The sequence below is a fragment of the Brucella oryzae genome, assembly GCF_041929965.1.
Taxonomy (GTDB): Bacteria; Pseudomonadota; Alphaproteobacteria; order Rhizobiales; family Rhizobiaceae; genus Brucella; species Brucella oryzae.
Map to the genome: position 1 here is coordinate 172,377 of NZ_JBHEEO010000003.1, position 55,458 is coordinate 227,834.

Here is a 55,458-nt window from a genome sequence, read left to right on the forward strand (position 1 = left end):
ATGGTCGGTAATCATGTTGCCGCGCCTAATGACGCCATTTCGACAGCCGGGCGGTTTGGCGTGCCGTTTGAATTGCCATTCTCGTTTTTGAACAAGACAAGCCTGTCGCTTTTCAATGCGGCCTATTTCCAGCGCAAGAGGCGACAGGGGACAGCGCGTAGAGTGCCGTATCAAAGCTTCTTCTATCCACTCGACGGCGTCAGAAACTGGAACAGGCTTTACGGTCCGGCAGGGCTTTACCAGCACCAAAGCGTCATTCCCTTCGATGCAGCCCGAAAGGTTATTCCCGCTATGCTTGAGGCAAGCCACCGTGCCGGACAGGTCTCTTTCCTGACTGTGCTCAAGCGTTTCGGGTCAGTAAAATCTCCCGGTCTCATGTCATTTCCGATGCCGGGATATACGCTCACCATGGATTTTCCCAATCGGGGCCATACGACGCTGGCATTGCTGGAGTGTCTGGACCGGATGACAGTGGAGGCCGGTGGTCGTGTCAATCCGTATAAGGACCAAAGGATGAGCGCGGAAGTTTTTGCTGCGAGCTATCCGCTCTGGCGCGATTTCGAGGTTTTTCGCGATAAGGCTTTCAATTCCAATTTCTGGCGCCGCACGGCAGTGATGCTCGGTGCGGCAGGTTAGGAAACGTGATGAAATATATTCCCTTCATCCTGTTCACGGTCATGACAAACGCTGCCGCGCAGTTGATGCTTAAATATGGCATGCTGACGCTCGGACCGATCAGCTTTTCAGCCGAAACCCTGATCCAGCGCATGTTCCAGATTGTCTTCAATCCCTGGATTTTTGCGGGTTTGCTGACCTTCGTGGTCTCGATGGCGTCACATCTTTACGTGCTGTCGAAAGTGGATCTTTCGTTTGCTTATCCGTTCCTTAGCCTTGCTTATGTCGCGGTTGCTCTGTTCGCCTGGCTTTTGTTCAGGGAGGAACTGGGCGCCTACAAGATCGCAGGCATCGCATTCATCTGCATCGGGACAGTGCTGATCGCGCAAAGCGGCAAGCTATCCGAACCGCCAGCGGAAGCCAATGTAAACCAGCAGACGCATAGTTAAACCGGGGCGGTGCGATGAGACATATAATCTTCGGCGGCGATGGATTTGTTGGCCGTTATCTCGCTCCAAAACTCCTTGCTGATGGCCATGAAGTCATTGTCGCGGATATTGTGAAAAGCGATCTGCCGCACTATGCCGATGCCGCCTTTGTTGCGACCGATGTAACCGGTCCGGAAGCGATCCGCAGGCTTGGTATCCACGCAGACGATGTGGTCTACAACCTTTCCGCCAAGATGCTGTCGCCCATTCAGGTTCGGGCAAAGCGGCATGATTTCTTCTTTCCCGTCAACTATTACGGGACGGAAAACATCATCAAGGCAATGGATGCAGCGGGTGCGCACAAGCTTGTCCATTTTACCACGGATATGGTGTACGGGCACACCTATGTCTGGCCGCAGAAGGAAGACCATCCCTGCAAGCCGCTCGGAGAATACGGGTTTTCCAAGCTGAAGACCGAAGAACTTGCCATTGAATGGCGTGAGCGGGGCATGAATATTTCCCTGTTTCGTCCGCGTCTTATCATTGGCCCCGGCCGTCTCGGTATTCTGGAAAAGCTGTTCAAGCTGATTGACTGCAATCTGCCGGTGCCGATGATCGGCTCAGGCAAAAATCCCTACCAGTTTATTTCGGTGTTCGACTGTGCAGAGGCGGCACGGGCTGCTTTCAAGGCTGGCGTTCCCAACGAGGTGTATAATCTCGGTTCGCTCAATCCGCCGCCCGTCCGCAAACTGCTCGGTGATCTGATCAGTCATGCGGGATCAAAATCTATTTTACTGCCAACGCCCGCCTGGGCGGTGAAGCGCACACTGGGCCTACTCGACTGGATGAACATGCCGATCATGGACCCGGAGCAATATCTGATCGCCGATGAAATGTGCGTTCTGGATGTTTCGAAGGGCGAGCGCGAGCTTGGCTGGATACCGCAATATCGTGATGAGGACATGCTGATCGCGGCCTATAGCGAATATCGTAAGAAAATTGGAGCTGCATCGTCGGATGCGCGGGCTTCCGAAACGGCATAGGGGCAGAAATGAAAAAGACGAACACAACGCCTAAGCCGAAGCTGTTGACGGTTGCCGAGGCGAAAGCGCTCGATCTGCCGCGGATGACGGAACTGTTTACCGCTCACCTCAATCCGGGCCAGCTTCACTTCATGAAGCTGCTCGGCTTTCACAAGGTGAAGATCGAACGTGCCGAAGGCATGTATTATTATGACCAGAACGGGCGCCCCATTCTCGATTTCTTCGGCGGATTCGGCTCATTGGCTTTCGGTCACAATCACCCGCGTATTCTGGAAGCAAGGCGTCAATTTCAGGAGGAGATGCGCCACGAGATCGCAATCGCCTTCATGTCCCAATATGCAATCGCTCTCGCTTATGACATTGCGGCCTGTTCGCCGGGCGATCTCGACATGGTCTTCCTCGGGTCTTCCGGCTCGGAAGCGATGGAAGCCGCGATCAAGGTTGCAGAACGCGCCGCAGGTCCGAAAAAGCCCAAGATCGTCTATGCGGAAAATTCGTTCCACGGCAAGACCAAGGGTGTCTTGTCCATAACGGATGGCGGGCTCTATCGTGGGGAGTTCAAGCTGGTCGATAACACTGTGCGTGTACCTTTTGGCGACATTGCAGCCGTCGAGAATGCCTTCTGTTCGGATCCTGAAATCGGGGTGATCGTGCTTGAAACGGTGCAAGGTGGTGGCGGCATCATTCAGGCTGATGCAGAGTTCTGGCAGAAGTTGCGAAGCCTTTGCGACCAGTATGGTGTGATTTGGGTTGCCGATGAAGTGCAATGTGGGTTGGGCCGAACCGGCAAATTTTATGCTTTCGAGCATTATGGCGTCATACCGGACGTCACCGCTCTGGCGAAGTCGCTTGGCGGCGGAAAGACGGCAATGGCCGCTATGATCGTGCGCCGCGACATCTATATGAAAGCTTACGGTACGCCCAAGACGGCGATGATCCATGCAATGGCGACGTTTGGCGGGATCGGCGAAGCCTGTGTCACGTCGATTGAAGCTTTGAACGTGCTCTACGACGAGCATTTGATCGATAATGCAGCCGATGTTGGGGAATATCTTCTGGATCGCCTGCATGAACTGCAGAGCCGCTATCCTGCGCTTTTGAAAGACGTGCGCGGGAAGGGAATGATGGTGGGGCTGGAGTTCCATGATTTCTCACAGACCATGCCGGTCGTGTTGCGACCTGTCCTGGCGATGCTTGATGAAAAACTGAAAGGTTCGCTTCCCGGCTTTATTGGCAGTCATCTGCTGCGCGATCATGGGGTTCTCGTCGCCTTTACCGAGTATAATCGAAACGTCATCCGCCTTGAGCCGCCGCTGATCTGCGGGCGCGACCATGTGGACACGTTCATCAAGGCGCTGGATGAGGTTCTTTCACGCGGTATCGTCCGGATTGTGCGGGATTTCGTCAAAGCCCAGATCAAATGAGTTGCTGACTACGGGACCAGGCCGGGGCGAAGCAGCAAATCCCAACAGGGGTTCAAGGCGACGACAGCGCGATCCCGTAGCGCTTCGGCATATATTTTCTGCAAGGCAAGGCGATTGGTCGTTGTCGGACATTTCGGGCGCAATATGCCGTCGGTTGCTTCTACGGCAGCTTTCGTTTCCTTGGATAACGCTGGGACGGTGCGGAAGGGATCGGCGCCGATCTGGATATGCCGCGTCGCGTCGCGATCCAGTATCCATGCAAACGGATTGACGAAGTCGAGCGACATGATGCTTTGCAGACGGACGTTGTTTTGGGTTTCGAAGGATTTCAGATCCTTCACCATCTGGTTGGCAGAAATGAGCCAGTACACCTGGAAATCGATTTCGGAATAAAGCTGCCAGCTGGGCAGTTGGCCCCGCGCCGCCAGTGCGTCATAGGCTGCATTGTTCTCCGGGTAATGGGTTTCGAAAAGCTCTGCCCGTTGCAGAAAGTCGGGCCGAGTCAATACCTGCCCGAGGTTCTTCAATTCCGGTAAGGGCGGTTGCACATAAGTTGGGGCGACGGCAACGGCGCGCAGGGTACGGTGCGCCACCTTGGTGAATGTAGGGATGACACAGAAGGCAGCCAACACGACGAAGGCGATTTTGAGCTTCTCTGGGCCAGCATTCACCCGCTGAAAGATCATAAGCAGTATGGGCCACAGGAATATGAATTCCTGGCTTCCGGTGTTCTGCGTTTCCAGGATGACACCGCCCAAAAGACCAATGGCGAGCCAGACAGAGCTCCGGTCGAAAAAGGCGTTTTGTTCATCGGATTGGCGCTGTTCATACCAGTAAAGGGCCAGAACAAGGATCGCTGTCGGTAGAATAACGTCCAGTTTCAATGATATGACGGTCAGGAATCGTGGGAGCAGGGCTTCCTCGTTCAATGTGACCAATGTAGCAATATCGTGAATATATCCGCTGATAATCCCATTATGCAGCTCAAGGGCAAGCAGAAATGCTGCGGTAGCGGCGGCGGCCAGCAGAACATTGCGGATTGAGATTCGTCCAGCGAGGAGCACCGCAAGCCCGAACAGTCCGCCTGCGAGAAAGCCCGTTACTTTCATCAAAAACAAGGCGAGCATCACCGCCGCACAAAAGAGCGCGAGCTTTGTGCCGTTGCGCATAAACAGCAGTCCGCACATCAGCACGTAGAGCAGAAGCGATGTGTGGCGGTTATAAATGCCAAACCCATCCAGTCCGGGATAGGGATAAAAGCTTTGTGTATTGGCTGGAAAGATCGCGAAAACCAGAAATGGAACAAGGATCAGAAGTCCGGTTGTTCGATTGTGGGGGCGAATCTCTGTCACTACCCACGCCATCAGAGGGGCTGCAACGGCAAATATTGACCATTGAGCAAGCAAAAGCGGTTGCGCTTGCGGGAATAGGGCGTGCCCCCATGCGAACAAATAATAGCCAAGCGGACCGACAGGAGTGGAGAAATCCACGCCGGGAACCTGGCCCATTCTTATCCGCTGGGCTGCGTCGAAATAGATATAGCTGTCCCAATACATCGGCCCAATAGGGGCATTGAGCCTGAATGACAGAAGCGCGATCAGCAGAACCAGAACAAAACCCAGCCAGAACACAGGTGCCCATAGCAGCGACGGTCTGGCCGATTTGAAGGTCTTGTTGACGAACATTGGAACCCCGCTCCCTCCTGCATCACGCGCACAAATTACCTGCAAACCCTTAAAACTACTGAAATAGTCACCGGGGAGTCCGATTGGGCGCAAATTTTCGATATGTGTAAAGAGTTCCAGAAAAGAGAACGCCCACTGCACTGGGAGGAGGAGTGTGCAGTGGGCGAATCTATAAAGCGCGATTGGGAGGAGGAGTATCGCGCTTTGGGTTCGGTTTTTGGGAGGAGGAGTAAAACCGAACAAGCCCAAGATAGGAACAAGGGCAGCTGCTTACAAGGGGCAACGCTGCAATGGAGATATGCATTTTTGGGTAGCTAAAAAAGAAACCGCCCCGCAGCGGTCTAGCGCGCTGGGGCGGTACTCCCTCCTCCAAGTGAGAGGAACAATAACCGTGCTTATGGAGAAAGCAACCCCCTAATAGAACTCTATAATTTTCAGAAAATACTGAAACTTGTGTAGAGGTATTGAATATACTCTTTCAGGCCTCACCCGGCTTAAGAGCATTTTGATTGCACAAGGGGACTGAACTATACCCGATCTTTAACAGTGTTGGGTCGAGCAGCTGAAAACGCGGAAAAGTTCGTTGAAACAAGGGCTTCTCAACCATTGGCTGATATTGTTCACCAGATTTTCAAGTGCGTATGCAGATTGTCTATTTATTTTCGTCAAAGCTGTGAGTAAATTCCGCCATCTTCCTCGATTGGGGGCTTTCGGGGGAGATATGCCGCCTCAGCGCGTTCATCCGCTGCGAGGCGGTTTTCATTTGGGTCTGCTGAAAGTGCATATCAGCAATGCAAGCTTGTTGATTGAGCCGGCCGACCAGGCGGGTTAGTGAAATATGTCCGGTTCACTCCTCCTCCCAAGAACCGGACCTTAAGCGCGATACTCCTCCTCCCAGTCGCGCTTTACAGATTAAGCCCACAATGCTCTTCTCCTCCCGAGCATTGTGGGCTTTTCCATGTCGTGGTCACGTAATTTTTCAGGCTGGAACGCATTGTTAGTTCCAGAATCGGCGCTAACGTTCCATTTTCACTGTGCGTGCACTCCTGAGAGCTCGCCCGCCTCGCGCCCCTAAGCCCCCCGCCCAAACGCGAGGCGGTTCCTTTGAGCGGAACCTTTCAAAAATTTATATTCCCGTGCTTCATTCAGGGATTATTCTCACTGAAATAGGGCTGTGTTCGAAGATAGAAGAAAGCGATCAGAAAGATCGTTGTTGCTTCGTTGGGTTATACTCATTCGCTACGCCGGTTGACGGGCTCATGAAGGTTCTTCCTGGCACATATTGTTCATAGAATTCTTGGCGTAGTACTGACAATACCAGAAACTGATTCAGTTGACCCCGGGAGGTTCCAGTAGTTAGAAGAACTATTCTTTAAAAAGAACGAGACGAATTTCTATGGTTTTCCGCTCGCTGTAAGGTATTCTTGTTTCACGGATAAATAAAAATGTATTATAAAAATATAATACATTACGTAGCGTCATATTTGATTGGAATTTAAGTTTATATTTTCTGCGTCGTCTTCTGTGGATGAGCGAAGAAACGACAATAATCGATCCGAATATCCGTTTACAATCAACAATAAGCTGAGTCGCTTTCTAGCTGAAGGCGACTTCGGCTGTTCAAGTGGCACAATGTTCGTGTCCGAAGGCTACGGTATCGGCCCGAAAATCGGAGATCGGTTGTCAGAAAGCACGGTGCGTAGATTTGGACGTTTAGAGTGTCCTTTGTACGTCCATAATGGCGCTCTAATGACTCGCTGATAGTTATCTCTGATCGTTAAAAGGGACCGTCTGCTCAGTTATTGGAACCGTTCGAGCTTCAGAAATTAACCATCTATTAACCATTACGCATATAGACCGGATAAACCGTTTTTTAACCAAGATGAATCAAGTGCTAACACAGTCTCGTCCAATCCGCTTGAAAGGGAGATCCTTTCTTGCGCTGGTACTCTCGCCTGAATTGCCCCTCGATGGCTGGCTTGACAAGCTGGACGATCTTGCAGCCCGTTCAGTAGGGTTCTTTCTGAATCGCCCGATCGTTCTCGATCTGGAGAATGTTTCGATTGAGCGTCCACAACTGGTTCAGTTGCTTGAGGATCTGGTTAAACGTGGTGTCTGGATTACGGGCTTCGAAAATGCGCGGCCTTCTCTTTTAGGTCCTGGTATGCCGCCCGCAATGCGCGGTGGGCAGCCTGCAGCAGATTTCGACCCGGAGATCACGGAGCAGAAACCGCAGGAGCGTGCACCGGTTACCGCCGCGTCGGTACAACTCGTCAAGGCTGTTCCGTCCATGGTCGTTACCGAGCCGGTCCGGTCAGGCCAGTCGGTCTATTTCCCAGACGGCGATGTAACGATTGTCGGCTCTGTCGCATCAGGCGCTGAAGTAGTGGCTGGTGGCTCGATCCATGTATATGGCGCGCTGCGCGGTCGTGCGATGGCCGGAACAGCTGGAAATGCCGATGCGCGCATTTTCTGTCGCAAAATGGAGGCAGAGCTTGTCGCCATCGACGGCCTCTACAAGACGGCCGAAGACATGGAGAGCAGATTGCGTGGACAGGCCGTCCAGCTCTGGCTCGACGGCGACTACATGATGGCAGAAACGCTGAGCTAGCATGCCCAAAAGCTGAGAAGCTTTGAGCAAAGCAGATTTCAATCGGATTTAAGGCACTTTTGAGTGTCGTAAAAGAAAAGCAGAGCACTTCATATCCCGGGTAACGAATGCTCTGGAGGCGCGCGGGAGATACAGGAGACAAATATGGCAAAAGTGATTGTTGTAACTTCCGGTAAGGGTGGCGTTGGCAAAACCACCTCGACCGCTGCAATTGGCGCTGCGCTGGCGCAACGCGGCGAGAAGACAGTCGTTATCGACTTCGATGTCGGTCTGCGTAACCTCGACCTTGTCATGGGAGCAGAACGCCGCGTTGTGTTCGATCTGGTCAATGTCATTCAGGGTGATGCGAAGCTTCCGCAGGCTTTGATCCGCGACAAGCGCCTTGAGACACTGTATTTGCTGCCTGCTTCACAGACGCGAGATAAGGATAACCTGACTATCGATGGTGTCGACCGCGTCATGGAAGATCTCAAGAAAGAGTTCGACTGGATCATTTGCGACAGCCCTGCCGGGATTGAACGTGGTGCCACGCTCGCCATGCGTCACGCGGATATGGCCGTGGTCGTCACGAATCCTGAAGTGTCGTCGGTGCGCGATTCCGACCGCATCATCGGCTTGCTGGATGCCAAGACACTCAAGGCCGAGCGTGGCGAACGCGTGGAAAAGCATCTTCTGCTGACCCGTTATGACCCCGTGCGCGCCGAGCGCGGCGACATGTTGAAGGTCGATGACGTTCTCGAAATTCTGTCCATCCCGCTTTTGGGTATTATCCCGGAAAGCCAGGACGTTCTGCGGGCATCCAATATTGGTTCTCCCGTAACGCTTGCCGATCAGCGCAGTGCGCCTGCATTGGCTTATCTCGACGCAGCCCGCCGCCTCGCCGGTGAAGAAGTGCCGATGACTGTTCCATCCGAAAAGCGCGGCCTTCTGGGTAAACTTTTCGGAAGGAGAGCGGCATGAGCCTGTTTCGTTTCTTCAGCAAGCCTGCTTCCGCGCCGCAAGCGCGCGAACGGTTGCAGGTTCTGCTTGCCCATGAAAGGGCGTCACACGAACATTCTGATCTTGTTGCGGTATTGCGAGAGGAAATTCTCGCCGTTATCGCCAAACATATCCAGATTGATCGCGACAAGGTCAGCGTGAAAATGGATCGGGGCGATCAGATGTCGACGCTCGAAGTCGATATAGAACTTCCGTTGAAGACGAAAGCGAAGGTGCGGGCAGCCTGATTAATGCCAAATTTGCGGATAGCCGAAAGAGATGGAGGGAAAAACCATGAACCGCGGTGCACTTCTCACCAGATTGAAGGAGCTTCAGGAGCTTCCAAAGTTTCAGAAGCGGGATATCTGTACCATCAGCGCTTTCTTGCAGCTTGAGGCACTGGCAGAACATGTCAGGGTTTGTGAAGAGGCAGCAGGCGTTGCACAAACGGGGCAGGATCATTGATCCTGCCTTATTTCTTGTAAAGTTCAGCTTTATCGAGCGCTCCAGCCCCTCGGCTTAGGCAGGCAGATCAGGGTTGCCGTTTTTACGGCACGGCAAAAAACATCTGCAAATAGCAGCCGAGGAAGACAAGGGCGATCAGCGCCGCGATGAGGAACAGGAGCTTCATTCATCATACATCGCCCAATCCCTGTTCACGTTCAAGAAAACAGATGGTGATTGATGAGGCCAGTGAAGAAAATCCTTCTCTATCCCATTGTTTCAATGGGGTTTTTGGAAGTGGCGGCTTGCCTTATTTGTTTGAGATGGGTGCAAGCTCTTGTCGTGCTGTCGTCAAAACCGCCTGTGTCAGGCTTGCAAGCCTGTCAGCCGCAAGGCGGTTGACCTGCCAGAATAAAGGAATATCCAACGGTGTGTCCGGGATCAATTCGATGAGCTTGCCTGATTGCAAATGGTCACCGATCAACTGCATTGGATTCATCCCCCATCCCATACCTGATAGGCTTGCATCGACAAAAGCCTGTGTCGAGGGTAGCCAATGCGTCGGGCACGCTATGTCGGTTCTGAGGGCGGTGCGCACCCACTGATCCTGCAACCTGTCTTTCTGGTTGAATGTCAGAGCCGGGGCCCTGGCGATAGCATCGCGGGTTATTCCACCGGGAAAGTGGCGAGCGACGAAATCTGGTGATGCCGTGGCGCGATATTGGAGAATACCAAGCGGCGTCAGACGGCAGCCCTGAACCGGTTTGGACAGGGAGGTTACGGCAGCAACGACGCGTCCGCGCCGCAGCCATTCGGCAGTGTGATCCTGATCGTCTACCGCAATGTTGAAGAGATATTCCGATGATGTGCTGAAATGCGAAATCGCTTTCAGAAACCATGTGCCGAGACTATCGGCATTGGTCGCTATATGAAGCGTTACGCGCTGTGCGGTATTTTCACTGCCGGACAATCCCGGCAATTCCGCCAGAAGTTCGCGCTCCAGCATGCCCACCTGCTCGATATGACGGCATAGCCAGTCGCCTTTCTCAGTGGCCGCGCAAGGAGAGCCTCGCTCGATGAGTACGGCACCAAGCCGCTCCTCGAGATGCTTGACGCGTTGGGAAACGGCCGATGGGGTTACGTTCAGTGCCCGCGCGGCCTTCTCAAAACTGCCTGTCTGAACCACCATCGCCACGGCTTTCAGGGCGGAATAGTCGATCATTAGTACTCCTAAACTGAAGTTATCAGATTTAACTATTCTAACTTTCTAACTTCCGGTATCCAAGTGCCAACTGAACCCCATATGGCGACTATTTATGAATCCTTCGGTCTATATAACCGGTCTTACCATGGGCCTCACCCTCATTGTTGCCATCGGCGCGCAGAACGCCTTTGTCTTGCGGCAAGGACTGCGCGATGAGCATGTGTTCGCCGTAAGTCTTGCTTGTGCCGTATCGGATGCCATCCTGATCCTGATCGGTGTCACGAGCTTCCAGAAGATCGCGGCCATCATGCCTGCGCTTGATCCCATCATGCGATATGGCGGTGCGGCTTTTCTGATCTGGTATGGCGCGCGCAGCCTCTATTCCGCTTTTACCTCGTCGGCAGTTCTGGCCACTGCGAATGGGGCGTCCGTGAGCCTCACCAAGACGCTTGCAACCTGTCTGGCGCTGACATGGCTCAATCCGCATGTCTATCTGGATACTGTCGTGCTGCTCGGAACGATCTCTACACAGTTTCCCGGTTTGGAAACGTCATTCGCGGCAGGGGCGATCACCGCGTCCTTCGTGTTTTTCTTTTCGCTTGGTTTCGGTGCCCGGTGGTTGCGCCCGATTTTCGCCCGCCCGTCGTCTTGGCGCATTCTTGAAGGCATCATTGCCGTTACGATGTGGTCAATTGCATTGAAGCTTGTGGTCGGCCTGTGACGATTTCAGGATAAGTAAACTAAAATGCCGGATACGTTTTCTGCATCCGGCATTTTATCTTTTGAAAGCATGATATCTAGAGACCCATGGCCTTCAGTTCCTGAAGCGGAGGGATCGTTTCGTACATGACGGGGTCAAGGCGGTCCCAGATGATACCGCAGGTTGGCTTGTGCGGGTCCTTCACCTCGATTGTTCGGGTGGGGGTGAAAATCACGTCAGCAACCGTGTCATAGACATCCGGCGTGAGTTTTTCGCTCAGAACCTGACAGTCATGCACCACAGCCGCTGCTGGCGTGGCTGCGGTGATGCGACCCAAACGGTAAAGCATGCCCCATTCGGCATCGAAGAAACCATGTCCTTTGCCAAAACGGACCCCTTCGAGATTGATCGCGCCGGTGCCGGTGACCATGTAGTCTACGACTGGCATGGCTGAGATATCTTTCAGCGTTACCGGCTGTCCCACACGCTCCATGCCGTCGAGCGTCGAGGCGTAAAGATAATGGTCCGGCGAAATCAGCTTCGGATCGAGAACCCAGAAGCCGCGCTTGATGGAATATGTGGTTATCAGAACAGTCTTGCCGTCTTTCAAAGCTTGAAGACGCAGGCGGTCGAGACAATTATCTGGCGTGATGAAGATGAAATCGGCATTCTGGTAATACCGATGGCTTGTCAGGCGGGCGACCGCCTCCTCGCCGCCTTCAAAATCCGCGATGAACTCACCAAAGTCGAAATGGAAACGGCTATCCGGAACAGCGACCTTGCGCAACTCGCTCCAAACACGTTCGCGAACGGAAGCTTTGTGATCGGTGATTTCCATGGGGACTCCTTGCATTTTAGTCTGCCGGGCTCATGCCCCGGCGGGCGAGCACGCGGTGCTCGCAGAGGGCTACGATTTGATAGAAAAAGACGGACAGCATCACGGACACCACGGCAACGGCCCAGATCATGCCGTAGTCGAGATATCCGCGTGACTGGTTGAGAAGGTTTCCTAGCCCCGTACCTGTTGCCAGCCATTCGGCGATCATGACACCAAGCAAAGCGCGGGGTACGGCAAGGCGAATGGCAGCGAAGAGAAAGGGCAGGGAAGCGGGCACGGAAACCAGACGGATTTGTGTCCAGATGCTCGCACCATAGGCGCGAGGTACGTCCAGAGCGCCGCGAGGAACCAGTGCCATGCCCTGCGCCATGGTTACGAAGGCAGGGAAGAATGTCACTGAGACTGTGATCCAGAGGATGACGGACGGGCCGCGTCCTAACAATAAAACGAGCAGGGGCGTCAGGGCGACGAGCGGCATTGTCTGTGTGACAAGGGCGACAGGCATGAATCCGCGCACGATGGCAGGCTTGGCGACTGAGCCGATGGCGAGCGCAAAGGCGAAAAGGATGCCTGCTGCCATGCCCAGAAAGGTAAGCGGCAAAGTCTGCGAAAGCGCTGTCAGCAATTTTGCCTGTGCGGGAGCTGCCGACGGAGCGAGGAAAAGATAGTCGAACAGTCCTACTGGCGTTTTGGCAATCATGGCCGGGGTTCCCATGGCAACAAGCAGCAGCCACCACAAAGCGAACGGAAGCGCGATCGAACAAACAACAAGAACAAAATTTAGGCCGCGAGAGCCGCGTGGGGCAGCGTTCGGAGCGCTGGTTGGGACGGTGATGGCCTTGGTGCTGCCGGTCAGCATTTTTGCAAGAATGGAAAAGAGCGTATAGGCCAATCCCGCAAGCAAGGTAGCACACAGGCCGATACCCCAGAGCCGGGTCGGTTCAGCTCGTCCGAGAGAGCCGATCAGATAGGCGCCGAGACCGAAACGTCCGCCGCCGCCAAACTCGGCCAGAATGGAGCCCAGAACTGCATTCGGAGCAGCAATTCGCAGACCGGCAAGGATTGACGGCAGGGCGGATCGTAATTGCGCAAGACGCAGCACTTTCCATTGGTTGCCGCCATAGGCGCGAACGATATCTATCATACGGCGGTCGGTCTGGCTGATGCCGGTCACGGTGGCGGCCATAGTGATGAAATAACAACCGAGTGCTGCGAGCGTGATACGCGGCGTCATTCCTGAAAAAGTCAATACCAGAATGGGAGAGATCGCAATCGGAGGCAGTGCAAAAATCGCGATGTTGACGCCACGTCCCAGTTTAGCAGCAGTTGGAAAGAGTGCGAACAGAATACCCGCAGCAACGGCAACAAGGTTGCCGATGACAAAGCCAGCGCCCGCCCCGTGAAGGGTCGCCAGTATGTGAGCCGGGTAGTCGGCACGGTCGATCCACAGACGGGCCAGGATCGCTGAAGGCGCGGGCAAGGCACCGCCTGCGATCAGGGAAAAGCGGCCGCATATCTCCCAAGCTGTGACAAGAATAATCCAGTTGCGCAAGGCAGAGAGGCGGTTCGATGGCTTTATGTCAGCCATGCAGAGCCTCCGCGACGGCGTCCTCCAGCGCATGGAATTGCGGTGTGCTGAATATTTCGGGGCTGCGTGGGCGTTCCAGCGGAATATCGATGATCTGCGCGATGCGCCCAGGGCGACTATGCATCACCACGATTCGGTCGGCGAGGAAAACCGCTTCGTCGATGCCATGGGTAACGAGCAGGGTGGTCGCCTTGCTTTCAAGCCAAATGCGTTGAAGCTCGATGTTCATCTGGCGGCGCAATATCTGGTCAAGTGCACCGAAAGGCTCGTCGAGAAATAGAACGCGTGGATCAGTAACCAGAGAACGGGCAATTGCCACACGCTGGCGCATGCCACCTGAAAGCTCACCTGGAAGCGCCTTCTCGAAGCCTTTGAGGCCAACAAGGGCGATCAATTCGGCAATCCGCTCAGCCTTTTCCGGCCGAGACAAGCCGAGAACGTCCAGCGGCAATGCAATATTGTTTTCGACACTGCGCCAGGGCATAAGCGCCGCATCCTGAAAAGCGACGCCGGTCAGTCCGGCTTTCGCAGCCTTGACAGGGCTTTTGCCCATGACGGAAACCGAGCCGCTGTCGGGTTGGTCGAGACCGAGTGCCAGCCGCAACATGGTCGACTTGCCACAACCGGACGGCCCGATAAGTGCGGTGAACGAGCCGGTCGGGCATTCAAGCGAGACATCGGATAATGCAATTACATTCGTGCCGCGCCCTGAAAATGAGCGCGTCACATTTTCAAGTTTGATCCCGGACATCTCAGGCATCAAATCTCTTCAAGAAGCGTTGTGTCGAAATGATCGCGTTTGGCGGCAATACCGATAGCGCCGAGCGCCTTGATTGTGTTTTCGATGGCTTCTTCGCTCATGGAGAACACACCATTCGGCGACTCGATCAGCGGCTTTTGTGCGGTGTTGAAATAGACTTCATTTTCGATTGACCGACCCGTGCCCTTGAACCAGGTGTCGGCAAATTTCGGCGGATAGGCTGCCGGGTCCTTGAGGTTTTCATCCCAGCCCTTGCGGCTTGCCCGAAGGAAAGCAACGATATCCTTGCGTTTTGCCTTGAGTGTTTCTTCCGTCACGACAACCGTATCGTTGAAGATTGTAAAGCCGAAATCATAGAGCAAAAAGGAAACAGCTTCTTCGCCTGCCTGCTTAATGGTGAAAGGAACATTGGTCGTAAAATCGAGCGAAGCGTCAATTTCCCCCTTGATGAGCGGCGTCGGATCATAGGCGTAAGGAACGATGTTGACCTGAGAAGGCTCGATGCCCGAAATCTTCAGCATGGCTTCAACCGAGATAACGTTGACCGGCGGTACAGCCAGCGTCTTGCCGATCAGATCCTTTGGCTCCTTGATAGGGTTCTTGGCGAGCGAAATAATGCCGATGGGATTCTTCTGATACTGGGCGCCGATGATTTTGAAAGGTGCGCCCTGTTCGACGATAGCCTTGATCGTCGTATCGGGGGTGGTAAGGGTCAGATCGGCCTTGCCAGCGATGATCGTGCTTTCCGGAATGACATCGGGACCACCGGAGATATAGTTCAGATCAAGACCTTCTTCGCGATAGAAGCCCTTATCGGCTGCAATGAAATAGCCGCTGAATTCCGCGTCATTGATCCAGGAGGCCTGAAAGTTGAACGGTGTATCCGCGGAGGCAAAACGGCTCATAGCTGGCAGAGCGGCTGCGACGCCCATAAGTCCGAGAAAACGACGGCGATCCAGGGCAATATTCATTGAATTTTCCTTTGGTGCTGAATTTGTCAGGCAATGCCGCGCATGCGCGCAAGCTCACGCAGGGGCGGAATGGATTGGATTTCTTCGGCTGAAACGTCGTTCCAGCGAATACCGCGCGGCCTGCGACGGTTGCGTGTTATCTCGATGAAGCGGCTGGGCGTGGCAATGAAGTCGAGAGCAATATCGTTCTCCGATATGTTGAGGCGCTCTTCCACGATCTGTACGTCATGCACGGCTGCCGCAATGAGAGACTGCTCGTCGGCAAGACCCAGATCCGTGAACATGCCCCATTCCAGATCGAAGAACGCGTGGCCTTTGCCAAAGCGAACTCCATCGATGGAAACAGCGGATGCGCCAGTCGCAATGACATCAAAACGACCGATATGGGTCAGGTCTTCGAGACTGACCGATCGACCGAAATGTTCCATACCGTCAAGCCAGGCTGCGGCTTTCTCCAACCCCGGGGGAACGGATCCCGGTTCCAGCAGGAGAAAGCCGCGCTGCATGCCGTAGGTCGGCATGATGAATGGTGTACCCGACATGATCAGGCGACGGCGCAACTCGATCATGGAATTATCTGGCGTCACAAAAACCAATTTGGCTTTCGCAATCCCTTCGATCGCCAGCAAGCGATCCGTAGCTGCCTCTACACCTTCAAAGTCCGGTATGAATTCCGAGAATTTGAAGTGGAAGCGTGCATCAGGGCGGGCGACATCTTTCAGTCGATCCCAGATGCGCTGCCGTATACTGCGGGAATACGCCATGGAGATTCCATGAATTTCAATGTTTCATTATCAATGAAACAAATGTTTCAGTATTGCAAGAGGCGATGATAAGCTTTTTTAGTGCACAGAGAGATTCGGAATAAACGCACATGGCTTCACGTCTGGTACTGCGCATACAGGAGCGCTACGCAAAGCTCACGGCAGGCGAGCAGAAAATCGCGCAGCTCGTTCTCGAGCGTGAGGATGACATTCTGATTCATTCCGCTACCGAAATCGCGGAGATGGCCGGCGTATCCAAGGCAACCACGGCTCGCTTTTTTCAGCATCTGGGCTATGCCGATTTCAATGAGGTGAAACTCCAGGCGCGTGAGGAGCGCAATCGCACCGAACCTTTTGAATATTCGAGTACGGTTGACGAAGAAGTACCGCTGGTGCGTACCATCAGCGCGCATCTCGATATGGAGATCGCTAATATAACCCGAACATTCGAGGCGCTTCGCTCAGACAAGATGCGTGAAGCTGCCGAACTTATCGCAGAAGCGCCGCGTGTCTGGGTCGTCGGGGTCGGTGATGAGGAAGGGTTCGCGCGTTATGCGAGGCTTTTATTCTCGAGGTTGCGGCACAGCGTGATGATCCTCGGTATCAACCAGGGTTCGTGGGCTGAAGATCTTGCCATGACAGGTCCAAAAGATGTGTTGTTATTGATTACGCTGCCGCCGCATCGGGCATTGTTGAAACAAATTCTGGGTTATGCGGCTACGAGCCGGTTGAATATTGTGACCATTACGGACCGTGGATCGGTTTCGGAAGCCCAGCGTTATGCGCGCGTCGTGCTGCCGTGTCATGTAGACAGCTTCGCATTGGGAGCATCTTATACCGCCGTCAGCAGCGCCATTCGGCTTCTCGCTTTGACCTATGCTTCGCATGCAGGCAAATCGGCGCAACAGCGGTTGGAGATCGTCGCCGGTATTCACGACGAGCTTGACGACATGGATTGAAGCTCTGCCGCTCAGTTGTTCCGGACGTGCTCGGGACGGAAGCCGACCCCGATCAACCTGCCCGCCAAATGTGCAAGAATGGGCCAGCGTGCGAGGTGGCGCATAAAAGCGGGTGGCCCATCGCGCCTAGTGTCATTTGTTTCGCGCTTGCGGCGATCGCTGCGCATCATCAGTTGCAGCTTCTGCGTTGCCTTTGTTGGAAAACGACGCCGTGCTTCGACTGCCGCAAGATATGAAGACAGTGCTCTGTTTTTCTTAAGCGGTTCTGCCAGAATATTTGCAGCAGCAACGGCATCCTGAACAGCGAGATTGACCCCGAAACCGCCGATAGGTGACATGGCATGGGCAGCGTCGCCTATGCATAGAAGTCCCGGTTTCCACCACGTCTTAAGCCGGTCGATGCGTACACTCAGCAGGTGCACATCTTCCCAGGTGCGTATTTCGTCCATTCGATCCGCAGGCAATGGGGATGCTTTCGCAACCGCTTCCCTGAATACGTCGAGCCCTTTCTGTTTCACCTCGGCAAAAGTTTGCTTGCGGAGAACGTAACCGCATTGCCAATAGTCGCCGCGATCAACCATGATGAAACCTTGCCGGGGACCGCCATGGCCCATCGTATAGGGTGGATCATTGGGAGCGTGAGACAGTTTCATCCAGAGAATTTCGCTTGGCGAGCCAAAATTTTCGACCTCCAGACCGGCTTTTGTGCGGACCACAGAGTTTCGCCCGTCTGCACCCACGACAAGTTTGGCATCAATCCTGATCGTTTCATCGGGTGTTGTCGCAAGAAGGCCGGTGACACTCCCGTTCTGTTCGATCAGATCGACTACCTTGGCAGACATGATGAGCCTGAAGTTCGAATATTTCTCGGCTTCGCGCGCAATATAATCGAGAAACTCCCGCTGCGGCATGAAAGCGATGAATCGGCACTGGGCAGGAATCTTCGAGAAATCGGCTATCGTGATGTCCTGACCTCCGATCTCTGCATGCAACCGATGCGCCTTTGTATGAGGCAAATCCAGGAGCCCGTCCAGCAAGTCGAGTTCATGCATGACCTGAAGGGTGGATGGGTGAATTGTATCACCGCGAAAATCACGCAAAAAATCGGAATGTTTCTCTAGAACAGCGACATTAACGCCTGCGCGCGCCAGCAGCAGGCCCAGCATCAGTCCTGCCGGCCCGCCACCGGCTATAGCGCAACCGGTTTCAATACGACTGCTATTCGGCGTAACTGGTTGCATCATGACATATCCACTCGATCATATTTGTATTGTGTAGATGACATAAAAAGACCGGCGCTCTCAGTAGGTCAACTGCCGGCTGGAAGCCTATGGGACAATACAGATCAAAACATGGATTAAATTATCAAGTTTGGTGATTTTGTCTTCCGTTCGAAGGCTGCTCGACAGCATGAGCGCAAAGAAACCCCGACCTAAATGGAGCGGGGTTTCTGAATATCAATCATGTTCTGACGACTTACTTTTGAATTTGCGCAGCCGATTGCTTGATCGCTGTCGTGATCTGCTGACAGAACGGTTCCACGCTCTTGCCCGAAGTCTTGGCAAATTCTTCGACGTCGGTTTCCTGGCCCATTGACTGGACGACACCCTTCTTTCCTGCTTCACGCGTCTCATCAAGCCCAGCCTTGTCGGCAGGGGCCTGCATCAAGTTCATGATCGACTTTTGGCCGTCAATATCTTCCTGGGTGGCAAAGCCTTTGTCTTTACAATATTCGACAATGCCAAGTTGATTTGTTGCGGCCTTGTATAAGTCTTCAGGTGAAATTTTCTGCGTACCTTGGGCTATTGCGTTTCCGCTGGTAATAACCGTCAGCATCAAGGTGTATACGCCTACATTTTTCATGATAAAAACCTTTCAATAATCGGTTCGACCCCCGAAGAAAGGCATAAAGATCATAAAGGCGGACGTGAAATAAACTGGAGGAAAGCGCTTTAACATTTTTTGACCTATTCGCTCTTTCCATTTTGAGTTTGTATCTAACCGAGCGTGTGCGGTTTGCTTTTACCAAGTTGTCGTTCACGGAAGACAGAAAATAATCCGGCGCTGACAACGATCACTGCACCCGTGATGATGTTCCATGTCAGTTGTTCGCGAAATACCGTAACCGCGATAAATGCGCCTATAACGAGCTGGAGATAGGTGAGTGGCTGCACTTCTCCTGCCTCCAGAATTTTGTAAGCGCGGATGAGAAAGTAATGGCTTGCAATGCCGCAGGCACAAAGGGCAGCCATCCAGAACCAATCGGTCTGTGCGATCGGCATCAGATAGAAGCTGCCGACAAATGTCAGGGTTACGGCTCCTGTCACACCAGTGTAGAAAAAGCTGGTCATCGTATCGTCACTCTGGCTGACAGCGCGCGTGGCAACGGCGTAAACGGCAAACATAACCATCGCTGCCACCGGAAGAAGCAGGCTTGTGTCGAACTTCGCAGTCACAGGGTTAATAATCAGCAAGACTCCGACCAGCCCGATGGCGATCGCCGTCCAGCGTCTCCAGCCAACCTTTTCACCAAGAAATGGCACGGAGAGCATCGTCACTAATAGCGGTGCGCCTTGAAAGATCGATTGCGCCGTTGCCATGCCCGCGCGACTAAGAGCGAATATGAACGTCACGATTTCGGCGGCAAGCAGGACGCCGCGAAAAAGTTGCAGGAATGGCCGTTTGGTTGCAGCGGCTTTAGCGATGCCCCCGGAGCGAGCGGCGAGCAGCAAAACGAACGCGGCAAAGACCCAATAGCGGATCATCGTTATGAGTATCGGCGAATAATGTGTGCCAAGATACTTCGAAATACCATCCTGCGTTGCAAAAATGGTAACCGCGAGAAGTGTGAAGAGATAGCCTTGGCCTTTGCGTGTCATGGCGCACTCATATCGAGGCAGTTACGGGTGTGCCACTCATAAATTCTGAAATGCGCATATAGTATGAGCACTCCCGTATTTTTGCGATGAAACACGAGTGCGATGACTACGGGCCCCCGTAACGATGTTCGAGATATGGTTATGCTCTCAGCCAAAAACGAATGAAAGATGCTGCGATACTTGCGGCGCGTTTATCTTATCAGAAGCGTAATTCCTTGAATTCAATGAGTTTTATCTTTGATGGCTGGACATTTTCCAATTGAAACTCTGTGAGAGATTGACACCCCGACTTTCTCAGGTATTCTTTTATAAAAGCCTATATAACATAATTGTGGAACAAATCAAAAAATGGGGTTCTGCCTTGCGGATCAAATTAGCATTCCTTCTGGCTTCTGCCATGATCTTCAGTCCCGGCGTTTCGCTGGCTCAGGACAAAGGCGGCGTCATCAATGTCGCGACCATTGGCGAGCCCCCGACGCTCGATCCTATGGTATCCACCGCCGATCTCGTGGGTATCGTCACGCAGCATATCTTCGAAACGCTCTACACCTTCGATAAGGAATGGAAACCGACGCCACTGCTGGCCGAAAGCCTGCCTGAAATCAGCGCCGACGGAAAAACCTATACGATCAAGCTGCGGTCCGGCATCAAGTTCCATGATGGCAGCGACATGACGTCGGAAGATGTGGTTGCGTCGCTGGAGCGCTGGACGAAGCTGGCATCACGCGGGAAACAGGCCTCGGTCTTCATCGAAAACATTGCGGCGACCGATCCCGCAACGGTGACGATAACGCTCAAAGAGCCTTATGCGCCATTGACCTCTTTGCTTGCCTTCAACAATTCTGCCGCGATCATCATACCCTCGGAAAAGCTGGCTGAGCCGATGAACGAATTTATCGGTACCGGCCCTTATATGCTCAAGGAACGCAAGGCAGATCAGTATATTCAGCTCGTGCGTTTCGACGGTTACAAGTCGCGTGACGGCGAAAGTAACGGTTATGGCGGTGCGCGTCATCAATATCTCGATGAAATCCGCTTCGTTTCAGTTCCTGACGCCAACACCCGTGTCGAAGCGGCGGTTTCCGGACAGTATGACTATGTCGACTCCATTCCGGTTGAATCATTCGACAAGATCAAGTCATCAACGGCTTCCCAGCCATTGCTTCTGAAGCCCTTCGGCTATCCTGTCTTTGTGTTCAACACCAAGGAAGGCGTGGCCTCGAAACTGCCCGTACGCAAGGCCGCCACACAGGCATTGAGCATGGAAGACATGCTTGCAGCCGCGTTTGGCAGCACGGAATTCTACGCTTTGGACGGCGCTTTCTATCCGTCCAATTTCGTCTGGAATACGGAGGCTGGCGTCGAAGGCAATTACAACGTCGCCCAGCCGGAGGCCGCGGCGGAAGCATTGAAGGCTGCCGGCTACAATGGCGAGCCGCTACGTATCCTGACCAGCCGCCAGTACGAGTTCCATTACAAGATGGCACAGGTGGCCGCCGAATATCTGAAGCTTGCCGGTTTCAATGTGGACTTGCAGGTGGTCGATTGGGCGACGCTGACGCAGCGCCGCGCCGATCCAAAACTCTGGGATATCTACATAACGCATAGCCCCTTCCTGCCCGAGCCTGCTTTGATTGGCTCTTTGTCGACCAGTTCGCCGGGTTGGTGGGACACGCCAGCGCGTAAAACCGTAGTTGATGCATTCACGTCTGAATCCAATCCGGAAAAGCGCATTGCGCTGTGGGCAGACGTTCAGAAGACCATCTATGACGAACTGCCCCTGATCAAGATCGGCGACTTCAATGCTGTCGCGGCAATGTCCACCAAGCTGGAGGGCGTTGAGCCAGCGCCGTGGCCTTATTTCTGGAATGCTTCGCTGAAGAAATAACTCCCGCAATGCGAATGCCGTCCGTGCGGGCGGCATTCGCTGAATGGTTCAATCTGGAGAAGCCGATCGCATGGTGCGCTATATCCTTCAGCGGTTTGTTGGCATGGCTGTCGTCATGTTTCTGGTCGTGACGATCGTATTCGTGATCGTCCGGGTGACGCCCGGAGATCCTGCTGCTGTCATGCTTGGACCTGACGCATCGGCGCAGGACATTGCCGATCTGCGCGCCCGGCTCGGTCTCGATCAGTCGCTGATTATTCAATACTTTTACTATATCGGCCAGCTACTGAAAGGCGATCTCGGCCAGTCTATTTTTCTAAACATGCCGGTCGGCGCAGCGTTGCTCGACCGGGCTGAACCGACATTCTTTCTGACGGTTCTTTCTCTTCTTATCGCCTGCGTTATCGCGCTGCCGGTTGGCATTTATGCAGCCTACCGGCGCGGTTCCTTTGTCGATCAGGCTGCAACGACGGTTGCCATGCTTGCAGCCAGCATACCGAGCTTCTGGCTCGGCCTCATCCTCATGCAGTTTTTCGCGGTCCGGTTGAACCTGTTTCCGGTGTCAGGCTATGGCGGTCCGGGTTCTAGCTTCATCGATCGAATGTATCATCTGATCCTGCCAGCCATCGCGCTGGGGCTGGTTTCCTCTGCTCTGATCCTGCGTTTTACCCGTGCCTCGATGCTCGATGTTCTTGGTGACGATTACATCCGCACGGCACGGGCAAAAGGATTGATCGAGCGCCGCGTGATCATGAAGCATGCATTGAAGAATGCGCTGATCCCCATCCTGACTGTTATCGGTCTCACGGCAGCCGTCCTGATCTCCGGAGCTGTGGTGACGGAAACGGTGTTCGGCCTCCCAGGGGTTGGCAATCTTGTCGTGTCTGCGGTCCTGCGACGGGATTATCCGGTAATTCAGGGCGCGTTGCTCGTCATCGCGGGGCTCTATGTCCTGATCAATTTCATCATCGATATGCTTTATCTGTTCGTAGATCCGAGGGTTCGCTACTGATGGCCGATCTTGTTACGACCACGCAAAAAGCCCCTTCGGAAAGCGCTTTGTTCATCCGCCGGCTGTTCAAACGCAAGACAGTGGCGGCTGGCATTATCGTGCTTGCGGTCTTTGCTATCCTCGCGCTGCTGGCGCCCTGGATCGTGCCTTATTCGCCCTCGAAGCTATCCATCGTCAACCGCCTCAAGCCGCCTAGCGAGATGTTCTGGTTTGGCACGGATGAGTTCGGACGTGATGTGTTTTCGCGCACGATCTATGCCGGGAGGCTATCGCTCATGGTGGGAGCGGCGGTTGTCGTCCTGTCTGCGGTGATAGGGGTGACGCTCGGATTGCTTGCAGGCTTCTTTCAGCGTCTGGACACGCCCATCGCTCGCCTGATCGACGCGATGATGGCGTTCCCCGATATTCTTCTGGCCATTGCGCTGGTTGCCGCACTCGGCCCATCGCTGGCGACGGTCATTGTTGCGCTATCTGTGGTCTATTCGCCCAGGCTGGCGCGCATCGTGCGCGCCTCGACATTGGTGATCCGCGAATTGCCTTATGTCGAAGCGGCCCAATCGCTTGGAATTTCGACATTTCACGTCATGACGCGGCACGTGCTGAGAAATCTGATTTCGCCCATTATCGTGCAGTGCACTTTCTTATTTGCGAGCGCAATGCTCGCCGAAGCAGGGCTTTCCTTTCTCGGTCTTGGTGTCAGCCCTGAGATTCCAACCTGGGGAACCATGATTGCCGCGGGACGGCAATATATCGGTCAGGCCGACTGGATGACCTATTTCCCCGGCTTCGCCATCATTCTTTCCGTTCTCTCGCTCCAGATGGTGGGGGATGGATTACGCGACATGCTCGATCCAAGACTGCGAAGGGATTTGTAATATGATTTCCGGTGAACAGGCGAAGCCGCTTCTCATCACCAATGTCAAACCGGTAGCTTTCGGTGCAGAACATTCCGATGCGCCGACCGATATTCTGGTCGGGAAAGACGGCAATATCAGCGCCATCGGCAAGTCGTTGAGCGCACCCGCCGAGGTGGAGCGTGTCGATGGCAAGGGAGCCTGGATTTCACCCGGTTGGGTGGACCTGCATGTCCATATCTGGCATGGCGGTACGGATATTTCGATACGCCCTTCGGAGTGCGGTGCTGAGCGAGGGGTGACGACGCTCGTCGATGCCGGTTCGGCGGGAGAAGCCAATTTTCACGGTTTCCGGGAATATATCATCGAACCAGCGAAGGAACGGATCAAAGCCTTCCTCAATCTCGGTTCCATTGGCCTTGTCGCCTGCAACCGGGTTCCGGAACTACGGGACATCAAGGATATCGATCTTGACCGCATTCTCGAATGCTATGCAGCCAATAGCGATCATATTGTCGGGATTAAGGTCCGGGCCAGCCACGTCATAACCGGGTCATGGGGCGTTACGCCGGTCAAACTTGGCAAGAAGATCGCCAAAATACTCAAAGTGCCTATGATGGTACATGTGGGCGAACCGCCGGCCCTTTATGATGAAGTTCTGGAGATCCTTGGCCCTGGCGATGTGGTCACGCATTGCTTCAACGGCAAATCCGGCTCCAGCATCATGGAAGACGAAGACCTGTTCAACCTCGCGGAACGCTGCGCAGGTGAGGGTATCCGGCTGGACATCGGCCATGGCGGAGCATCCTTCTCTTTTAAGGTCGCTGAAGCGGCAATTGAACGTGGCCTCCTTCCCTTTTCAATCTCGACGGACTTGCATGGCCATTCAATGAACTTCCCTGTCTGGGATATGGCGACAACCATGTCCAAGCTGCTGTCGGTCAACATGCCCTTTGAAAATGTCATCGAAGCGGTCACGCATAATCCGGCGTCAGTCATCAAGCTTTCGATGGATAATCGGCTCTCCGTTGGGCAGCGTGCCGATTTCACGATTTTTGATCTGATCGATGCCGACCTGGAAGCGACGGATTCCAACGGTGACGTGTCTCGTCTGAACAAGCTTTTCGAACCCCGCTACGCAGTCATCGGCGCCGAAGCCATTACGGCCAGCCGCTATATACCGCGTGCGCGCAAACTCGTTCGCCATAGCCATGGCTATTCGTGGCGCTGAAGCTGTCGGCGCAGCATTGAATTTGCGGGAACGCCCCGTGACGAAATGATGAGGAAAATTCGTGTCTCTTTCTCCCCAAACGACCGAAGTACGACATTCCCCTTATGAGCGCCTGGCTTTGCTTGGCATAACTTTGCCGCCGCCGCCGCCGCCCATCGCGAATTTTGTTACGCATGTTCGGGAAGGCAATATCCTCTATCTTTCCGGACAGGGCCCTCGGGAAGAGAGCGGACATTTGCGTGCGGGAAAAGTCGGTGGTGATATCGGCGTGGATCAAGCCTATCAGGATGCCCGGCTGACGGGTATCAATCTGCTGGCCGTCATGCATGAGGCGCTTGGCGACCTTTCCCGTGTGAAGCGTGTCGTGAAGCTGTTGGGTATGGTCAATGCCGTGCCGGACTTCGAACTGCACCCCAACGTCATCAATGGCTGCTCCGATCTTTTCATCGAAGTATTTGGTGCTGCCGGACAACATGCGCGTTCAGCCGTCGGCTTCGGTTCCTTGCCGGGCAATATCACGGTTGAAATCGAAGCGATCGTCGCTCTGAACGACTAGGGCAGCGTCAATGATTGCGCCAACCCATCAGCTTTTCGATCTTTGCTGCCGAAGCGCGCACCTGGCTGGTATAGCGGCCTTCGTCGGAAAGCACTTTCTGCTCTGGGAGCACGATGGAGATCGTTGCAACACATTGTCCATCGCTGTCACAGATCGGAGAAGCAATACAGGCAACCGCATAGTCGGATTCGGCAATCTGGATCGAGAGCCGCTCACCAAAGGCTTTCGCCGCAGCCTCCGAGAGGCTTGTGGCGTCGATTTCGGCCCGACCGGTTGGGGACGTCCGGGCGCAGCGCTTGAAAAGCTCTACCCGTTCACTTTCAGCCAAATGACCGACCAGAAGGCGGCCGGATGCAGTCCAGTTCAAGGGCACTCTTGTGCCAACACGCGAGGCAACCTGGAACGGGCTCGGTCCATCGGCCATGGCCAGAACGAGCATATGATCTCCGTCCCGGCCACACAGCTGCACCGCTTCGTTCGCTTCGCGGCAAAGATCATGCATTTCGTGCGTGGCGACGCTCATGAAATCAAGCGAACGCGCATAAGCAAGGCCGTAGTGATAGAGCCGGGCGCCGAGCCAGATTGCGCCATCCACGTTGCGGGCGAGCATGTTCTTTTCAACCAGATCGTCGATCGTCACATAAACGGTCGACAAAGGCGCCTTGATTGCTTTCGCAATCGCATAGGGACCAGCCGGAGCGCCGGTTTCATAAAGATAATCAATCACTTGCAACGCACGGTCTATGCCGCTCACACGCGAGCGGCGTGTCGACTTGGCTTTGGTGTCGTCCGCAGGGGACGTTTCAGCGGGGACGGTGGATGATGATGCGCTCACGCAAGTGCTCCATGTTAAATTCTAGAAGTTATTACATTATTATGGCATATCCGTCTATGCCTGAGACAGTGAAAGAAATGGGAGAATTGACATGACCGATGATATCCGCACCAGGATCGGGCTTCGACCGGTCATCAATGTTTCCGGGACGATGACATCGCTTGGCGCGTCCATCGTCGTGCCGGAGGCAATAGAGGCGATGGCGGCCATCCTGCCGCAATTCGTCGAGATCAATGATCTGCAGCGCAAGGCGAGTGAAGTGATCGCACGATTAACGGGCGGCGAAGCCGGGTTCGTTACCGCGTCCTGCTCGTCGGGCATTACGCTTGCTGTTGCCGGAGCTATGACAGGCAACAACCTTCTCGCAATTGAGAAATTGCCGGATGTCACGCCAGAAAAGAATGAAGTTCTGGTGCAGACCGGTCATGTGGTCAGCTACGGCGCTCCAGTCGATCAGGCAATCCGGCTTGCGGGAGGTAAGGTCGTTCTGATCGGACAGGCAACATCGACGCATCGCTATCACATGGAAAATGCGATTACCGAAAAGACGGCTGCGGCGGTTTATGTCGTATCGCACCACGTCGTCGACTATGGCCTTTTGCATCTCAGTGAGTTTGTCGAGATCGCGCATGCCAAGGGCGTGCCAGTGATCGTGGATGCCGCATCTGAATACGACTTGAAGCTGTTTCTGGAAAAGGGCGCAGACGTCGCAATCTATTCGGGACACAAGTTTCTGGGTGGTCCGACCTCCGGCATTGTTGCAGGTAAGAAGGAGCTCGTCCGCAATGCGTTCCTGCAAAATCTCGGCATCGGGCGCGGCATGAAAGTTGGTAAAGAGAGTATTTATGGCGTTATGGCGGCGCTGGAAGCGTGGGAAAAACGCGACCATGCCGGAATTCGCGAAAGGGAGACCGGATATCTGGAATTGTGGAAGAAGACGCTGGATGGACGTCCCGGTATCACCGCTCTGATCGAACCAGATCCGACGAACAATCCGCTCGACCGTCTGCGAGTGATTGTATCGGCTGCTGACGCCCACATCACGGCCTGGGATTTGGTTACCGCGCTTGCGCGGGGGAACCCGCCGGTCATCGCCCGTGATCATGAGGTAGAGCACAACTATTTCTATATCGATCCCTGCAATCTTCATCCAGGGCAGGAGACGGTCGTTGCTCAACGTCTTGGGGAGGAACTCGACAAAGCCCGGGCATCGAACGAGATTATCGCCACTCCCTTTGAGGATCGAAGCAGGCATCGCTTCGACAGCTTGTTGCGTTGGCCGGATTGATTGGCGGAGCCTGAGTAAAGCGGAGGAACATCATGACGTCTGAGAAAATTGCGACGGTTGGAAAACACGAACCTGTTCTATCCGTTCAAGGGCTGAGCACCTCTTTTCTGGTCGATGGTGCCTGGAAACCGGTTGTGGATGACGTTTCCTTCGATGTCCATCCCGGAGAAACCGTCGCAATCGTCGGGGAATCCGGCTCAGGCAAGAGTGTCACCTCACTGTCGATCATGCGTCTCTTGCAGAAGGATACGAGCCGCATCGAAGGCAGTATCAGGTTGGGAGATAGGGAGCTTCTGACGCTTCCAGAAGAGAAAATGCGCCGGATACGCGGCAACGAAATCGCTATGATTTTTCAGGAGCCGATGACGAGCCTCAATCCGCTCTTCACAATCGGGGACCAGATTTCGGAAGCATTGCTCTGCCATTCGCAAATGTCAAAGGCAGATGCGCGTGCTGAAACGATCCGCTTGCTTGAAAAGGTCCGCATCCCGTCCGCAGTATCCCGCTTCGATGAATATCCGCATCGCTTTTCAGGCGGTATGCGCCAGCGTGTCATGATCGCGATGGCTCTGGCATCCAGACCCAAACTGCTGATCGCCGACGAACCGACGACGGCTTTGGATGTAACCATTCAGGGCCAGATACTCGATCTTATCAAGACGTTGCAGGAAGAGGAGGACACGTCCGTTCTTTTCATCACGCATGACATGGGCGTGGTGGCCGAAATATCGGATCGTACAGTTGTCATGTTTCGTGGAAAGCAGGTTGAGACAGGGCAGACAGTCGATATCTTCCGGCAGAGCGAACACCCTTACACGCGTGCACTTTTGTCGGCAGTTCCTGTACTGGGTTCAATGCAGGGCTATCAACGTCCTCTGCGGTTTCCGATAGTAGACAATGCGACCGGCCTTTCGGAAAAGCCGGTCGAGGTGGCGGATACGGTCGACAAGGTCGATGTGCCTGTGTTGGAAGTGAAAGGCCTTACCAAGCGTTTCGAGATTTACTCAGGTTTCATGTCTCGCTTAAGCGGGCGTGTTCATGCCGTGGAAAAGGTGTCCTTCGATCTCCGCAAGGGCGAAACCCTTTCTCTGGTTGGCGAGAGCGGGTGCGGGAAATCGACGACGGGGCGCGCCATCATGCGACTGACTGAGCCGGATTCCGGTGAGGTTCTGGTTGAAGGCCAAAATATTCTGGCCCTTGACAAGCAGGCCATGCGTGAGATGCGGCGAACGGTTCAGATGATCTTTCAGGATCCTTATGCATCGTTGAACCCGCGCATGACGGTGGGAGCTGCTATTGCGGAACCATATATTGAACACCGACTGGGGAGCGCACGGGACGCGAAGGACGTTGTTGCTGGTATGCTGGAAAAGGTTGGTCTGACGCCGGATATGGCAAAGCGCTATCCGCATGAATTCTCTGGTGGACAAAGGCAGCGTATCTGTATCGCCCGTGCGCTTGCCCTGAAGCCCAAAGTTATCGTTGCTGATGAAAGTGTGTCCGCACTGGATGTCTCGATCAAGGCGCAGGTCATCAATCTCATGCTTGATCTTCAGCAGAGCCTCGATCTGGCGTTCGTGTTCATCTCGCACGATATGGCCGTAGTCGAGCGTGTAAGCCATCGTGTGGCGGTGATGTATCTGGGCGAGATTGTAGAAATCGGACCGAGGTCGTCGGTGTTTGAGAATCCCCAACACGATTATACACGCAAGTTGATGGCGGCTGTTCCGGTTCCTGACCCAGACCGGCGCAGGGCCAGGCTTTCAAGCGAAACGGGGGAACTCAAGAGCCCAATTCGTTCGGCGGATTATGTTGTGCCTTTACGCGAATATCGCGAAGTATCGCCCCAGCACTTCGTGGCGTTGTAGACATGCAGTTCGTCATGATGCACCCAGACGATCAAGCGCGGTGCGCAGCGGAGCTTCGGAAATGTGGATCAATCCGGTATGGGGGGTCGCCCTATCCGAAATAGCGAAAATCGCGCCGGAGACGGGCAATGAGCATATGATTATTATCAGTATGACAGTGCTGCTGGGGGTATCCGAAGAAAGTACCCCCAATCTTTACACCGTCATCACATGAAAGAGGTCGGCACATGTGGGCCGACCTTTCTGTCATTCAAACTGCTTTCGATCAGTTTTCTATATGGTGCTGCTTGGCGAGGTCCTCGACACTCATGTCCGGTTCATTCCGGGTTTTATACAGCGAATAAAGTACACCGCTCGCGAGAATAGCCAACGTTACGACAAGCGACAGCAGCGTGTTGATGTGAACGCCCAATGGTACAAGGAAAATCTTGATGCCGATCAGCACCAGAATGATCGCAAGCGATACCTGTAGATAGCGGAACCGGTTCATCGCCGCAGCCAAGGCGAAATAAAGCGCGCGCAAGCCCAGAACGGCAAAGATGTTCGACGTGTAGACGATAAACGTGTCCTGAGTGACTGCGAAGACAGCAGGGACAGAGTCAACAGCGAAGATCAGATCAACGGTCTCCACCATGATAAGTGCTACCGCCAGTGGCGTCAGCCAGGTAACCATCTTGCCGGTTTTGGGATGTGGCTGTTTGATCGTGAAATTGCGGCCATGCAATTCGCGAGTGATATTGAACCGGCGACGCAGAAATTTGAATACGGCGTTCTGTTCGATGTCGGGTGTCTCATCCTGATGTCCGAACATCTTGAATCCGGTGAAAACCAGGAATGCGCCGAAGAGGAAAAGAATCCAGTTAAACTCGTGCACAAGTGCGGCGCCAAGCCCGATCAAGACTGCTCTGAAGGCAATAACGCCGAGAATGCCCCAGAACAAAACACGGTGCTGGTAAAGACGGGGAATACCAAGGAAACCGAAGATCGTTGCGATAACAAACATGTTGTCCATCGCGAGGCTCTGCTCGATCAGATAGCCGGTATAAAACTCCAGACCGGACTCTGCCCCGCGCTGCCACCACACCCAGCCACCGAAGGCCAGCGCGATCAGGACATAAAAGCCATAAAGCAGGAGGCTTTCCTTGGCTTCGATCTCGTGCTCGTCACGATGCAAAATACCGAGGTCGAAAACAAGCAAGCCGACGACAACAATGATAAACGCCGCCCAGAAATATACAGGTGTGCCGAGAAAATCGCCCGAAAGGGCTACAATAAGCGAATCCATCGCCGGACCATCTCCAATTGAACAAGTGGAGCAGCCCCGACATCGCCATAGCGGTAGCCATGACCAGAGGGGCCCGGCGCTGCATTTCTTCAAATGTGTATGGATTTGCCAAGTTCAAGAGCGGACCTGAATTTTTTGTAATATTCAATCCGGTAGGTATTCGGCTTTGAAAACCCTTGATGCAGTGTATGATATTGTAAGCTAACCGTTGAAAGCTGGCTGCCGATGGACGTGACATGAAAAATGCCAGATCATATTCCAGCTTACGATCTACGATATTGATTTTCTTGAGAAAAGATTTGGCTGGGGGACCTGGATTCGAACCAAGACTAACGGAGTCAGAGTCCGCTGTTCTACCCTTAAACTATCCCCCAGCAGGGATTAGCAAATGCCTTCAGACTGGAGGCTTGCATGCGCGATGAAAGCGTTAGCTCGTTCGCGACGGCCTCCATCTAGCGAACTCAAACACCGAACGCAACACTTTTCTTCGAAAAAAATCAACGCAATTCAAGTTGTCCAGCAATTGCTGATTTCATGCGGTGGGGGTGCTGCAAATCGATGCGCAGAAGAATGCTTTCTGGAAGCTGGCGCATAAAAAAGCCCGGCCAGCGGAGGAGCGGCCGGGCAAAGGGCAGGCTGACCGGGAGGGGACCCGGTATGTGAAGGTGGCGCCTGCCAGATGATTTGTCTCGGGTTCAAAAAGACTGTGTCTTACCGGACCCGAAGAGATGTTGGTTCAACAGATCAGACGTGTAGCCTTGATTCGTAGCCGAGCGTCTGCCAGTTCACTCAGAACCCGCGTAGGGTCCTCGGTGCCACGGTAATGAGCTGCCGTGTAAATATCCTCACGGCGAAGTCCGATATCGCGCAGCATGTGGTCGTCAAAGCTGCTCAGGTTCAGCACTTGCCGTCGACCATTGGAAAACGTCCAGCGACGCATGATCGACGTAAATACGGTCTTTACCATCTGCACGAACGTGGAGGTCTGTCCGTTCATTGCAGGTAAATGCGTTGTCGTTATCTTGCTTGTCGCTGTCATGTCCGCTCTCCTTTGATCTGGCAGGGCTAAGTGATCCTCATCGTCAGGGTCATTCGCTTTCGCGGCTCCTTTTCCTTTAGGATGGCGGCTTTATCCAACAATCGAATTGATTGTTCCAACGAATGTTTTTAATGTAATTCTTCAATAATAATGATGGATGACGCCGATGAGCACGCCTCTGGATCTCGATCAGTTGCAGACTTTCATAGCGATAGCGGATGCGGGCAGTTTTACGCGGGCAGCCGATGCCGTTTTCAAGACGCAATCTGCTGTTTCCATGCAGATGCGCCGGCTGGAAGAGCGCATTGGTAAACCGTTATTTGAACGTGATGGACGGATCAATCGTCTTACCGAGGAGGGGGAGCGGCTCTTGCTTTATGCGCGCCGCATGATGCAGCTCAATGGTGAAACCATCGCTGCGTTTGATGACACTCAACTGGAAGGCCATGTGCGCATTGGAACGCCGGATGATTATGCCGATCGGTTTTTGCCAGAAATCATGGCGCGTTTTGCGCGATCAAACCCGCGTGTCGAGTTGTCGGTCGTTTGTGAACCGACAGTCAATCTGGACGAAATGATCCGCCGCGGCACACTGGATATTGCGCTTGTCACACAGTGCGACGACACACGCCGCTCCGAGGTCGTTCGCACAGAGCCATTACTTTGGGTCACATCCGCCAACCATGCCGTGCACGAAGAAGCGGTGTTACCACTTGCTGTCGGGCGCCCGACTTGCATCTGGCGCCACGCGGCTATTGATGTGCTCGAAGCGGTGAAGCGGGATTATCGTATCATAATCACGAGCTGGTCTGCGACAGTCCTGGCGGCTGCCGTTCTTTCGGGGCTTGCGGTCTCGGTGCTTCCAGAATGTGCGTTGCGTCCCGGCATGCGGGTACTCGGTGAAGCAGACGGGTTTGGAATGCTGCCGGAATTCGGCATCGGTATCATGCGTGGCCACACGAAACAAAACGCAGTCGTAGACGCACTTGCGCAGCATATTATCGAAAGTCTAGACAATATATCGTCACCGCAGCCAGGTGTGATGGCTTCGGCGGAAATTTCGCCGTTCCCGGCGGTTCGTACGAGGAGGGTGCGAGCCAACGAATTGCTGCCAGGCTGGTGATGAAACAGTAAATCGCTGCATGGCTCCTTGACCAGCCATGCCACCTGATTGCCTATGATGGGATGAGCATGGGTTCCGATTCGAGTTTTACTGGCGCATCGTCCAATGTCGCCGAGTATAGCGTTTCCGAGATTTCCGGCGCGTTGAAGCGCACGGTTGAGGACACGTTCGGGCATGTGCGCGTGCGCGGCGAAATTTCCGGCTATCGTGGTCCACATTCGTCGGGACACGCTTATTTTGCTTTGAAAGATGATCGTGCACGTCTGGAGGCTGTGATTTGGCGCGGTTCGATGAGTCGTCTACGCTTCCGTCCCGAAGAGGGGATGGAGGTTATTGCCACCGGCAAGCTCACAACCTATCCAGGCTCATCGAAATATCAGATCGTCATCGAACAGATGGAGCCTGCCGGCGCGGGCGCGCTGATGGCGCTTCTGGAGGAGCGTAAGCGGCGGCTGGCTTCAGAAGGACTGTTCGACCCTGCGGCCAAGCAGCTCCTGCCCTTTATGCCCCGCGTGGTTGGAGTGGTAACCTCTCCGACAGGAGCCGTCATTCGAGATATCATTCACCGGATTGCGGACCGCTATCCCTTGCATATCATCGTTTGGCCCGTGCGGGTGCAGGGTGAAACGAGCGGGCCAGAAGTGGCTGCCGCCGTAGATGGTTTCAACGCTTTGCCTGGGGGCGGGTCCATTCCGAGGCCGGATGTGGTGATCGTGGCGCGCGGCGGCGGCAGTCTGGAAGATTTGTGGGGCTTTAATGACGAAATCGTTGTTCGTGCCGTTGCAGCATCGCATATACCCGTAATTTCTGCGGTCGGCCACGAAACCGACTGGACTTTAATTGATCTTGCCGCCGATATTCGTGCTCCCACGCCAACAGGTGCGGCGGAAATGGCTGTGCCTGTAAAAGCAGACCTGCTGGCAGCACTGGCGGGGCAATCTGCACGGCTTTCGTCGGCCATGTCCCGCTTTATTGATCTGAAAAGGCAAGCCCACCGTTCGGCAGTGCGCGCTCTTCCGTCGGCTGACCAATTACTGGCTTTGCCGCGTCGTCGTTTCGACGAAGCCGCCTCGCGCCTTACGCGGGCTCTGTTCGTGAATACGCAAAAGAAGCGAGTCCACTTTGAAGGTCATGCGCGACAGTTATCGCCGCGTCTCCTTCAGCGCCGGTTTATGGAACTGGAGCGCGGCGTTTCCGTTCTTGGGCAAAGATTGCCTCGCGCACTAGAGGCATTCCTGCGCGAACGACGAACGGCTTTCATTCATCCGGCAAACCGTCTTTCGGCGGAGCCGATACTGCGGCGAACAAAGCTTACAATCGTTGCAATAGAACAGCTGGATCGTCGTCGCGATCAAGCCGTACGGCTTCTGATCGAAAGAGCCCAGAGGCGCGGGCAGGAACTGGAACGCCTTATGCGCACGCTTTCTTATGAAAGCGTTCTCGATCGTGGGTTTGCGGTTGTCTTCGATGCAGAAGGAAAACCGGTGAAGCAGGCTGCATCCGTGTCGGCTGGCGATGCATTGTCCATTCGGTTCCGCGATGGTGACGTTGCGGTCGTTGCAGGTGAGGAGGGCGGGAGCGAGCCCGCAAAGCTTGTACAAACAAAAAAGGTTCAGTCTCCCAGCTCCGGCAATCAGGGATCGTTATTTTAGCAACAGCCAATCGCGGTGTTTTCCACTTTATGCTGAGATTGCGTAGGGCACCGTGCGTTCTTTCCGACGCACAAAGGTCGCTCTAACGTATTGAATCTACGCACGGCTTTCCAAAAATCGTTTCCCATTTGGGGGCCGATGCTGTAGCCTTAAGGCTGGCTTAAGCTTGGACGTCTTTTTCTCGCACATCTGTCATTGTTAGAGATTCAGGATGTCGCGTAAAAAAACCCATGACGACCTCACAAATGGCTTTGCAAAGGCTGCTTTCAGCCGCCGTGGCTTTCTTATAGGCGCCAGCGCTGTTGCGTTGTCCGGCTGTGTTTCCACAGTGCAGCAGCCATCTCAACCGGTGAAAAAGTTGCCTGAACCAGCACCTTCACGGCCTGTGCCGTTGATGTATCAGGCCTTGCCGGAAGAACAATTTCCGATCCCAGCGGTCGATACGAGCAAGATTGCCCCGAAATTCTGGCGGCAAGAAGTCGATTATCCGACGAGTGAAGTCAAGGGCACTGTTATCGTCGATACGCCGAACAAATATCTTTATCATGTGCTCGGCAATGGCCGTGCCATGCGTTATGGCATTGGTGTCGGGCGTGATGGTTTTGCATGGGCCGGACGGGCAAAGATTGCCTATAAGCGCCAATGGCCGCGCTGGACACCCCCAGACGAGATGGTCGCTCGCCAGCCATCGCTGGAGCCTTATAGCATTGCCAATGGTGGGATGCCTCCCGGGATCAAAAATCCGCTTGGCGCAAGAGCGATGTACATTCACAAGGATGGGCGGGATACGCTTTACCGCATTCATGGATCGCCAGAAGCCTGGAGTATCGGCAAAGCCGTATCGTCAGGATGTATCCGTATGCTTAACCAGGATGTGATCGATCTTTATAATAATGTGCGCGATGGCAGCACGATTGTCGTCATACCCGATCCAACTAAGGGGCAACAGGTTACGAGCTGACTAAAAGAGAAAGGGCGCGAATAACGCGCCCTCAGACTGCTGACAAACCTCCGGCAGGGTCAAAATGACCTCAGATTCACGGAACGTCCCAGATTCAGAACGTGAACAAATCGGAATCAAAACCCCTCGTTTTTGACTGCTTCCAAAAATCGAGGGGTTTGTAATCAATCTGAGGGCGCGAATAACGCGCCCTTTCTATTGGATGTGTTTTGCGGCTCAATGCTCAATAGGCATATTCCAGAAAGATTGGATCAACCGAACCTGCCCAGACGCTGTTATATGCTTTCAGCATGCGTTCGGCATCAGTCACGCCTGCGGCGACGATTTCTTCCAGAGGCGCCAGAAAATGTGTTTCATCATGACCTTCGCTGTTAAGCTTATTGCGGTTCAAAAGGCCTAGACGGGAGATTTTCAAAGTCTCGCGAGCAATCTGTTCCAGCGGTTTGCCACGGAAGGTCGTGTTCAATGCTTTGGCTGGGACTTCATTGCGAAGCGCAAGCACTTCTTCATATGTCCAGTCCTTGGTCAGAAGCTCGGCGGTTGTCAAAGCTTCTTCATCATAGAGCAACCCTACCCAATAGGCTGGAAGGGCGCAAATGCGACGCCACGGACCGCCGTCGGCACCTCGCATCTCCAGAAAACGCTTTAAACGCACTTCAGGGAATAGTGTAGAAAGATGATTAGTCCAGTCACCCATATTGGGAACCGGATCACTTACTTCGCCTTTCAGCGCCCCGTTCATGAACTGGCGGAACGTGACATGTGTGCAGTCGTGATAATGGCCGTCACGCAGGATGAAATACATAGGCACATCGAGCGCCCATTCGACATAATCGGCAAAACCGAAGTTTTCCGAGAAGACAAAAGGCAGGATTCCCGAACGCTGGTTGTCCGTGTCGCGCCAGATATTCGAGCGCCAAGATAGAAGACGGTTCGGCTTGCCTTCGGTGAACGGAGAACTGGCAAAAAGTGCAGTGGCCACCGATTGCAGTTTCATTGAAACCTGCATCTTGCGACGCATGTCTCGTTCCGAGCTGAAGTCCAGATTCACCTGAATGGTTGAAGTCCGATACATCATGTCCAAACCTTCATGCCCGACCTTCGGCATGTAATTAGTCATGATCTTGTAGCGTGATTTCGGCATGACGGGCGTCTCGGCCAAAGTCCATTTCGGACTGCCGCCAACGCCTAAGAAGCGGATGCCCAAAGGTTCTGCTATTTCGCGAACCTGAGACAGATGCGCGTTCACTTCACGGCATGTCTGATGAATGGTTGAAAGTGGTGCCCCGGAAAGCTCAAACTGGCCACCGGGTTCCAGCGAAATGGCACCTTGTCCGGTTGGCTCCACTAGACCGATGATATTGCCTTCATCGATAATAGGTTCCCAGCCTAGCGTTGCCTGCATGCCTTCAAGAATGGCTTTAATACCGCGTGGTCCCTCATAGGGAACGGGACTGTTATCAGCCATGTAGAATGGAAATTTTTCATGCTCGGTGCCGATGCGCCAGGCATCTTTGGGCTTGCATCCGCCAGCCAGATAGCCTGCCAGTTGTTCAACGCTCGTTAGTGCCGTTTCATCAGTCGTATCGCGCGCCATGCAGTCTATCCCTGGTCGATTTTCGCTTTTCTGCGTGATTGGACAAATTTGTCAAATCACGCAAGTCAATTCCATTGAACATCAAATTTCGAGAATGTCATCCCGCGTTCCGCCAGTCTCCGAGCACAGATTGTACAAGAGCCATTGCTGCGACGGCAGCGGTGTCGGCACGCAGGATTCGCGGGCCAAGGGGAATGGCTGTTACGAATGGTAGCTTTCGGAGCGTTTGACGTTCGTCTTCTGAAAAACCACCTTCTGGACCGATTAGTAACGCGGCAGGGCCGGGCGTCATCGCCTGTAAGATGGTTAGTGGATCGTCCGATTCGTGCCCTTCATCGCAGAAGATCAGACGTCGGGATTCGTCCCACTGCTCGATGAAGCGGTCAAAGCGGATTGCTTCGCAACATTCAGGTATGAAAAGCACGCCGCACTGTTCGGCAGCTTCTATCGCATTGGCCTTGATGCGGTCGGTTCCGAGTTTGGGCACCTGAGTGTGCTGTGTGATGACGGGTTGGAGAACGCCTGCGCCCATCTCCACGGCCTTTTGCACCATATAGTCCAGCCGCCCCTGCTTCAGCGGAGCGAAGCAATAGACCAAATCGCTCGGTAAAGGTTGCGGACGTGTCTGCTCGAAGGGCACCAGGAAAAGCCGCTTTTTGCCCTCAGGCTTCAGCCGCGATTTCCATTCGCCGTCGCGTCCATTGAAGGCGAGAATTTCATCGCCATCCTTCAATCGCAGGACATGGGTAAGGTAATGTGCGGACTGCAGGGCGACCTCTATCTGGTCGCCTTCATCGAGGCTGTTTTCAACGTATAGTCTCTGCATTTTGTAGTTCGCGCGCATGTCAGCATCGATGGCAGAGGGCAGGGGCAAAGGTCAAGCGCTTTGGTAACGCATCAAGAGACAATTAATTGGCATTCCTACACAAACAATTGATGGGAAACATCATGTCTGTTGCATTAATTAGATTGTATCCATATAGATATGAAGCTATCTATTTGAATGGAATTGATGTGATGAAACAAACATGGGTCGAATTTGCACCGCTTCTTGCAAGTACCGCCAGAGGATGGCGGAAAGCTTTTGATGCAGCAATGGCGGAACATGGTCTTTCCGACGCGAAAGCTATACCGCTGATGGCCCTGTTGCGGCACGGAGATCGTGTCCCTCAAGGTGTGCTGGCCGAACGGGTCGGTATTGAGGGAGCAACGATTGTCCGGGTTGTCGATGAGCTGGAAAAGGACGGCCTGATCCAGCGCGTTGCCGACGATGCTGATCGTCGCGTCAAGCTCATTCAATTGACAGAGGACGGTCGCGTTCTTGCCGACAAGGTGGAAAAGTCTGCTGCTCGTCTTCGTGCTCGCTTCCTTGGTGATCTCGATTCCGATGCTGTTGATGTCGCCATGGAAGTATTGCGCAAGCTGAATGAAAAGTTTCAAACACAGTCTTTCTGATCGGTGACCTGGCCGGAAAGACGCAATGCGTTCAACCGGTATCTCCTGCAAGCCATGATGAAATCAGCCGACACAACCCCGAAATTCTGGGATGTAGTCTTTTCACTGAAGACTTTCGCCGCAGCTATGCTTGCGCTGTGGATCGGCTTGATGGCTAATCTGCCTAATCCCTATTGGTCCATTGCGGCTGTCTATATCGTTGCGCATCCGCTATCAGGTGCAACCACATCAAAGGGTTTTTACCGTCTGATTGGTACGATCATCGGTGGAGCAGTGACCATTCTGTTCGTACCGCATCTGGTCAATTCACCTGAGATTCTGACATTGGCAATCGGTCTCTGGATGGGCCTCTGTCTTGCGATCAGCCTGCTCGACGGTACGCCACGCAGCTATTTGTTCATGCTGGCTGGCTACACAGTAGCAATCGCGAGTTTTGCTGTCGTCTCAGTGCCTGAAACCACGTTTGACTATGCCGTGGGTCGTGTGGAAGAGATCGCCATCGGCATTATTTGTGCCGCTGTCGTCAATCGACTTGTTTTTCCGCGCCATAGCGGTCCGGTGCTCGTCAGTCGTATCGATAATTGGCTGCGTGACGGTTCAAAGCTTGCTTTGGCAAGTATGCGCGGTGGAGGTGCTACACCTGAATTTCTTCGGGATCGCCAGCGACTCGCAGCCGATGCACTTGAGCTACGCAATCTGACCACGCATGTTGCCTATGATACTTCATCAATCAGAAATGTTGGTAGGCTGCTTCACGTGTTGCAGCAGCGCATGGTGGCTGTTCTCCCGATCATATCGAGCCTGCATGATGTGCTGGTGTTGAAGCCCGGTGAAAACGAAACGCCGTGGCATCCAGCCGTGCAGAGTCTTCTGGACGAGGCTTGCGACTGGATAGAAAGTGGTGAGAACCTGACCGAAGAACGCCGCACTGTTCTGTTGCAGTTGATTGAAGAAATTGACCGTCATGGGAAGGACGCAACAAGTTGGGGCGAATTGCTGCCTTTCAATGTGGCTGCTCGCATTCGCGATCTCGTTCAGATATGGAGCGATTGCATCACGTTGCGTCAGGACATTGTGTCCGGTTCCCGGCATTCGCTGCGGTGGCGTCGCTACGACGCGCATCTGAAAGCCCGCCCCATGCATCGTGATTACGGCATGGCACTTCTGTCGGGCTTTTCCGCCTTTCTGGCAACCTGTGTGGCGACTGCATTCTGGATTGCGAGCGGCTGGTCTCAAGGCAGCGCCGCAGCCATGATGGCCGGCATCTTCTGCTGTATCTTTGCAACCATGGATGACCCGGTGCCGGTAATGCGCAAGTTCAACTGGCTGCTTTTGATTGTTATCGTTGCGGCCTTCATATTTGAATTTGCATTGTTGCCGCTGGTGGACGGCTTCTTCCCGCTGGCTCTGGTACTGGGATTGTTCCTCATCCCAGCTGGCTTGTTGCTCGCCATTCCTTCACAATTTCTGCTGGGTATGGTGCTCTGCGTGAATTTGCCGAACATGCTCATGCTCCAGGGACATCTGACACATGATTTCGTCAGTTTTGCCAACGCCAATCTGGCCACGGTTCTTGGAATCGTGATTGCTGCCGTGGTGACGTCGATTGTCCGGTCGGTGGGTGCGGAATGGAGTGTGCGCCGTCTGATCAAAGCAGGCTGGAATGATATTGCACTTGCTGCGGAACGTGGTTCCGGGCGTCATCGTCGCCAGCGCATGAATCGCTTGCTGCTCCGCATGATCGACCGCATCGGCATGATGACGCCACGTCTCGCGCAGATTCCAGCGGCTGATATCGCGAAAGTCGATCTGTTACGCGATCTGCGAAACGGGATGAACACGATCGATCTCCAACAATATCGCTCCAAACTGCCCGAAAATTGTCGGTCGGCCGTTGATGAAGTGCTGGATGGGGTCAGCGCACATTATAGAGCCTTAGCTAACAAACCGCAGGAAACTGGCGAAATCGACAAAGACCTACTCGCCTCCATCGACATGGCGATTACGGCCATTATCGAGAGTGGATCACCGGCGATAGCCAAACGTGTGCGAATGGCGCTGGTCGCTCTTCGCTTCAATCTTTTCCCGAAAGCTCCGCCATTTGCCTTGCCACCGCGTCCGCTGTTGAAACTCTCGCAAGCAGCCTAAAAGAACAATGTGATTTGTGATGCAACCTGAACTTGACATCTACGGAATTTATATTCCGACCCTCTGCGTAATGGCGCTGGGTGCCTATTTCGCAAACTCGGTCATGCAGCGTCTTTTGGCACGCGTGCGCTTCTATCGTTTCGTATGGCATCGGCCTTTGTTCGATGCTGCGATGTATTTTTGCATTCTCGGCGTTACCGCCGTCATTCTTAATGGAATACCGCTATGAAAACGCTCTTTGCACATTCTGGCCGTGTCTTTGTAACTGTCGTCATGGTCACGATGGCAGGGCTTCTAGGCTGGCATTTGTGGGACTACTACATGAATGCCCCGTGGACGCGTGACGGTAAAATTCGTGCGGATGTAGTCCGTATAGCGCCGGATGTTTCAGGTCTCGTCGGCGAAGTGTTTGTCCACGATAATGAAACCGTCCATCAGGGCGAGGTTATCTTTCGTATTGACCAGGCCCGTTACAAACTCGCTCTGCAAGCAGCAGAAGCAAAGATGGATAGCAGCAAGGCGGCACTCGACATGGCCAATCGTGACCTTATTCGCTATCGCCAGCTTAATGACACCACGGTGACACGTCAGAAACTGGAGCAGATTGAGACAACAGCCCGGCAGGCGGAAGCTTCTTATCGTCAGGCACAACTGGATCGCGATCTGGCAACACTCAATCTGGACCGATCTTCGGTAAAGGCGCCCGTCAACGGGGTGATTACCAACTTCTCGCTTCAGCCGGGTGATTATGTTTCCGCCGGAACGGCAGTGACGGCCCTCGTTGATACGGATTCGTTCTATGTTTCCGGCTACTTTGAAGAGAACAAGCTTGAGCGTATCCAGATTGGTGATCCTGTGCTGATCGATATCATGGGCAGCAATGTGCAACTGAAAGGAAAGGTTGAGGGTATTGCCGGAGGGATTGAAGATCGTGAGCGTAGCGATTCCTCCAGCCTGCTTGCGAATGTCTCGCCGACTTTCAACTGGGTGCGTCTGGCGCAACGTGTACCGGTGCGTGTGAAACTTGAAGAAGTGCCGCACAGCGTCCATCTCGTTGCCGGTCGAACGGTCAGTGTTTCGGTTGTAAACTGATTTAAAGGTCCGGCTGTTGTCCGGGCCTTTTTCATGTTAGCAACGATAAAAAATGGTCGGGATTTCTCATGGGTGTGTTGGTCGTTCAGAATTACGAAGGGGCTGGATTGGGACAAATTGAGCCCTTTCTGGCAGATGCTGGTTTTTCGATTGATCTGCGTCACGCATACAGCGGCGATGTATTGCCTACAGACGACGATGGATACCAGGCCTTGATCGTGCTTGGGGGCGAACAGAATGCGCTTGCCGACGTTGAATGTCCCTATTTCCCGCCTTTGCTCAAGCTTATACGGCGGTTTGGCGACAGTGATAAGGCTGTTCTCGGCATTTGTCTGGGCAGTCAGCTCATAGCTCGTGCTTATGGTGGCGCAAATATTCTGGACCGGCCCATGGAGTTCGGCTGGCAAGAAGTTCGGCTTACCGAGGAAGGCAAAGGCGACCCGGTATTGTCCGCCGCAGGAGATGCTTTTCCAATTTTTCATTGGCATCGCGATACGTTTTCGCTTCCGAAGAACGCGTTGCATATGGCGACGAGCGATATGACTCCTCATCAGGCCTATCGCATCGGGCGTGCCGTCTATGGCACACAGTTTCATTTTGAGGCGGATACACAGCTTGTGGCCAAATGGAACGACCAGCTAAGCGAGCCGATCGCGGGTTTCGCGCCGGACTGGGCAGCAGAATATCCAGTGCTCGCAAAGAAGTTCGGAATACAAGCAGATGTCGCGGGAGCTGCCTTAACCAAGGCTTGGATAGCTCAAATCTAGAGATTTTGTAACCGCTCCTTGACCTTAAGTCGAACTCTTGCGTTGCGGCTTTGCCACAGCGCGCAGTCAATTCTGGCTTTTATGGGAAAAGCGGTGATCCGGTGGGAACCGTTCAGTTGCGGGTAACTTTTTTCAGGTGTAACTGAACGCCGTCTCCCCGGGCAGCGACCGAATGAGCAAGGCTGATTGCCAGGCTCCCAAGTAGCGGCTCGTCTAACGAATTTCGTCCGACTCCAGTCGAAAGAGTTTCCGAATATGACCGCCAAGCATGCCGCTCTTCTTACCGTTTTGATGGTTTCCGCGATTGTATTCATGGCGGTTGGCATATTCACCGTAGATGCGGGCAACAATGCGATGTCTACCGACGGTTACGGTATTTCCAGCGCCCACTAACAATTTATTTTGCTTCAATAAAACTCTTTTTCATGCCGTCGATTACGATGGCTGAAAGCTGACCGCTTTTCCATGCATAGGTATCGAGATTGATCCTGTTGGGCTGAATGTCGATAGTGCCTTGTGGCGTGTGTCCATGGACAATGACTTTTTCAAATGGGGCAGTCCAATTGAGAAAAGCCGTGCGGATCCAGATTAGCTCTTCAGGGTCTTGTGCATTGAGTGGCATTGCAGGATTGATGCCTGCGTGGCAGAAAAAGAAGTCACCGAAAGCAACCGAGCGTGGCATGGCGCGAATGAAATCGATATGATCTTGCGGGACGGTTTTCACTAATGCGGTGTGACCTCGCCGGGCTGAATCTGCATCCGTAAAATCAACCTCTACACCGTAGGACCGAGCGGTATCGACGCCTCCGTGCAGCGCGAATATGCCTGCTACATCTCTCGTTGCGAGATAGGTGAGAAAGCCGTCATCGTGATTGCCAAGCAGTGAAATTATGCGCTCGTCTCGACGGGACGCCTCAATCAGGAAATCCAGCACTTCCCTTGAGTTCGGGCCGCGATCAATATAATCGCCAAGGTGAATGATCCGCCAGTCGTGAGCAGGGCGCTGGTCAAGGTCGGCACGAATCAGCCCATGCATGTCCTGCAACAAGTCGAGACGCCCGTGCACGTCCCCAATGGCATAAAGGCGGATACCGTCGGGCCCTCTCGCATCGTTGAAAACCACACTCATTTGCTGTCATCTTCCTTAGTGTTCTTGCCGGTCTTTATGCCGGCCCGCTGCCGGTAGCGCAGACGCGAGACACGTTCGCGTTCTTCGTGCAACTCGCGATCATGTGTTGCCTGCTCCACGAAACGAATGTGCTTTTGAACCGCTTCGCGGGCCGCCTGCGGATTGCCGGCCATGACGGCATCGTAAATGGCGCGATGTTGCGACAGGAACATGTCAGCGACGCCAGGATAGCTGTAGATTAGGCTGCGATTATAAAAAACACCGTCTTTCAGCAGTTGATAGCAAGATCGCAAGGTGTGCAGCAGAACGATGTTGTGTGCTGCTTCACCAATAGCATTGTGCAATTCCACGTCGAGGCGCGCTTCTGTGTCGAAGTCGCTGACGCCATGGGCTTTTTCCATGGCTTCCATGATCTCGGTCAGAAGCGCCTTGTCAGCTGGTGTAGCACGAAGTGCTGCATATTCAGCGGCAATGCTTTCGATTTCCCGGCGATATTCGAGATAATCTGCGGTCGCCTTTCGGTGATCGGCAAAAAGCTTGACCACTGGAGCACTGAATAGCTGTCCGATCACGCTTGCGACGAAAGTGCCGCCGCCATGCCTGGAAATCAGGAGCTCGGCAGTCTCAAGCCTTTTGAGAGCATCACGCAATATCGGGCGGGATATATCGAACTGGCGTGCCAGCTCACGCTCGCCAGGAAGCCGGTCGCCGCCACGCAGAACGCCTTCAAGAATGAGCGTTTCGATCTGGTGCACGACATCGTCTGCCGTGCGGCTTGCCTGTATGCGGGAAAAAATCGTTTCGGCCATGCCGTCTGAAGCCCTCTCCATAACGGCGGCAAAGTAGCCCTTAGCAGGGCATCCGGCAACGGAATATATATTGAGAAGAAAGCCCGGTTGATGATGCAATCGGGCTTTCGAAGTATATGATCAAAAAATGATCAGACCTGTTTGCGCTTGCGTGTCGCGACAAGTACGAAAAGACCAGCGACAAGGCCATACATGGCCCATTTGAACGGAAGTGCGTCGGCTGTCTCGCTACGAATCGGAAGTACGGTTACCGTGCCGGGACGGCTTTCGACGCCGGATTTTCCTTCCGCCTTGGCCTGTTCGATCTGCTGTGGGGATACGACCCATTCGGCGCCCCGCGATTTGTCATAGAACATGAAACCGCAGCCAACGATAATGGCGACGATGACTGCTAGAATGAAGCGTACAGGTGTGTTCATCATTTTTTCCTAGGAAATCAGGATAATGGGGAGGAGATCATCCGATTCGCTTGAATAACGGATTGTCGAAGAACTAAGTGATTTGGAATCAAATACTTAGTCATATTTATATGCCAGCTTACTAATCGAGCGGACATGGCTTATTAATAGACAAACGAAATTCAGTCTATTTTTTTGGCATCTCGTACGGTGATGTACCATTCTCCCAGTAAGGAACCGGGCCATAAAGATCAGCCAGATAGTCGATGAACAACCGAACCTTGGCCGGGAGAAACTGTTTCGATGGATAGACGGCATGAATTGCCACGTTACGGGAAGCGGCATAATCGGGCAGCACTTGTTCTAGCTTGCCTGCGGCAAGTTCCGGACCGATATCCCACGTTGAGCGTTGTGCAATGCCCAGTCCCGCTAGTACTGCCTCGCGTACCATTTCGCTGGAATTGGTTTGGAGTGGCCCCACGGGACGTATGACGATTGGTCCTTTAGGACCTTCCAGCCGCCAGGGGTCATTGTTGTGCGGTGCCAGACAGATATGATTCTGCAGGTCCTCAATTGTCTGTGGCGTGCCGCGTTCCGCGATATAACCGGGGGAAGCGACAAGGATACGGCGCACAGGTGCGAGACGGCGTGCGACGAGAGTTGAATCGGAAAGTTCTGCAATACGAATAGCAAGATCATATCCGTCACCCACAATGTCGACCATTTCGTCGGTAAGCTGCATATTGACGGTCAGATCCGCGTTTGCGCGCATGAATGGCACGAGATAGGGAGCGATATGCATCCGACCGAAAGTCGTCGGGGCTGAAATTTTCAATGTTCCGCGCGCATCAGCAGACCGGCGAGCGACAAAGGCTTCCGCTTCCTCAATGTTGGAGAGAATGGCGAGAACTCGTTCATGATAACCTTGACCGGCCTCAGTCAACGCGATCTGGCGGGTTGTACGTTGAAGCAGTCGGGTTCCGAGGCGCTCTTCCAATCGTCCCAGGCGCTTCGAAACAACTGCTGGCGAAAGACTCAGATCGCGAGCGGCTGCCGACATGCTGCCCGTTGCCACGACGCGGGCAAAGATTTCCATATCTGCCAGACTGCTCATCATGTTCTGCTATCCTACTTCTTGCTGTGCTTTTGCTAAAGCTTTGGATTTAAAGCATCTAGCCGAGCGCCAGGAAACTAGGCAAGCAATTATGCCGCAGCGTGGAAACTGTTTAGCTGCTGACTAAAGTGGTAAAAATGATTTACCACTTGACGAAAATAGTGCGGAGTGCACTTTGGCCACATAAGTGGTGGAGGAGAATATGAGCGGACTTATCATGCCGGAGCCGGACACGTCCGTCATGCAGCGACGCGCGCAGATCGTCGCCGATCTGCGCGACATCGTGCCGGGCGAAGGCGTTGTCGATGCCATCAATGCAATGCGCGTGTTTGAGAGCGATGGCTTGACGGCGCATCGCTCGCTGCCGCTGGTGGTTGTGCTGCCGGAAACGGTCGATCAAGTCTCGCAGGTTCTGCGTTATTGTCACGATAACAATATTCGTGTGGTGCCGCGCGGCGCGGGCACATCGCTGTCCGGCGGTTCCATGCCGCTGCAGGATGCGGTGCTGCTCGGCATGTCCCGCTTCAACCGTATTCTCGAAATCGATTATCCAAACCGCGTTGCCGTGGTCCAGCCCGGCGTGACCAATCTCGGCATTACCAAAGCCGTCGAGCATGAGGGCTTTTATTACGCGCCTGATCCATCATCACAGATTGCCTGTTCCATCGGTGGCAACGTGGCGGAAAATGCCGGTGGCGTGCATTGCCTGAAGTATGGCCTCACCGCGAATAATGTTCTGGGCATCGAAATGGTGCTGATCACCGGCGAGGTGCTCCGTCTTGGCGGCAAGCATCTCGACAGCGAGGGCTATGATCTTCTAGGGCTGATGACCGGCTCGGAAGGCCTGCTCGGCGTCGTGACGGAAATCACCGTGCGTATCCTGCAAAAGCCTGAAACGGCGCGGGCCGTCATGGTCGGCTTTCCATCCAGCGAACAGGCTGGCCAGTGCGTGGCGGATATTATCGGTGCAGGCATTATTCCCGGCGGGATGGAGATGATGGACCGGCCCGCTATCAAAGCGGCGGAGGATTTTGTCCGCGTCGGCTATCCGCTCGATGTGGAAGCGTTGTTGATTGTCGAACTCGACGGCCCGCCGGTGGAAGTCGATCACCTGATCGGCCGGGTTGAAGCATTGGCGCTGCGCAACGGTTCAACGACCTGCATCCTTTCGCAGTCGGAAGAGCAGCGCCTTGCTTTCTGGGCCGGGCGCAAGGCGGCTTTCCCGGCGGTGGGGCGCATTTCGCCTGACTATCTGTGCATGGACGGCACCATTCCGCGCAAGGAACTGCCGCGTGTCCTGTCTGGCATGCGCGACTTGTCTGAAAAATACGGATTGCGGGTCGCCAATGTGTTCCATGCAGGCGACGGCAATCTGCATCCGCTGATTCTCTATGATGCGAATATCCCCGGTGAACTGGAAGCTGCCGAAAACTTCGGCGCGGATATTTTGCGGCTTTGTGTGAAAGTTGGCGGGGTTCTCACCGGCGAACACGGCGTCGGCATCGAAAAGCGCGATCTGATGCCGGAAATGTTCAATGACATCGACCTCGACCAGCAGATGCGCGTCAAATGTGCCTTCGATGCCAAGCATCTGCTCAATCCCGGCAAGGTGTTCCCGCAATTGCGCCGCTGCGCCGAGCTTGGCCGCATGCATGTGCATCGTGGCGAGCTGGCCTTCCCGGATATTCCCCGATTCTGAGTTGTGGTTTTGATCATGAGCGATGCAAATATTCTAAAGCCGCAGGATGAGGCGGGTGTTCTGGATGCGGTGCAGGACGCGCTGGCCAGTTCCACCCCGCTGGAAATCATCGGCCATGGCTCCAAGCGTGGCATCGGACACAGGGTCGATGCCGGTCGCGTGCTGGACGTGTCGCGGCTTACGGGCGTGACGCTGTATGAGCCGGACGAGCTAGTGCTCTCGGCAAAGGCCGGAACGCCGATGGTCGAGATCGAAAAGCTTCTGGCCGACAACAATCAGTGCTTTCATTTCGAGCCGATGGATTATGGCCCGTTGCTGTCGGGCGAGGCTGGCCGCGGCACGATCGGCGGGGCGCTTGCCGCCAATCTGTCCGGCCCGCGCCGTCTCAAGGCGGGCGCTGCGCGCGACCATGTGCTCGGCGTGCGCGTTGTGTCCGGGCGGGGCGAATTGTTCAAATCCGGCGGTCGTGTGGTCAAGAACGTGACGGGCTATGATCTATCCAAGGGTATGGCCAATTCCTGGGGCACGCTGGGCGTCGCCACCGAGGTGACGTTCAAGGTTCTGCCGAAGCCTGAGACGGCGGCGACGCTCGCCGTGCGCGGATTGACCGATGAACAGGCGGCGCGCGTCATGGCCATGGCGATGGGATCGCGCGAGGAAGTCGCCTCCGCAGCACATCTGCCGCCGACGGTCGCCAATCGCTTTCTCGATGGAAAGCTTGGCTGGGAAGCGGCGACCGTGTTGCGGCTTGAGGGCTTTGCGCCTTCGGTCGAGCATCGCAGCCGCCAATTGCAGGCGCTGTTGAGCCGGACCGGCGCGGTTGAAGTGCTGGACGGCGCGCAGTCGCAGCAGCTTTGGCGCGAAGTGCGCGATGTCCTGCCTTATGCCAATAAAGGCGACAATCGTGCTGTCTGGCGCGTTTCAATGACACCAATGCGAGGCTGGCAGATGGTGGACGAATTCCGCCGTCATGCGGGTGTGGATGCCTATTACGACTGGCAGGGCGGCTTGATCTGGATGCGGATGGAAGCGGACCCGGAAGCGCAGATTTTGCGCAAACTCATCGCCAGACATGGCGGCGGTCACGCGACGCTGGTGCGCGCGCCGGAGGCGATCCGCGCTGGCATCGATGTGTTCGAACCGCAGCCCGCAGCCCTTGCGGCCCTGTCGCAGCGGTTGAAACAGCAATTCGATCCGGAAAATATTCTCAATCCGGGCCGCATGCATTCTTATCAGGTTGGAGCGTGACACGATGCAAACTCATTTCAGCCCCGACCAGCTGCGCGATCCTGGCGTTCAGGAATCGGAAAAAATCCTGCGCAAATGCGTGCATTGCGGCTTCTGCACGGCCACATGCCCGACCTATGTGACGCTGGGCAATGAACTCGACAGCCCGCGTGGGCGCATTTATCTGATCAAGGATATGCTGGAAAACGACCGTCCGGCGGATGAGGAGGTCGTGCGCCATGTCGACCGCTGCCTGTCGTGCCTCTCCTGCATGACGACCTGTCCTTCGGGCGTCAATTACATGCATCTGGTCGATCATGCCCGCGCCCATATCGAGAAAACCTACAAGCGCCCCTTCATGAACCGCTTTCTGCGCGGTGTTCTGGCACAGGTTCTGCCCTATCCGGGCCGGTTCCGCGCCGCGCTGAAACTGGCGAAGCTCGGCAAGCCGTTTGCGCCGCTTATGCGCAAGAGCGACGCCCTGAAACCCATGGCGGCCATGCTTGATCTCGCGCCGCAAAACTTGCCATCGGCGGCCCCTATTGAAACCGTCAGCGCCGCCAAAGGCGAAAAGCGCGGTCGCGTGGCGATTCTCAATGGCTGTGCGCAGCCTGTGCTCAATCCGGGTATCAACGCCGCCACCTTGCGGCTTTTGAACCGCTTCGGCATCGAAGTGGTGACACCGAAGGGCGAAGGGTGCTGCGGCTCGCTGGTCCACCATATGGGCCGCGAGGAACAGGCGCTTGAACAGGCGCGCCACAATGTCGATGTCTGGATGCGGGAGATCGAGGCGGGCGGTCTCGATGCGATCATCGTCACGGCGTCCGGCTGCGGCACGACGATCAAGGATTATGGTTACATGCTGCGGCTCGATCCGGCCTATCAGGATAAGGCTGCACGGGTTTCGGCGCTGGCAAAGGATATCACCGAATATTTGACCCTCATCGACCTGCCGGAACCCGATGCGCCGCAGGCGCTGACGGTCGCCTATCACGCGGCCTGCTCGATGCAGCACGGGCAAAAAATCGTGCGACAGCCGAAAGACCTGCTCTCCAAGGCGGGCTTTACGGTGAAGGAACCGCTGGAAAGGCACCTCTGCTGCGGATCGGCTGGCACCTATAACATCATGCAGCCGGAGATTGCCACCAAGCTGCGCGATCGCAAGGTGAAGAATATCGAGGCGACAGGTGCTGCCCTCATTGCAACCGGCAATATCGGCTGCATGACCCAAATCGCCACCGGCAGCAAATTGCCGATTGTTCATACGGTGGAGTTGATCGACTGGGCCTACGGTGGACCGAAGCCGCAGGGATTGTCACAAATCGCTGCATAAAAAAAACCGGGCGATTGCCCGGTTTTTCTTCGATGCCTGTTCACCCCGCCGAGAATGTACTCGGGTTCGGGCCTATCCGGCCATCAGCCCTGTCCAGTTTCGTAATCGCATCGTGATCAGTTCCGTTGAGACGGAAATCGAAGATATCGAAGTTTTCCTTGATGCGAGCAGGCGTAACGGACTTCGGGATGACGATATTGCCCGTTTCAATGTGCCAGCGTAGGATGACCTGTGCAACCGTTTTGCCATGCTTTTCCGCGATGGCCTTCAGCGTGGCATCCTCCAGAATTTTACCCTGACCGAGCGGGCTCCAGGCTTCCGTCGCGATATTGTGTTTGCCGTGGAACAGTCGCAACTCGTCCTGCTGGAATTGCGGATGCAATTCAATCTGATTGAGAACCGGCGTTACGCCGCTTTCCTTGCTAATGCGTTCAAGATCGGCTGTGCGGAAGTTGGAAACACCAATGGACTTGGCGCGGCCTTCTTCTTTCAGTTTGAGAAACGCGCGCCATGTTTCCATGAAAAGGTCTTTTGATGGTATCGGCCAGTGGATGAGGTAAAGATCCACATAATCTGTACCAAGCTTTTTCAGGCTGGTGTCGAATGCTTTCAGCGTCGATTCAAAGCCTTGTTCGCTGTTCCACAATTTCGTGGTGAGGAAAATGTCGCCGCGCTCGATACCAGAATTTTTGATCGCCTGGCCAACGCCCTCTTCATTGCCATAAATGGCAGCAGTATCAATATGGCGATATCCTGCTTTGAACGCTTCGCTGACAGCGGCGACCACTTCGTTGGTACCTACTTGCCAGACACCGTAACCGAGCTGCGGAATGTGATTGCCGTCGTTCAGTTTAACTGTCGGTACGGTCATGATTTATCCTTCCCTCCAAAGCATTCGGCGCGGGTGCCCCCTTGATGCGCATAAATGCTATTGACCCACATGCCGGTTCTTCCTCGACACAACTGCCATCTGGCAGTCTTTGTCATAACTTTTTGGACTTTGCCATGGTTAGCATATGGGTGTTCGGGGCAAAAGGAAAAGCCCTTTCAATCATGTTTCCAAGACTGCGATTACGCTTTCTGTGCAGAAATTTTGATCTTTTCAGATTTATGAAAACAGTACGACCGTCGTCGGGAGAAGACGGTCGCAAAGGGCATGGGAAATGGGTTGGTTAGCGGACAACCACCTTTGCACCAACTGGAACCCGTTCATAAAGATCAGTGACGTCTTCGTTGCGCATGCGAATGCATCCAGACGACATTGCCTTACCGATGGTCCATGGCTGATTGGTTCCGTGGATACGATAAAGGGTAGAACCGAGATATAGAGCACGCGCGCCGAGAGGATTGTTGATGCCGCCTTCCATGCGCGCGGGGAGGATACGCCCCTTTTTGCGCTCACGGGCAATCATCGTCTTTGGAGGTGTCCATGTTGGCCATTTGGCCTTGCGGCTGATGCGCTGCGAACCCTTCCAACTGAAACCCTGCTTTCCGACGCCAACGCCGTATCGCATCGCTTTGCCGCCGGGTTGAACGAGATAAAGGAAGCGTTTGCTTGTATCAATGACGATTGTCCCCGGTTTTTCATTGCTGGAATAGGACACCATCTGCGGCAGATAGATGGGATCGATCTGGCTCTTTCGTACCGTATTGGCCGGATTTGCAGCCGGGCGTTGATATGAAACCTGACGATAGTTCGATTTGACTTTCTGCTTTTGCCTGGCGGCAACGCGCGGCGCTGGCTGCTGAGAGTGCGGAGCAGCCATTATGCGGGCAGGTTGTCCGTGCAACTGAGCTACCCAAGGTGCGGAGAGATCGGGACTCATATATACCGGCGGCAGGGTCGCATAGCGGTCGTTGGCAAACGCCATACCCGTGTTGACAATGGAAACGGCAATCGCCGCAAGCGATCCGATTAAAAGAAGATGACGTGGTTTCATAATCCATATCCGTCTTTTTGCGCCGGAAAATCTTTGTGCGCAGTTGCCCGTTGCAGCTCCTGACACCGTTTGTCAGGAGAGCGGCCCTCATGCTCGTGTGGGAATTGTGTGCCGGAATGGAATCGTAAAGGTAAATTTCAGTCGCGTATTTCACCTGACGGCCCTTCCAATTAAAGTTGTGGTTAGTGTCAGGTTGCGCGACATAATTAATTATGGATGAAACTTGAGAGGCGTAACAGTGAGCGATGTTGCTGGAGCAAAAACCGGTCTGATCGTCGGCGCCGATGGTATGGCACGTTGCTTCTGGCCGGGCGAATTACCCGATTATCTTGCCTATCATGACAATGAATGGGGTGTTCCTGTCTCCGACGATTTTCGGCTTTTCGAGAAAATCTGCCTTGAGGGTTTCCAATCAGGCCTGTCGTGGCTCACGATTTTGCGTAAACGCGAGAATTTTCGTGCAGCTTTCGATAGCTTCGATTTCCATCGTGTTGCGCAGTACAATCAAGAGGATGTGGAGCGCCTGCTGGCCGACAAGGGGATTGTGCGTCACCGTGGCAAGATCGAGTCCACCATCAACAATGCCGGACGCGCAATCGAGTTGGTCGCGGAGAAGGGTTCGCTAGCGGCTTATTTCTGGTCATTTGAACCGGGGGCAGAGGACCGTCCTTCCGTCGTGGATTATCCGACACTGATCGCCAATCCGAAAACCGATACCTCCATTCGAATCTCCAAGGATTTGAAGAAGCGTGGCTGGTCATTCGTTGGGCCAACGACGGTTTATGCTTTCATGCAAGCTATGGGGTTGGTGAACGACCACATCGAAGGTTGTCACTGTCGAATGCACATTGAAAAATTGCGACAGAGTTTCAAAAGACCTAGCTAGAGCAACGATTGCTAAGCCGCATCATTTCTGCGAGAAACATCCATCTTTGAATATGGGAGACGATCATGGATTTGGTGTCGTTGTTGGCATTTGCCGGTATTCTGGTTGTGGCAGCGGGTACGCCGGGGCCGAATGTCGGCGCGTTGGTGGCACGTGTCATCAGTCGCGGCCACAAGGGCGTCTTTCCATTCATGTTCGGGCTGTGGCTCGGTGATGCTATCTGGCTTTCACTCGCGGTGTGGGGATTGGCCGCGTTGGCCAATACTTTTCACACCGCATTTCTCATCCTCAAATATATGGGCGTAGCTTACCTGATCTATCTTTCATGGAAGATGTGGATCGCTCCAGTAGATGAGGTTTCCGATGAGAATACCATTCCCCGTCAAGGCGAGGCCGGGAAGCTTTTCCTTAGTGCGCTGGCGATCACGCTAGGAAATCCGAAGATCATGGTCTTCTATCTCGCCATCTTGCCGACGGTGGTTGATATCACCCATGTTTCGCTGGTTGGTTGGGCTGAATTGTTGCTGGTCATGTTTGCGGTTCTCGCTGCAGTCGATACGGCGTGGGTGGTGCTTGCGGCGCAGGCACGACGGTTTCTGCGCAGCCCGCGCATGATGCGCATCGCCAATCGGACCAGCGCTGGCGTGATGGCGGGCGCTGCTGTCGCTATTGCCACACGCTGAACACGCTTCCTGCACTTGCCGCAAGGGACTTGATCGGTTAGGAAACCGGCAACGGGTTTGCTGCCGGTTTTTTCCGGCATGTATTGTATATATTTAGCGATCAGGCAGGAAAAATGGCCGATAAAGCGGACAAGATGAAGGCGCGGCTGCCGCGCGGGTTTGTCGATCGGGTTCCGGACGACTTGCGCGCCGCCGAAAAGATGATGGCGACGATCCGCGAAGTCTATGACCTTTATGGTTTCGAGCCGGTGGAAACGCCGCTGGTGGAATATACGGACGCGCTCGGAAAGTTCCTTCCGGATCAGGACCGCCCGAATGAAGGCGTGTTTTCCTTTCAGGACGACGACGAGCAGTGGCTGTCGCTGCGCTATGATCTGACCGCGCCGCTGGCGCGCTACGTAGCCGAGAATTTCGAGCAGCTTCCGAAGCCTTATCGCAGCTATCGCAACGGCTGGGTGTTCCGTAACGAAAAGCCGGGCCCGGGCCGTTTTCGCCAGTTCATGCAGTTCGACGCCGACACGGTCGGTGCGCCGAATGTCTCCGCCGACGCTGAAATGTGCATGATGATGGCCGACACGCTGGAGCGTCTTGGCATTCGTCGCGGCGATTATGCGATCCGCGTCAACAACCGCAAGGTTCTGGACGGCGTGCTGGATGCCATCGGCCTTGAAGGCGAGGGCAATGCCGCCAAGCGCCTAAACGTGCTGCGCGCCATCGACAAGCTCGACAAGTTCGGCCCGGAAGGCGTGCGCCTTCTGCTCGGCAAGGGTCGCCTCGACGAAAGCGGCGATTTTACCAAGGGCGCTGAACTGGCTGATGCCGCGATTGAAAAGGTGCTGGCCTTCACCGCTGCCGGTGGTGCGACCGGCGCCGATACGATTGCCAATCTGCGCGCTGTCGTTGCAGGCAACGCCAAGGGCGAAGAAGGTGTCACCGAACTCGCCGACATGCAGGCGCTGTTCTCGGCGGGCGGTTATGATGGCCGCGTGAAGATCGACCCGTCTGTAGTGCGCGGTCTTGAATATTACACCGGCCCGGTTTTCGAAGCTGAGCTGTTGTTCGACGTGACCAATGAAGACGGCCAGAAGGTCGTGTTCGGTTCGGTTGGCGGCGGCGGTCGTTATGACGGCCTCGTGTCGCGCTTCCGTGGCGAGCCGGTTCCGGCGACGGGCTTCTCCATCGGCGTTTCGCGCCTGATGACGGCACTGAAAAACCTCGGCAAGCTGGATGTGTCGGATGTCGTCGGCCCAGTCGTGGTGCTGGTGATGGACAAGGACACGGAAAGCCTCGGTCGCTATCAGAAAATGGTCTCCGACCTGCGCCAGCAGGGCATCCGCGCGGAAATGTATGTCGGCGGTTCCGGCATGAAGGCGCAGATGAAATATGCCGACCGCCGCGATGCGCCATGCGTGATCATTCAGGGCTCGCAGGAGCGCGAAGCTGGTGAAGTGCAGATCAAAGATCTGGTCGAGGGCAAGCGTCTTTCCGCCGAGATCGAGGACAATGTGACCTGGCGCGAGAGCCGTCCGGCGCAGATCACCGTCAAGGAAGACGGTCTGGTTGAAGCGGTTCGGGAAATTCTCAGCAGTCAGGCGCAGGACCGCGCTCAAGCCGTAAAGTGATCGGAACCATGGCCGCAGCGCGCACATCGCCGGTTTTCAACGCGCTTCGCACAGAGCTTGATGCGCGCGATGCCGA

Annotated in this window: 56 protein-coding genes and 1 tRNA gene (2 of these 57 running past the window's edge); 35 read left to right on the forward strand and 22 right to left on the reverse strand. The window is 54.4% G+C overall.

The annotated features are described in order from the left end of the window. The 4 genes in view from JNC70_RS04260 to JNC70_RS04275 are tightly spaced (at most 14 nt apart) and all read left to right on the forward strand, a layout consistent with a single transcriptional unit that may run on beyond the window. A protein-coding gene (locus JNC70_RS04260; RefSeq protein ID WP_104755576.1) for an FAD-binding oxidoreductase crosses the window boundary here: on the forward strand, window positions 1-636 show its 3' portion. 678 nt of this gene lie to the left of the window's left edge; the window shows 636 of its 1,314 coding nt (coding positions 679-1,314); the start codon falls outside the window, past its left edge; its stop codon occupies window positions 634-636. Between the two features lie 8 nt (window positions 637-644). Then, window positions 645-1,064 carry an EamA family transporter gene (locus JNC70_RS04265; RefSeq protein WP_104755575.1) on the forward strand — a complete coding sequence of 140 codons (420 nt, stop codon included), beginning with the start codon at window positions 645-647 and terminating at the stop codon, window positions 1,062-1,064. A 14-nt stretch (window positions 1,065-1,078) separates the two neighbouring features. Continuing rightward, window positions 1,079-2,086, forward strand: a complete 1,008-nt coding sequence (locus JNC70_RS04270) for an NAD-dependent epimerase/dehydratase family protein (protein WP_104755574.1) — start codon at window positions 1,079-1,081, stop codon at window positions 2,084-2,086. Window positions 2,087-2,094: 8 nt separating this feature from the next. Further along, a complete protein-coding gene (locus JNC70_RS04275; protein ID WP_104755573.1) occupies window positions 2,095-3,510 on the forward strand; it encodes an aspartate aminotransferase family protein in 1,416 nt (471 codons plus the stop codon). An 8-nt stretch (window positions 3,511-3,518) separates the two neighbouring features. Here JNC70_RS04275 and JNC70_RS04280 read toward each other — a convergent pair whose 3' ends face one another. Then, the gene (locus JNC70_RS04280) at window positions 3,519-5,195 is read right to left on the reverse strand and encodes a hypothetical protein (protein ID WP_104755572.1); all 1,677 of its coding nucleotides are present in this window, start codon (window positions 5,193-5,195) and stop codon (window positions 3,519-3,521) included. Window positions 5,196-5,778: 583 nt separating this feature from the next. On the opposite strand from JNC70_RS04280, the gene JNC70_RS04285 reads away from it, so the two are divergent. From JNC70_RS04285 to JNC70_RS04305, 5 genes are all read left to right on the forward strand, one after another. Further along, on the forward strand, window positions 5,779-6,027 hold the full coding sequence (locus JNC70_RS04285; protein WP_146097105.1) for a hypothetical protein: 249 nt from the start codon (window positions 5,779-5,781) through the stop codon (window positions 6,025-6,027). A 1,050-nt stretch (window positions 6,028-7,077) separates the two neighbouring features. Continuing rightward, window positions 7,078-7,806 carry a septum site-determining protein MinC gene (gene minC / locus JNC70_RS04290; RefSeq protein WP_104755571.1) on the forward strand — a complete coding sequence of 243 codons (729 nt, stop codon included), beginning with the start codon at window positions 7,078-7,080 and terminating at the stop codon, window positions 7,804-7,806. A gap of 144 nt (window positions 7,807-7,950) precedes the next feature. Further along, window positions 7,951-8,766 carry a septum site-determining protein MinD gene (gene minD, locus JNC70_RS04295; RefSeq protein WP_104755570.1) on the forward strand — a complete coding sequence of 272 codons (816 nt, stop codon included), beginning with the start codon at window positions 7,951-7,953 and terminating at the stop codon, window positions 8,764-8,766. After that, entirely contained in the window at window positions 8,763-9,032 is a 270-nt protein-coding gene (minE, locus tag JNC70_RS04300) for a cell division topological specificity factor MinE (RefSeq protein WP_006468449.1), read from the forward strand. The genes minD and minE overlap by 4 nt, the downstream gene beginning before the upstream one ends. 46 nt (window positions 9,033-9,078) lie before the next feature. Further along, window positions 9,079-9,249, forward strand: a complete 171-nt coding sequence (locus JNC70_RS04305; protein ID WP_010660937.1) for a hypothetical protein — start codon at window positions 9,079-9,081, stop codon at window positions 9,247-9,249. A 289-nt stretch (window positions 9,250-9,538) separates the two neighbouring features. Here the strand turns inward: JNC70_RS04305 and JNC70_RS04310 are convergent, their stop codons facing one another. Then, window positions 9,539-10,450, reverse strand: a complete 912-nt coding sequence (locus JNC70_RS04310) for a LysR family transcriptional regulator ArgP (RefSeq protein WP_104755569.1) — start codon at window positions 10,448-10,450, stop codon at window positions 9,539-9,541. A 94-nt stretch (window positions 10,451-10,544) separates the two neighbouring features. On the opposite strand from JNC70_RS04310, the gene JNC70_RS04315 reads away from it, so the two are divergent. After that, window positions 10,545-11,153 (forward strand): LysE/ArgO family amino acid transporter, encoded by a 609-nt coding sequence (locus tag JNC70_RS04315; protein WP_104755568.1) that lies wholly within the window; start codon window positions 10,545-10,547, stop codon window positions 11,151-11,153. Window positions 11,154-11,229: 76 nt separating this feature from the next. Here JNC70_RS04315 and JNC70_RS04320 read toward each other — a convergent pair whose 3' ends face one another. The 5 genes from JNC70_RS04320 to JNC70_RS04340 are packed head-to-tail and all read right to left on the reverse strand — an operon-like array spanning window position 11,230 to window position 16,053. Next, a complete protein-coding gene (locus JNC70_RS04320) occupies window positions 11,230-11,970 on the reverse strand; it encodes a 5-formyltetrahydrofolate cyclo-ligase (RefSeq protein WP_104755567.1) in 741 nt (246 codons plus the stop codon). Between the two features lie 16 nt (window positions 11,971-11,986). Beyond that, window positions 11,987-13,558, reverse strand: coding sequence for an ABC transporter permease (locus tag JNC70_RS04325; protein ID WP_104755566.1), 1,572 nt, complete (start codon window positions 13,556-13,558; stop codon window positions 11,987-11,989). Next, window positions 13,551-14,318, reverse strand: coding sequence for an ABC transporter ATP-binding protein (locus JNC70_RS04330; protein WP_104755565.1), 768 nt, complete (start codon window positions 14,316-14,318; stop codon window positions 13,551-13,553). Before JNC70_RS04330 ends, JNC70_RS04325 begins: the two co-directional genes overlap by 8 nt. After that, window positions 14,318-15,289, reverse strand: coding sequence for an ABC transporter substrate-binding protein (locus tag JNC70_RS04335; protein ID WP_104755564.1), 972 nt, complete (start codon window positions 15,287-15,289; stop codon window positions 14,318-14,320). The genes JNC70_RS04330 and JNC70_RS04335 overlap by 1 nt, the downstream gene beginning before the upstream one ends. Before the next feature lie 26 nt (window positions 15,290-15,315). Continuing rightward, window positions 15,316-16,053 carry a 5-formyltetrahydrofolate cyclo-ligase gene (locus tag JNC70_RS04340; protein ID WP_104755563.1) on the reverse strand — a complete coding sequence of 246 codons (738 nt, stop codon included), beginning with the start codon at window positions 16,051-16,053 and terminating at the stop codon, window positions 15,316-15,318. A 110-nt stretch (window positions 16,054-16,163) separates the two neighbouring features. Here JNC70_RS04340 and JNC70_RS04345 point away from each other — a divergent pair, with 110 nt between their 5' ends. Then, window positions 16,164-17,012 carry a MurR/RpiR family transcriptional regulator gene (locus JNC70_RS04345; protein ID WP_104755562.1) on the forward strand — a complete coding sequence of 283 codons (849 nt, stop codon included), beginning with the start codon at window positions 16,164-16,166 and terminating at the stop codon, window positions 17,010-17,012. A gap of 11 nt (window positions 17,013-17,023) precedes the next feature. Here the strand turns inward: JNC70_RS04345 and JNC70_RS04350 are convergent, their stop codons facing one another. The 3 genes from JNC70_RS04350 to JNC70_RS04360 all read right to left on the reverse strand — a co-directional run bounded on the left by JNC70_RS04350 (window position 17,024) and on the right by JNC70_RS04360 (window position 19,891). Next, a complete protein-coding gene (locus tag JNC70_RS04350; RefSeq protein ID WP_104755561.1) occupies window positions 17,024-18,256 on the reverse strand; it encodes an FAD-dependent oxidoreductase in 1,233 nt (410 codons plus the stop codon). Window positions 18,257-18,488: 232 nt separating this feature from the next. Further along, window positions 18,489-18,875 carry a hypothetical protein gene (locus JNC70_RS04355; protein ID WP_146097104.1) on the reverse strand — a complete coding sequence of 129 codons (387 nt, stop codon included), beginning with the start codon at window positions 18,873-18,875 and terminating at the stop codon, window positions 18,489-18,491. A gap of 134 nt (window positions 18,876-19,009) precedes the next feature. Beyond that, a complete protein-coding gene (locus JNC70_RS04360; protein WP_104755559.1) occupies window positions 19,010-19,891 on the reverse strand; it encodes a DMT family transporter in 882 nt (293 codons plus the stop codon). Between the two features lie 397 nt (window positions 19,892-20,288). On the opposite strand from JNC70_RS04360, the gene JNC70_RS04365 reads away from it, so the two are divergent. From JNC70_RS04365 to JNC70_RS04385, 5 genes are all read left to right on the forward strand, one after another. Then, the gene (locus JNC70_RS04365; RefSeq protein WP_374788552.1) at window positions 20,289-21,779 is read left to right on the forward strand and encodes an ABC transporter substrate-binding protein; all 1,491 of its coding nucleotides are present in this window, start codon (window positions 20,289-20,291) and stop codon (window positions 21,777-21,779) included. Between the two features lie 70 nt (window positions 21,780-21,849). Further along, the gene (locus JNC70_RS04370; protein WP_167394057.1) at window positions 21,850-22,791 is read left to right on the forward strand and encodes an ABC transporter permease; all 942 of its coding nucleotides are present in this window, start codon (window positions 21,850-21,852) and stop codon (window positions 22,789-22,791) included. Continuing rightward, on the forward strand, window positions 22,791-23,666 hold the full coding sequence (locus tag JNC70_RS04375) for an ABC transporter permease (RefSeq protein ID WP_104755557.1): 876 nt from the start codon (window positions 22,791-22,793) through the stop codon (window positions 23,664-23,666). The genes JNC70_RS04370 and JNC70_RS04375 overlap by 1 nt, the downstream gene beginning before the upstream one ends. A gap of 1 nt (window position 23,667) precedes the next feature. Then, the gene (locus JNC70_RS04380; protein ID WP_104755556.1) at window positions 23,668-24,876 is read left to right on the forward strand and encodes an amidohydrolase/deacetylase family metallohydrolase; all 1,209 of its coding nucleotides are present in this window, start codon (window positions 23,668-23,670) and stop codon (window positions 24,874-24,876) included. 61 nt (window positions 24,877-24,937) lie between these two features. Further along, window positions 24,938-25,432 carry a RidA family protein gene (locus tag JNC70_RS04385; protein WP_104755555.1) on the forward strand — a complete coding sequence of 165 codons (495 nt, stop codon included), beginning with the start codon at window positions 24,938-24,940 and terminating at the stop codon, window positions 25,430-25,432. A gap of 7 nt (window positions 25,433-25,439) precedes the next feature. Here JNC70_RS04385 and JNC70_RS04390 read toward each other — a convergent pair whose 3' ends face one another. Further along, window positions 25,440-26,267, reverse strand: coding sequence for an IclR family transcriptional regulator (locus JNC70_RS04390; RefSeq protein WP_104755554.1), 828 nt, complete (start codon window positions 26,265-26,267; stop codon window positions 25,440-25,442). A gap of 91 nt (window positions 26,268-26,358) precedes the next feature. Between JNC70_RS04390 and JNC70_RS04395 the strand changes: the two genes are divergently transcribed. The 3 genes from JNC70_RS04395 (at window position 26,359) to JNC70_RS04405 (ending at window position 29,637) form a co-directional block, all read left to right on the forward strand. After that, entirely contained in the window at window positions 26,359-27,555 is a 1,197-nt protein-coding gene (locus JNC70_RS04395; protein WP_104755553.1) for an aminotransferase class V-fold PLP-dependent enzyme, read from the forward strand. 32 nt (window positions 27,556-27,587) lie between these two features. Beyond that, entirely contained in the window at window positions 27,588-29,423 is a 1,836-nt protein-coding gene (locus JNC70_RS04400) for an ABC transporter ATP-binding protein (protein WP_104755552.1), read from the forward strand. 61 nt (window positions 29,424-29,484) lie between these two features. Then, on the forward strand, window positions 29,485-29,637 hold the full coding sequence (locus JNC70_RS04405) for a hypothetical protein (protein ID WP_167394056.1): 153 nt from the start codon (window positions 29,485-29,487) through the stop codon (window positions 29,635-29,637). 51 nt (window positions 29,638-29,688) lie between these two features. Here JNC70_RS04405 and JNC70_RS04410 read toward each other — a convergent pair whose 3' ends face one another. From JNC70_RS04410 to JNC70_RS04420, 3 genes are all read right to left on the reverse strand, one after another. Beyond that, complete coding sequence (locus JNC70_RS04410; protein ID WP_104755551.1) at window positions 29,689-30,708, reverse strand: TerC family protein; 1,020 nt, start codon at window positions 30,706-30,708, stop codon at window positions 29,689-29,691. 300 nt (window positions 30,709-31,008) lie between these two features. Then, a tRNA-Gln gene (locus tag JNC70_RS04415) sits at window positions 31,009-31,082 on the reverse strand. A gap of 362 nt (window positions 31,083-31,444) precedes the next feature. Continuing rightward, entirely contained in the window at window positions 31,445-31,747 is a 303-nt protein-coding gene (locus tag JNC70_RS04420; protein ID WP_104755550.1) for a DUF1127 domain-containing protein, read from the reverse strand. Between the two features lie 166 nt (window positions 31,748-31,913). On the opposite strand from JNC70_RS04420, the gene JNC70_RS04425 reads away from it, so the two are divergent. The 3 genes from JNC70_RS04425 to JNC70_RS04435 all read left to right on the forward strand — a co-directional run bounded on the left by JNC70_RS04425 (window position 31,914) and on the right by JNC70_RS04435 (window position 35,483). After that, on the forward strand, window positions 31,914-32,870 hold the full coding sequence (locus JNC70_RS04425; protein ID WP_374788548.1) for a LysR substrate-binding domain-containing protein: 957 nt from the start codon (window positions 31,914-31,916) through the stop codon (window positions 32,868-32,870). 68 nt (window positions 32,871-32,938) lie between these two features. Beyond that, window positions 32,939-34,522, forward strand: coding sequence for an exodeoxyribonuclease VII large subunit (xseA, locus tag JNC70_RS04430; protein WP_104755548.1), 1,584 nt, complete (start codon window positions 32,939-32,941; stop codon window positions 34,520-34,522). 211 nt (window positions 34,523-34,733) lie between these two features. Continuing rightward, window positions 34,734-35,483, forward strand: coding sequence for a L,D-transpeptidase (locus tag JNC70_RS04435; RefSeq protein ID WP_104755547.1), 750 nt, complete (start codon window positions 34,734-34,736; stop codon window positions 35,481-35,483). A gap of 223 nt (window positions 35,484-35,706) precedes the next feature. Here the strand turns inward: JNC70_RS04435 and JNC70_RS04440 are convergent, their stop codons facing one another. Together JNC70_RS04440 and JNC70_RS04445 are read right to left on the reverse strand one after the other, a co-directional pair. Beyond that, window positions 35,707-37,080, reverse strand: a complete 1,374-nt coding sequence (locus JNC70_RS04440) for a glutamate--cysteine ligase (protein WP_104755546.1) — start codon at window positions 37,078-37,080, stop codon at window positions 35,707-35,709. 97 nt (window positions 37,081-37,177) lie between these two features. After that, window positions 37,178-37,924, reverse strand: coding sequence for a 16S rRNA (uracil(1498)-N(3))-methyltransferase (locus JNC70_RS04445; protein WP_104755545.1), 747 nt, complete (start codon window positions 37,922-37,924; stop codon window positions 37,178-37,180). Window positions 37,925-38,097: 173 nt separating this feature from the next. Here JNC70_RS04445 and JNC70_RS04450 point away from each other — a divergent pair, with 173 nt between their 5' ends. The 6 genes from JNC70_RS04450 (at window position 38,098) to JNC70_RS04475 (ending at window position 42,935) form a co-directional block, all read left to right on the forward strand. Continuing rightward, window positions 38,098-38,535 carry a MarR family winged helix-turn-helix transcriptional regulator gene (locus JNC70_RS04450; protein ID WP_104755544.1) on the forward strand — a complete coding sequence of 146 codons (438 nt, stop codon included), beginning with the start codon at window positions 38,098-38,100 and terminating at the stop codon, window positions 38,533-38,535. Between the two features lie 54 nt (window positions 38,536-38,589). Then, the gene (locus tag JNC70_RS04455; RefSeq protein ID WP_104755720.1) at window positions 38,590-40,683 is read left to right on the forward strand and encodes an FUSC family protein; all 2,094 of its coding nucleotides are present in this window, start codon (window positions 38,590-38,592) and stop codon (window positions 40,681-40,683) included. Window positions 40,684-40,702: 19 nt separating this feature from the next. Then, window positions 40,703-40,912 (forward strand): DUF1656 domain-containing protein, encoded by a 210-nt coding sequence (locus tag JNC70_RS04460; RefSeq protein WP_104755543.1) that lies wholly within the window; start codon window positions 40,703-40,705, stop codon window positions 40,910-40,912. Next, complete coding sequence (locus JNC70_RS04465; RefSeq protein WP_104755542.1) at window positions 40,909-41,775, forward strand: efflux RND transporter periplasmic adaptor subunit; 867 nt, start codon at window positions 40,909-40,911, stop codon at window positions 41,773-41,775. Before JNC70_RS04460 ends, JNC70_RS04465 begins: the two co-directional genes overlap by 4 nt. Before the next feature lie 68 nt (window positions 41,776-41,843). Further along, window positions 41,844-42,542 (forward strand): type 1 glutamine amidotransferase, encoded by a 699-nt coding sequence (locus JNC70_RS04470; RefSeq protein WP_104755541.1) that lies wholly within the window; start codon window positions 41,844-41,846, stop codon window positions 42,540-42,542. A gap of 255 nt (window positions 42,543-42,797) precedes the next feature. After that, window positions 42,798-42,935, forward strand: coding sequence for a hypothetical protein (locus JNC70_RS04475; protein ID WP_010660970.1), 138 nt, complete (start codon window positions 42,798-42,800; stop codon window positions 42,933-42,935). 4 nt (window positions 42,936-42,939) lie between these two features. Here the strand turns inward: JNC70_RS04475 and JNC70_RS04480 are convergent, their stop codons facing one another. The 4 genes from JNC70_RS04480 to JNC70_RS04495 all read right to left on the reverse strand — a co-directional run bounded on the left by JNC70_RS04480 (window position 42,940) and on the right by JNC70_RS04495 (window position 45,995). Beyond that, entirely contained in the window at window positions 42,940-43,671 is a 732-nt protein-coding gene (locus JNC70_RS04480) for a metallophosphoesterase (protein ID WP_104755540.1), read from the reverse strand. After that, window positions 43,668-44,480 (reverse strand): FCD domain-containing protein, encoded by an 813-nt coding sequence (locus JNC70_RS04485; RefSeq protein WP_104755539.1) that lies wholly within the window; start codon window positions 44,478-44,480, stop codon window positions 43,668-43,670. The genes JNC70_RS04480 and JNC70_RS04485 overlap by 4 nt, the downstream gene beginning before the upstream one ends. A 131-nt stretch (window positions 44,481-44,611) precedes the next feature. Beyond that, window positions 44,612-44,899, reverse strand: coding sequence for a hypothetical protein (locus tag JNC70_RS04490; RefSeq protein WP_104755538.1), 288 nt, complete (start codon window positions 44,897-44,899; stop codon window positions 44,612-44,614). A 166-nt stretch (window positions 44,900-45,065) separates the two neighbouring features. Beyond that, window positions 45,066-45,995: a LysR family transcriptional regulator gene (locus tag JNC70_RS04495; protein WP_104755537.1), complete on the reverse strand. Its 930-nt coding sequence runs from the start codon at window positions 45,993-45,995 to the stop codon at window positions 45,066-45,068. A 199-nt stretch (window positions 45,996-46,194) separates the two neighbouring features. Here JNC70_RS04495 and JNC70_RS04500 point away from each other — a divergent pair, with 199 nt between their 5' ends. From JNC70_RS04500 to glcF, 3 genes are read left to right on the forward strand one after another with little or no spacing between them, the layout of a single operon-like run. After that, entirely contained in the window at window positions 46,195-47,691 is a 1,497-nt protein-coding gene (locus JNC70_RS04500; protein ID WP_104755536.1) for an FAD-linked oxidase C-terminal domain-containing protein, read from the forward strand. Between the two features lie 15 nt (window positions 47,692-47,706). Next, window positions 47,707-48,939, forward strand: a complete 1,233-nt coding sequence (glcE, locus tag JNC70_RS04505; RefSeq protein ID WP_104755535.1) for a glycolate oxidase subunit GlcE — start codon at window positions 47,707-47,709, stop codon at window positions 48,937-48,939. 4 nt (window positions 48,940-48,943) lie between these two features. Continuing rightward, a complete protein-coding gene (gene glcF / locus JNC70_RS04510) occupies window positions 48,944-50,251 on the forward strand; it encodes a glycolate oxidase subunit GlcF (protein ID WP_104755534.1) in 1,308 nt (435 codons plus the stop codon). 40 nt (window positions 50,252-50,291) lie between these two features. On the opposite strand, the gene JNC70_RS04515 is transcribed toward glcF, so the two are convergent. Next, window positions 50,292-51,122: an aldo/keto reductase gene (locus JNC70_RS04515; RefSeq protein ID WP_104755533.1), complete on the reverse strand. Its 831-nt coding sequence runs from the start codon at window positions 51,120-51,122 to the stop codon at window positions 50,292-50,294. 301 nt (window positions 51,123-51,423) lie between these two features. Continuing rightward, the gene (locus JNC70_RS04520; RefSeq protein WP_104755532.1) at window positions 51,424-52,191 is read right to left on the reverse strand and encodes a L,D-transpeptidase; all 768 of its coding nucleotides are present in this window, start codon (window positions 52,189-52,191) and stop codon (window positions 51,424-51,426) included. A 238-nt stretch (window positions 52,192-52,429) separates the two neighbouring features. Between JNC70_RS04520 and JNC70_RS04525 the strand changes: the two genes are divergently transcribed. The 4 genes from JNC70_RS04525 to JNC70_RS04540 form a co-directional block, all read left to right on the forward strand. Then, window positions 52,430-53,077 carry a DNA-3-methyladenine glycosylase I gene (locus tag JNC70_RS04525; protein WP_104755531.1) on the forward strand — a complete coding sequence of 216 codons (648 nt, stop codon included), beginning with the start codon at window positions 52,430-52,432 and terminating at the stop codon, window positions 53,075-53,077. A gap of 65 nt (window positions 53,078-53,142) precedes the next feature. Further along, on the forward strand, window positions 53,143-53,760 hold the full coding sequence (locus JNC70_RS04530; RefSeq protein WP_104755530.1) for a LysE family translocator: 618 nt from the start codon (window positions 53,143-53,145) through the stop codon (window positions 53,758-53,760). A 113-nt stretch (window positions 53,761-53,873) separates the two neighbouring features. Then, a complete protein-coding gene (hisS, locus tag JNC70_RS04535; protein ID WP_104755529.1) occupies window positions 53,874-55,382 on the forward strand; it encodes a histidine--tRNA ligase in 1,509 nt (502 codons plus the stop codon). A gap of 8 nt (window positions 55,383-55,390) precedes the next feature. Next, window positions 55,391-55,458 carry the 5' portion of an ATP phosphoribosyltransferase regulatory subunit gene (locus tag JNC70_RS04540; protein ID WP_104755528.1) on the forward strand. 1,063 nt of this gene lie beyond the right edge of the window, so only the first 68 of its 1,131 coding nucleotides appear in the window; the start codon lies at window positions 55,391-55,393; its stop codon lies beyond the right edge, outside the window.

What these genes read in the sequence shown, in the direction of transcription:
- JNC70_RS04330 (WP_104755565.1), bottom strand. Translation starts at nt 14,318, where the DNA reads ATGCCTGAGATGTCCGGGATCAAACTTGAAAATGTGACGCGCTCATTT.
- JNC70_RS04315 (WP_104755568.1), top strand. Translation starts at nt 10,545, where the DNA reads ATGAATCCTTCGGTCTATATAACCGGTCTTACCATGGGCCTCACCCTC.
- JNC70_RS04360 (WP_104755559.1), bottom strand. Translation starts at nt 19,891, where the DNA reads ATGACACGCAAAGGCCAAGGCTATCTCTTCACACTTCTCGCGGTTACC.
- JNC70_RS04520 (WP_104755532.1), bottom strand. Translation starts at nt 52,191, where the DNA reads ATGAAACCACGTCATCTTCTTTTAATCGGATCGCTTGCGGCGATTGCC.
- hisS (WP_104755529.1), top strand. Translation starts at nt 53,874, where the DNA reads ATGGCCGATAAAGCGGACAAGATGAAGGCGCGGCTGCCGCGCGGGTTT.
- JNC70_RS04335 (WP_104755564.1), bottom strand. Translation starts at nt 15,289, where the DNA reads ATGAATATTGCCCTGGATCGCCGTCGTTTTCTCGGACTTATGGGCGTC.
- JNC70_RS04305 (WP_010660937.1), top strand. Translation starts at nt 9,079, where the DNA reads ATGAACCGCGGTGCACTTCTCACCAGATTGAAGGAGCTTCAGGAGCTT.
- JNC70_RS04270 (WP_104755574.1), top strand. Translation starts at nt 1,079, where the DNA reads ATGAGACATATAATCTTCGGCGGCGATGGATTTGTTGGCCGTTATCTC.
- JNC70_RS04345 (WP_104755562.1), top strand. Translation starts at nt 16,164, where the DNA reads ATGGCTTCACGTCTGGTACTGCGCATACAGGAGCGCTACGCAAAGCTC.
- JNC70_RS04435 (WP_104755547.1), top strand. Translation starts at nt 34,734, where the DNA reads ATGTCGCGTAAAAAAACCCATGACGACCTCACAAATGGCTTTGCAAAG.
- JNC70_RS04420 (WP_104755550.1), bottom strand. Translation starts at nt 31,747, where the DNA reads ATGACAGCGACAAGCAAGATAACGACAACGCATTTACCTGCAATGAAC.
- minE (WP_006468449.1), top strand. Translation starts at nt 8,763, where the DNA reads ATGAGCCTGTTTCGTTTCTTCAGCAAGCCTGCTTCCGCGCCGCAAGCG.
- JNC70_RS04320 (WP_104755567.1), bottom strand. Translation starts at nt 11,970, where the DNA reads ATGGAAATCACCGATCACAAAGCTTCCGTTCGCGAACGTGTTTGGAGC.
- xseA (WP_104755548.1), top strand. Translation starts at nt 32,939, where the DNA reads ATGGGTTCCGATTCGAGTTTTACTGGCGCATCGTCCAATGTCGCCGAG.
- JNC70_RS04450 (WP_104755544.1), top strand. Translation starts at nt 38,098, where the DNA reads ATGAAACAAACATGGGTCGAATTTGCACCGCTTCTTGCAAGTACCGCC.
- JNC70_RS04340 (WP_104755563.1), bottom strand. Translation starts at nt 16,053, where the DNA reads ATGGCGTATTCCCGCAGTATACGGCAGCGCATCTGGGATCGACTGAAA.
- JNC70_RS04530 (WP_104755530.1), top strand. Translation starts at nt 53,143, where the DNA reads ATGGATTTGGTGTCGTTGTTGGCATTTGCCGGTATTCTGGTTGTGGCA.
- JNC70_RS04405 (WP_167394056.1), top strand. Translation starts at nt 29,485, where the DNA reads ATGTGGATCAATCCGGTATGGGGGGTCGCCCTATCCGAAATAGCGAAA.
- JNC70_RS04355 (WP_146097104.1), bottom strand. Translation starts at nt 18,875, where the DNA reads ATGAAAAATGTAGGCGTATACACCTTGATGCTGACGGTTATTACCAGC.
- minD (WP_104755570.1), top strand. Translation starts at nt 7,951, where the DNA reads ATGGCAAAAGTGATTGTTGTAACTTCCGGTAAGGGTGGCGTTGGCAAA.
- JNC70_RS04350 (WP_104755561.1), bottom strand. Translation starts at nt 18,256, where the DNA reads ATGATGCAACCAGTTACGCCGAATAGCAGTCGTATTGAAACCGGTTGC.
- glcF (WP_104755534.1), top strand. Translation starts at nt 48,944, where the DNA reads ATGCAAACTCATTTCAGCCCCGACCAGCTGCGCGATCCTGGCGTTCAG.
- JNC70_RS04440 (WP_104755546.1), bottom strand. Translation starts at nt 37,080, where the DNA reads ATGGCGCGCGATACGACTGATGAAACGGCACTAACGAGCGTTGAACAA.
- JNC70_RS04370 (WP_167394057.1), top strand. Translation starts at nt 21,850, where the DNA reads ATGGTGCGCTATATCCTTCAGCGGTTTGTTGGCATGGCTGTCGTCATG.
- JNC70_RS04475 (WP_010660970.1), top strand. Translation starts at nt 42,798, where the DNA reads ATGACCGCCAAGCATGCCGCTCTTCTTACCGTTTTGATGGTTTCCGCG.
- JNC70_RS04480 (WP_104755540.1), bottom strand. Translation starts at nt 43,671, where the DNA reads ATGAGTGTGGTTTTCAACGATGCGAGAGGGCCCGACGGTATCCGCCTT.
- minC (WP_104755571.1), top strand. Translation starts at nt 7,078, where the DNA reads ATGAATCAAGTGCTAACACAGTCTCGTCCAATCCGCTTGAAAGGGAGA.
- JNC70_RS04280 (WP_104755572.1), bottom strand. Translation starts at nt 5,195, where the DNA reads ATGTTCGTCAACAAGACCTTCAAATCGGCCAGACCGTCGCTGCTATGG.
- JNC70_RS04275 (WP_104755573.1), top strand. Translation starts at nt 2,095, where the DNA reads ATGAAAAAGACGAACACAACGCCTAAGCCGAAGCTGTTGACGGTTGCC.
- JNC70_RS04470 (WP_104755541.1), top strand. Translation starts at nt 41,844, where the DNA reads ATGGGTGTGTTGGTCGTTCAGAATTACGAAGGGGCTGGATTGGGACAA.
- JNC70_RS04500 (WP_104755536.1), top strand. Translation starts at nt 46,195, where the DNA reads ATGAGCGGACTTATCATGCCGGAGCCGGACACGTCCGTCATGCAGCGA.
- JNC70_RS04465 (WP_104755542.1), top strand. Translation starts at nt 40,909, where the DNA reads ATGAAAACGCTCTTTGCACATTCTGGCCGTGTCTTTGTAACTGTCGTC.
- JNC70_RS04310 (WP_104755569.1), bottom strand. Translation starts at nt 10,450, where the DNA reads ATGATCGACTATTCCGCCCTGAAAGCCGTGGCGATGGTGGTTCAGACA.
- JNC70_RS04445 (WP_104755545.1), bottom strand. Translation starts at nt 37,924, where the DNA reads ATGCGCGCGAACTACAAAATGCAGAGACTATACGTTGAAAACAGCCTC.
- JNC70_RS04365 (WP_374788552.1), top strand. Translation starts at nt 20,289, where the DNA reads ATGATCTTCAGTCCCGGCGTTTCGCTGGCTCAGGACAAAGGCGGCGTC.
- JNC70_RS04375 (WP_104755557.1), top strand. Translation starts at nt 22,791, where the DNA reads ATGGCCGATCTTGTTACGACCACGCAAAAAGCCCCTTCGGAAAGCGCT.
- JNC70_RS04410 (WP_104755551.1), bottom strand. Translation starts at nt 30,708, where the DNA reads ATGGATTCGCTTATTGTAGCCCTTTCGGGCGATTTTCTCGGCACACCT.
- JNC70_RS04460 (WP_104755543.1), top strand. Translation starts at nt 40,703, where the DNA reads ATGCAACCTGAACTTGACATCTACGGAATTTATATTCCGACCCTCTGC.
- JNC70_RS04485 (WP_104755539.1), bottom strand. Translation starts at nt 44,480, where the DNA reads ATGGCCGAAACGATTTTTTCCCGCATACAGGCAAGCCGCACGGCAGAC.
- JNC70_RS04395 (WP_104755553.1), top strand. Translation starts at nt 26,359, where the DNA reads ATGACCGATGATATCCGCACCAGGATCGGGCTTCGACCGGTCATCAAT.
- JNC70_RS04400 (WP_104755552.1), top strand. Translation starts at nt 27,588, where the DNA reads ATGACGTCTGAGAAAATTGCGACGGTTGGAAAACACGAACCTGTTCTA.
- JNC70_RS04515 (WP_104755533.1), bottom strand. Translation starts at nt 51,122, where the DNA reads ATGACCGTACCGACAGTTAAACTGAACGACGGCAATCACATTCCGCAG.
- JNC70_RS04325 (WP_104755566.1), bottom strand. Translation starts at nt 13,558, where the DNA reads ATGGCTGACATAAAGCCATCGAACCGCCTCTCTGCCTTGCGCAACTGG.
- JNC70_RS04380 (WP_104755556.1), top strand. Translation starts at nt 23,668, where the DNA reads ATGATTTCCGGTGAACAGGCGAAGCCGCTTCTCATCACCAATGTCAAA.
- JNC70_RS04495 (WP_104755537.1), bottom strand. Translation starts at nt 45,995, where the DNA reads ATGATGAGCAGTCTGGCAGATATGGAAATCTTTGCCCGCGTCGTGGCA.
- JNC70_RS04425 (WP_374788548.1), top strand. Translation starts at nt 31,914, where the DNA reads ATGAGCACGCCTCTGGATCTCGATCAGTTGCAGACTTTCATAGCGATA.
- JNC70_RS04490 (WP_104755538.1), bottom strand. Translation starts at nt 44,899, where the DNA reads ATGAACACACCTGTACGCTTCATTCTAGCAGTCATCGTCGCCATTATC.
- glcE (WP_104755535.1), top strand. Translation starts at nt 47,707, where the DNA reads ATGAGCGATGCAAATATTCTAAAGCCGCAGGATGAGGCGGGTGTTCTG.
- JNC70_RS04455 (WP_104755720.1), top strand. Translation starts at nt 38,590, where the DNA reads ATGATGAAATCAGCCGACACAACCCCGAAATTCTGGGATGTAGTCTTT.
- JNC70_RS04265 (WP_104755575.1), top strand. Translation starts at nt 645, where the DNA reads ATGAAATATATTCCCTTCATCCTGTTCACGGTCATGACAAACGCTGCC.